Origin of the sequence: Pseudomonas sp. UFMG81, from assembly GCF_015354575.1 — a bacterium.
Lineage (GTDB): Bacteria > Pseudomonadota > Gammaproteobacteria > Pseudomonadales > Pseudomonadaceae > Aquipseudomonas.
The window spans coordinates 1-56674 of the sequence record NZ_JACAFQ010000009.1 but is presented as its reverse complement, the minus strand read 5'-3'; the positions used below and the strand labels follow the sequence as shown (position 1 = coordinate 56674).

Sequence of the window (56674 nt, the reverse complement as noted above, 5' to 3'; positions counted from 1 at the left end):
CGCTGATGCGCTCGCGCTACAGCGCCTACGTGCTCGGCCTGCTGGACTACCTGGTGACCACCACCCTGCCGGCCCAGCAGGCGGGCCTGGACCGCGCCGGCATGGCCGCCTGGAGCGCGCAGAGCACCTGGCTGGGGCTGGAGGTGGAAAGCGCCGAGGTACTGGGCGGGCAACCCGAGCATGCCTTCGTCACCTTCACCGCCCGCTGGCACGACCTGGAGGGTGATCACCAGCACCGCGAGCGCTCGGCCTTCGTCCAGCATGCCGGGCGCTGGTATTTCATCGACCCTACCGTGCCGCTCGACGCTGGGCGCAACGACCCCTGCCCTTGCGCCAGCGGGCAGAAGTTCAAGAAATGCTGCGCCAGTTATTTCGGTAGCTGACCATGCGCACCCTCGCCCGCCTGCTGTCGCTCGGCCTGCTGCTGGGGGCGTTGGCGGGCTGCGCCAGCTGGGGTGACGATGGGTGGCGCGAACCCGAGGTACACCTGGTGGAGGTGGAAAAGGTCAGCATGCGCCTGCACCAGCAGGAGTTCGTGCTGCACCTGCGCATCGACAACCCCAACGACAGCCGCCTGTTCATCCGCCACCTGCACTATGTGGTGCGCCTGGGCGACATCGTGTTGGCCGAAGATGACGTCAGCCTCTGGCGCAGCGTCGGCGGCCATGCCCGCCGCACCTTCAAGATCACCGCGCGGACCAACCTCTGGCAGCACCTCAAGCCACTGGCGAAGCTGCTCAAGAGCAAGCAACCATTGCCCTACCGACTACAGGGCGACCTCGCCACCGGGCTGATCATCCCCCGGGACCTGCACTTGTCGCGCAGTGGTGAGATAATGCCCGGCGATTTTCTACCGGAGTAACCCCGCAATGACCCAGCAACCCCATGTCCATGGCCCCGACTGCAACCACGGTCACGACCATCACCACGATCACGACCACGGCCATGTGCACGGCCCGCATTGCAACCACGGCCACCAGGAACCGGTGCGCAACGCCCTGAAGGACGTTGGCCGCAACGACCCGTGCCCGTGCGGCAGCGAAAAGAAATTCAAGAAGTGCCACGGCGCCTGATCCGCGCTGCAGCAAACAACGCATCGCGGGGCAAGCCCGCTCCCACGGCGACGGGTGTGGGAGCGGGCTTGCCCCGCAATCAATGACCACTGGTAAATAAACCTCCCCGGCACCTTGCACGGCGACTGCGCGCTCACTACCTTAGCGCCTTTCCAACCCCCGCCACGCCCTGCAGGAGCCTAGCCATGGCCGCCCCCGTCCTTCCTCCCTTCCGCCTCCGCTTCGGCGGTGCCGCCGCGTTGCTCGGCATGCTCGCACTGGCTGGCTGCCAGATGGGCGGCTACCAGGACAGCGTGCCACCGACCACCGGGGTGCAACCGCTCAAGGGCCTGGCGCAGAACGTCTCGGTACGGCGCAACGCCATGGGCGCGCCGCTGATCGAAAGCAGCAGCTTCCATGACGCGCTGTTCAGCCTGGGCTACGTGCACGCCGGTGACCGCATCGGGCAGATGGTCACCATGCGCCTGCTGGCCCAGGGCCGGCTGGCCGAACTGGCCGGGCCCGAGGCGCTGGAGATCGACCGGCTGATGCGCGCTGCCAACCTCAAGCAGAACGCCGGCCAGCTCTACGCCGACGCCTCGCCACGGCTCAAGCGCTTCTTCGAGGTCTACGCCCGCGGCGTCAACGCCTACCTGTTCCGCTACCGCGACAAGCTGCCGGCGGAGCTGGCCCGCAGCGGCTATCGCCCGGAGTACTGGAAGCCCGAGGACTCGGCGCTGATCTTCAGCCTCTACGCCTTCAGCCAGTCGGTGAACCTGCAAGAGGAACTGTCGGCCCTGACCCTGGCGCAGAAGGTCGGCACCGACAAGCTCGCCTGGCTGCTCCCAGGCGCGCCTGACGAGCCACTGGCCGACAGCGAAGTCGACAAACTCAAGGGCCTGAACCTGGCCAGCCAGCTGCCGGGCCTGGCCGCGCTGGCCGCCGCCGGGCAACAACTGGCCGACCTCGGCCTGCTGGGCAGCCCGGGCTCGGCCAACCTGGCCCTCGGCCCCCTGCGCAGCCGCAGCGGCAAGAGCCTGCTGGCCAGCGACAGCCGGGCCATCTGGGCGCTGAGCCCGGTGCAGATCCACACCGGCAAATACCGGGTGGCCGGCCTGTCGCTGCCGGGCCTGCCGATCGTGCTGGCCGGCTACAACGGCAAGGTGGCCTGGAGCGCCAGCGCGGTAATGGCCGACAACCAGGACCTGTTCCTCGAACAGGTGCGCCGTCAAGGTAATCAGCTGAGCTACCTGGCCGACGGCAAGTGGCAGCAGGCCCGGGCGCGCAACGAGACCTTCCTGGTGCGCGGCCAACGCCCGCAGCGCGAAGTGATGTACGACACCCGCCACGGCACCCTGCTGCCGGGCCACGGCAGCCTCGCCCTGGCCCTGCACCTGCCGCAGCTCAAGGATGATCGCAGTCTCGACGCATTGTTCGACCTGACCCGCGCCAGCACGATCGAGCGCGCCTTCGACAGCACCCGCGAAATCGGTGCCGCCGCCCTGAACTTCGTGTTCGCCGAACCCGAGCACATCGGCTGGCAGGTCAGCGGCCGCTACCCCAACCGCCGCGATGGCCAGGGCCTGCTGCCTTCCCCAGGCTGGGACGGGCGCTACGACTGGGACGGCTATGCCGACGCCATGCTCCACCCCTACGACCAGGACCCAGCCGCCGGTTTCATCGGCCACGCCAACCAGCGCAGCCAGCCCAAGGGCTACGGCATGCAGCTGTCGAGCAGCTGGTACTACCCCGAACGTGCCGAGCGCCTGGCGCAACTGGCCGGTAACGGCCGCCACGACAGCCGCAGCCTGATGGCCCTGCAGAATGATCAGGTGACGCTGCTGGCCGACAAACTCAAGCAGATGTTCGACGCCCCCGGCATGGCCCAGCCGCTCAAGCAGGCCATCGACGCCCTGCCCGCCGCCCAGCGCGACAAGGCGCGCGAAGCGCTGGCCCGGCTCAAGGCCTTCGATGGCCGCATGAGCCCGGTGTCGGCCGATGCCGCGCTGTATGCGTTGTTCCTCCAGGAAGTCACCCGCCAGACCTTCCTCGACGAGCTGGGCCCGGAATCCGGCCCTGCCTGGCAGGCCTTCGTCGGCAACGCCCAGCTGTCGTACTCGGCCCAGGCCGATCACCTGCTGGGGCGCGAGGACAGCCCGTTCTGGGATGACCGCAACACCACGCAAAAAGAAGACAAGCCCGCCGTCCTGGCCCGCAGTCTGGCCGCCGCGATCGACACCGGCACCGCGCAACTGGGCGCCGACCGCCGTGCCTGGCAGTGGGGCAAGCTGCACCAGTACCGCTGGCCGGCGATGAACTACCAGGGGTTGGGTGACACCATCAGCCGCTCGCCGCAGGCTGCCGGGGGCGACTTCAGCACCCTGGCCCTCACCCCCTATGCCTGGGGCAGCAACTTCGACACCCGCCTGCCGGCCTCGGCTCGGATGGTGGTCGACTTCGGCCAGGCCGAACCCTTGCAGGTGCTGACCAGCAGCGGCCAGTCCGGCAACCCGGCCAGCCGCCACTACAGCGACGGGCTGGAGGCCTGGTTCAAAGGGCGCTTCATGAGTTTGCCACTGCAACCGCAAAACTTTGGCCAGGCTTATGGCAGCCAGCGTTTGACCCTGGTGCCAGGGAAGTAAGCAACGGGGGCGCAGCACCCCCAGGATCTCGAATACACCTCAAGATCGCCGGGGCCGCTTTGCGGCCCTTTCGCGGCACAAGGCCGCTCCTACAAAGGGCGCGCAAGCCTTGGGGTGGGAGCCGGCTTGCCGGCGATGGACTGCACAGCAGCGTCAGTTACTTTCAAGAGCGCCTGATCAGACAGCCGCAACAACCAGTCATGTTGACGAGGGCTACGCCCAGGCAGGCGAACTTTCCCGGGCCCCGCCCACTCCCACCTTGTAACGCCCCCACCGACGCGCCAGCCATGGACCTCGTGATTGCCCGCCCCGAAGGCCTCTACTGCCCGCCCGGCGATTTCTACATCGACCCCTGGCGCCCGGTGGACCGGGCGGTGATCACCCATGGCCACGGCGACCACGCCCGCCGCGGCAACCGCCATTACCTCACCGCCACCCCCGGCGCGGGGGTGCTGCGCAGCCGCCTGGGCCAGGACATCGACCTGCAATTGCTGCCCTATGGCCAGCGCCTGCTGCATCACGGTGTCACCCTCAGCCTGCACCCGGCCGGCCATGTGCTGGGCTCGGCCCAGGTGCGCCTGGAATACCAGGGGCAGGTGTGGGTCGCCTCGGGCGACTACAAGGTCGAGGCCGACGGCACCTGCGCACCGTTCGAACCGGTGCGCTGCCACACCTTCATCAGCGAATCGACCTTCGGCCTGCCGATCTACCGCTGGCCGACACAGGCCGAGGTGTTCGCCGACATCGACGCCTGGTGGCGCGCCAACCGCGACCAGGGCAAGGCCAGCGTGCTGTTCTGCTATGCCTTCGGCAAGGCCCAGCGCATCCTCCACGGCCTGGACGCGAGCATCGGGCCGCTGCTGGTGCACGGCGCGGTCGAGCCACTGAACCGGGTGTACCGCGAAGCGGGGGTGCAGCTGCCACCGACGCAGTACGTAGGCGACCTGCCGCGCAACGACCCACAGCTGCGCCAGGCCCTGGTGCTGGCGCCGCCATCAGCGGGCGGCAGCAGCTGGATGAAGCGCTTCGGCGACTACAGCGATGGGTTCGCCAGTGGCTGGATGCGCTTGCGCGGCACCCGGCGGCGGCGGGGAGTCGACCGCGGCTTCGTGCTGTCCGACCACGCCGACTGGCCGGGCCTGCTGTGGGCCATCGCGCAGACCGGGGCCGAACGGGTGATGGTCACTCACGGTTCGGTGCAGGTGCTGGTGCGCTATCTCAGCGAGCAGGGCCTGGACGCGCGGGCATTCGCCACCGAATACGGCGAAGAGGACGATACGACGGTGCGCGAGGCATGAAGGCGTTTGCCGAACTCTATCTGCGCCTGGACGCCACCACCTCCAGCAACGCCAAGTTGCAGGCCCTGCGCGAGTACTTCGCCAACGCGCCACCCGACGATGCCGCCTGGGCGGTGTACTTTCTCGCCGGTGGCCGCCCGCGCCAACTGGTCCCCAACCGCCTGCTGCGTGAGCTGGCCACGCAACAGGCTGGCCTGCCCGCGTGGCTGTTCGAGGAAAGCTACCAGGCCGTGGGCGACCTGGCCGAAACCGTGTCGTTGCTGCTGCCCGAGCAGCCCAATGGCAGTGACGAGGGGCTGGCCACCTGGGTGGAGCGACACCTGCTGCCGTTGCGTGGGCTCCCGCAGGAGACCGTGCGCGAGCGCCTGCCGCAGCTGTGGGCGCGCCTGGATCGGCCAAGCCTGATGCTGTGCCTGAAACTGCTCACCGGCAGTTTTCGCGTGGGCGTGTCGAAACTGCTGGTCACCCGGGCCCTGGCGCAGTTGGCCGGGCTCGACGCCAAGCGCGTGGCCCAGCGCCTGGTGGGCTATACCGACCTGAGCCATCGCCCGAGCGCCGCCAGCTACCTCAGGCTGATCGCCGCCGCATCGGAGGACGAGCACATCCAGCGCGGCGGCCAGCCCTATCCGTTCTTTCTCGCCCATGCCCTGCAAGCGCCGCTTGAGCAGTTCGACGCCCTGCTCGGCTCGCCAGCCGCCTGGCAGGTGGAATGGAAGTGGGACGGGATTCGCGCGCAAGTGGTCAAGCGCGATGGCCAGCTGTGGATCTGGTCGCGGGGCGAGGAGCTGGTCAGCGACCGCTTCCCCGAGTTGCAGGCGCTGGGCGAGAGCCTGCCGGACGGCGTGGTCATCGATGGCGAGATCCTGGCCTGGAAGCCCGGCACCGCCGGTATCGCCGTGCAGCCCTTCGCCCTGTTGCAGCAGCGCCTGGGCCGCAAGACCCTGGGCAAGAAGCTGCTGGCCGAGGTCCCGGTGGTGTTGCAGGCCTACGACTTGCTGGAGTGGCAAGGCGAAGACTTTCGCAGCCGCCCGCAACATGAGCGCCGTCGGCAGTTGGAGGAGCTGGTGCGCCAGTACCCACTGGCGCCGCTGCTGCTCTCGCCCTTGCTGGCCGGCGACGACTGGGCCGCGCTGGGCCGCCTGCGCGAAGCATCGCGCAGCCTGGGGGTGGAGGGGCTGATGCTCAAACAGCGCGACGCCCTTTACGGGGTGGGGCGGACCAAGGATATGGGCCTGTGGTGGAAATGGAAGATCGACCCGTTCAGCGTCGACGCCGTGCTCATCTACGCCCAGCGCGGCCACGGCCGTCGCGCCAGCCTGTACAGTGACTACACCTTCGCCGTGTGGGATGCCCCGGCCGGCACGCCCGATCGCGCCTTGGTGCCTTTCGCCAAGGCCTACTCCGGGCTCAGCGACGAAGAAATGCGCCGGGTCGATGCGATCATCCGCAAGACCACGGTGGGTACCTTCGGCCCGGTGCGTAGTGTCGAGCCCACGCTGGTGTTCGAGCTGGGTTTCGAGGGCATCGCGCTGTCCAAACGCCACAAGAGCGGCATTGCCGTGCGTTTTCCACGCATGCTGCGCTGGCGCCACGACAAGCCCGTGGAGCAGGCCGACGACCTGACCACGCTGCAAGCCTTGCTCGGGTAAGCCCCCATGAAGGATGCACCCCAGCCGAAGTTGTGCTTCTATCCTTGATCCCGGCCCCTTTCGCAGACCGTTTCGCCATCAGGACCCCCATGCACCATTCGACCCACGACCTGCTGTCCCCCGTCCCGGGCATCGCCCGCCAGTTGCACAGCTTCCACTTTGGCCCGCGCGGTGGCGGCAAGGTGTACATCCAGGCCTCGCTGCACGCCGACGAACTGCCGGGCATGCTGGTGGCCTGGCACCTCAAGCAGCGCCTGGGCGAGCTGGAACAGCAGGGCCGCCTGAAGCGCGAGATCATTCTGGTGCCGGTGGCCAACCCCGTGGGGCTGGAACAGGTGCTGCTGGATGCGCCGCTGGGCCGCTTCGAGTTGCAGAGCGGGGAGAACTTCAACCGCAACTTCGTCGACCTGTCGGACAGCATCGGCGACCAGATCGAGGCCCATCTCACCCAGGACCCGGCGCACAACCTGGCGCTGATCCGCGAGTACCTGCGCCGCGGCCTGGACGCCCACCCCGCGCGCACGCCCCTGCAATCCCAACGCCTGGCCCTGCAACGCCTGGCCTGCGATGCCGACATGGTGCTCGACCTGCACTGTGATTTCGAAGCCGTTGAACACCTGTACACCACCCCCGAGGCCTGGCCCCAGGTCGAGCCGCTGGCCCGCTACCTGGGCGTACAGGCCAGCCTGCTGGCCACCGACTCCGGCGGGCAGTCGTTCGACGAGTGTTTCAGCCTGGTCTGGTGGCAGTTGCAGCAACGCTTCGGCAAGCGCTTCCCGATCCCCCAGGGCAGCTTCTCGGTAACCATCGAGCTGCGTGGGCAGGCTGACGTGAGCCACGCCCTGGCGACCCAGGACTGCCAGGCGATCCTCGATTTCCTCATCCATGCCGGCGTCATCGAAGGCCAGCCCGCGCCACTGCCGGCGCTGCGCCAGCCGGCCACGCCGCTGGCGGCGGTGGAGCCGGTGACCGCACCGTTGGGCGGCCTGCTGGTGTTCCATGCCAAGCCAGGGCAATACCTGGAAGCCGGCCAGTTGATTGCCGAGGTGATCGACCCGCTCAGCGACCGGGTGACGCCACTGCGCAATACCCAGGCCGGGCTGATGTACGCCCGCAGCGTGCGGCGCATGGCCACCGCCGGCATGGTGGTCGCCCATGTCGCTGGGGAACAGGTGTGCCGCAGCGGTTACCTGCTGGGCAACTGATTCGCTAAAACCAAACGGGCTAGCCTGCGGTCACTAGATGCACAGCCTCGAAGGAAGCCGCGCATGCCCGCCGCCACCGACCTCGCCAACCGCTGGTTCGCTATCCGCCAGTGGACACCGTTCGCCTTCCAGCGCCGGGTGTGGGCGGCGGTCGGGCGCAGTGAGTCGGGCCTGCTGCATGCCAGTACCGGCGCTGGCAAGACCTACGCCGTGTGGCTGGCGGCGCTGCGCGCCTACGCCAAGCCAGGCGACAGCCAGCAGAACGCGCCCCTGCACGTGCTATGGATCACCCCCATGCGTGCCCTGGCGGCCGATACCGCGCGCGCCTTGCAAGCCCCGCTCGCCGACCTGGGTATCGCCTGGTCCGTGGGCGTGCGCAGCGGCGACACCAATAGCGCCGAGCGCGCCCGCCAGGCCCGGCGCCTGCCCAGCGCCCTGGTCACCACGCCGGAAAGCCTGACCCTGCTGCTCACCCGTGCCCAGGCCGAAACTGACTTCGCCAGCCTGCGCATGGTGGTGGTGGACGAATGGCACGAGCTGCTGGGCAACAAGCGCGGCGTGCAGCTGCAGCTGGCCCTGGCCCACCTGCGCCGTTGGCAGCCGCGTCTGGTGGTGTGGGGGCTGTCCGCCACCCTGGGCAACCTTCCCCATGCCCTCGACGTGCTGCTCCCCCAGGGCGGCTTGCTGCTGCGCGGCCGGCAGGACAAACGCATGCAGGTCGACACGCTGCTGCCGCCACGGCTGGAGCGGTTTCCCTGGGCTGGGCACATGGGCCTGAAGCTGCTCGACCAAGTCGCTGCCGAACTCGATGCCAGTGCCAGCAGCCTGGTGTTCACCAACACCCGTGCCCAATCGGAGCTCTGGTACCAAGCTTTGCTCGAGGCACGCCCCGACTGGGCCGGGCTGATCGCCCTGCATCACGCCTCGCTGGCCCGGGAAACCCGCGACTGGGTGGAGCGCAGCCTCAAGCAAGGCACGCTCAAGGCGGTGATCTGCACCTCGAGCCTGGACTTGGGGGTGGACTTCCTGCCCGTGGAGCGGGTGTTGCAGATTGGCTCGGCCAAGGGGATCGCCCGACTGTTGCAGCGAGCCGGGCGTTCCGGGCACGCCCCTGGGCGTACCTCGCGCATCACCCTGGTGCCCACCCATAGCCTGGAATTGGTGGAAGCGGCCGCGGCACGCCGGGCCCTGGCCGCCGGCCACATCGAGGCGCGGCAATCACCGCGCCTGTGCATGGATGTACTGGTCCAGCACCTGGTCAGCATGGCCTTGGGCTGCGGTTTTCGCCCTGCCCTGTTGCTGGAGGAGGTGCGCGCCACCTGGGCCTTTCGCGACTTGCGCGACAGCCAGTGGCAGTGGGCGCTGGCCTTCGTCCGCCACGGCGGCAGCGCACTCGGCGCCTACCCCGACTACCAGCGGGTGGAAGCCCAGGCCGACGGGGTCTGGCGGGTGACCAGCGAACGCCTGGCGCGGCGCCACCGCATGGGCATCGGCACCATCGTCAGCGACGCCAGCGTGCAACTGAAATACTGGAGCAAGGGCGGGGGTGGCAAGCACCTGGGCAGTGTCGAGGAGGCGTTCATCGCCCGCCTGCGCCCGGGCGATAGCCTGCTGTTCGCCGGCCGTGTGCTGGAGCTGGTGCGGGTCGAGAACATGACCGCCTACGTGCGCCGCAGCAACGCGCGCAGGGCCGCCGTGGCACGCTGGAACGGTGGGCGCATGCCTCTGTCCAGCGAGCTGGCCGATGCCGTGGTCGAGCAGTTCGACGCCGCAGCCCAGGGCCGTTTCGACGGCGAGGAGATGCGCGCGGTGCGCCCGTTGCTGGCGTTGCAGGCACGCTGGTCGGCGCTACCGACGGCGCGCACGCTGCTGGCTGAAACCCTGGTGTCGCGGCAAGGCTCGCATCTGTTCCTCTACCCGTTCGCCGGGCGCATGGCCAACCTGGGGCTGGCCAACCTGATCGCCTGGCGGGTCAGCCGTACGCAGCCCCTTTCGGTGTCCATCGCGGTCAGTGACTACGGCTTCGAACTGCTCAGCCCGAGCCCGGTGGACTGGGCGAGCCACCTACCGGCGGCACTGTGCACCGACGCACTGCTGGAGGATGTGCTGGCCAGCCTCAACGCCGGTGAGATGGCCCAGCGGCGCTTTCGCGAAATCGCCCAGATCGCCGGGCTGGTGTTCGGTGGCTACCCGTCGGCGCAGAAAAGCACGCGGCAGATCCAGGCCTCGAGCGGCCTGTTCTTCGAAGTGCTGCGCAAACATGACGCCGCTAACCTGCTGCTCGGGCAGGCCCGCGACGAGGTGCTGGCCGAGGAGCTGGAAATCGAGCGTTTGCACCGGCAATTACGCAAGATGGCCGGACAATACCTGGAACTGCGGGCGCTGCGGCGGCCTGGCCCACTGGCATTCACTTTGCTGGTGGAGGGTATGCGCGAAACCATGAGCACCGAAAAACTCGCCGACCGTATCGCACGGATGGTCAGCGAGCTTGAGATCGCCGCCGGCAAGGCAGGCCCCGCATGACTGCCTTGGTCATCGAGCATGCCGGCCAGACCTTGTGGCTGCTGCCGGACCGGGCCCTCTACTGGCCCGCGCGGCAGGCCCTGCTGGTGGCCGATGTGCACATCGGCAAGGCTGCCAGCTACCGTGCCCTGCACCAGCCCGTGCCACGCGGCACCACCGAGGCGAATCTGGCACGGCTGGACAACCTGCTGGCGCAGCACCGTTGCGCGATGCTGATCATTCTCGGCGACTTCCTGCACGCCCGCACGGGCCGGGCGCCAGCCACTCTGGCCACGTTGCAGGCCTGGCGCGACCGCCACCCGACACTGGAGATCGTACTGGTGCGGGGCAATCATGACCGGCATGCCGGCGATCCGCCCGCCGGCTTGCGGTTCATGCTCAAGGACGAGCCCTGGCTGCTCGAACCGTTCGCCCTGCGGCATGACCCCGCGCCACATGACGGCTACCCGGTACTCGCTGGGCATGCGCACCCGGTGTACCACCTGCGCGGGCGCGCGCACCAATGCCTGCGCCTGCCATGCTTCGTCGTCGGGCCACAGGTGACCCTGCTGCCAGCCTTCGGTGAATTCACCGGCGGCTGGGCCGTGTCGCCGGGGATGGACGATCGGGTGTTCCTGGCCGCTGCCGGGCAGGTGTGGCCAGTGACAACCTGATTCAGGCCACGGGCGCGGGTGGCGGTTCGTCGGGCAAGGTCGGCTCGCCCGGCTCCATGGGCGGATGCTCGCCGGGCTCCGGGGGCTGCGGGGTGTCGGGGTCTGGCTGGTGCGGTACACCGCCTGCCTGCAGCGGTGTTGGCGGATGCGCCAGCAGCGACCAGGCCGGCAAACCGATCTGGTTCGGCTGCAGGACGGCCAGCTTGGCGCTGATTGCGGGGTCGAGTTTCATGGGCTGCTCCTGACGAGAGCCGGCGCGCTGCTTGCGTGCCGGGACTGTTCACTCGTTGGAGTGCCGTGCGGGGAAACAATTCCCCGCGTTGGTCAGGTGCGTGGCAGGGTGACGCCGCGCTGGCCCTGGTACTTGCCACCACGGTCCTTGTACGACACTTCGCATTCTTCGTCGGATTGCAGGAACAGCATCTGCGCCACGCCTTCATTGGCGTAGATCTTCGCCGGCAGCGTGGTGGTGTTGGAGAACTCGAGGGTGACGTGGCCTTCCCACTCGGGCTCGAGCGGGGTGACGTTGACGATGATGCCACACCGGGCATAGGTGCTCTTGCCCAGGCAGATGGTCAGTACATCGCGCGGGATACGGAAGTATTCGACGGTGCGGGCCAGGGCGAAGGAGTTCGGCGGGATGATGCAGACGTCACTCTTGATGTCGACGAAGCTGCCGGCATCGAAGTTCTTCGGGTCGACAGTGGCCGAGTTGATGTTGGTGAACACCTTGAATTCATCGGCGCAACGCACGTCGTAGCCGTAGCTGGAGACGCCGAAGGAGATGACCCGGCTGTCCTGCTCGCCGCGCACCTGGCGCTCGACGAACGGTTCGATCATGCCGTGTTCCTGCGCCATGCGGCGAATCCACTTGTCCGATTTGATGCTCATGGCGGGGGTGTCCTGAGAGTGCAAGGTGAAAAAATCGTGGTGCGCATCTTACCGGTCCTGTGCCCCTGCGGCAAAGTCGCATCCCCTGCCCCGGCCACAATCCCCGCCGGACGGGGCTTGCAGCCACCGCCGATCCGAATTTCGACAAACCTTTCGCCGGTTATTGGCAGGTTGGGGAAAGTGAGTTATGGTGTCGCCACTGTGCTGCACGCGACACCGAAGATCTGTTTGATGCACGATTCACATCGGCCCATCTCCAAGACACCTTCTGCTCCTTTGCACTCAGTTCTACGGCCTGGGTTTTTCCTGGCCGCCATCAACTTTGTCCAAGGAGACAGAAAAATGTCCAACCGTCAATCCGGTGTTGTCAAGTGGTTCAACGACGAGAAAGGCTACGGCTTCATCACCCCTCAGTCGGGCGACGACCTGTTCGTACACTTCAAAGCCATCCAAGCTGACGGCTTCAAGACCCTGAAAGAAGGCCAGGCTGTTACTTTCGTCGCTACCCGCGGCCAGAAAGGCATGCAGGCTGAAGAAGTTCAGATCGCCTAAGTCGATCTCGCTTCCTAGCTTTCAGAAAAAACCCGCCATTGGCGGGTTTTTTTGTGCCTGCTCAAACAGGCATTTGCGTCACCGTGGGAGCGGGCTGGCCCCGCGATGAGGCCGCCCCTAAAACGAGTAATCCCAGGCCCGACCTCATCGCGGGGCAAGCCCGCTCCCACGTAAACTTCAGATGCTCAGTCTTCGCTGATGGTAATGCTCGGCATCGCCGGCGCCGCGGCTTCCTGCAACACGATCCGTGCCCCCACCTGCCGCGCCAGCTCCTGGTAGACCATGGCAATCTGGCTTTCCGGCTCGGCGATCGCGGTTGGCTTGCCGCTGTCGGCCTGCTCGCGGATCAGCATCGACAGCGGCAACGAGGCCAGCAGCTCGACACCATACTGCGCCGCCAGCTTCTCACCGCCGCCCTCGCCGAACAGGTGCTCGGCATGGCCGCAATTCGAGCAGATATGTACGGCCATGTTCTCCACCACGCCCAGTACCGGGATGTTGACCTTGCGGAACATCTCCACGCCCTTCTTCGCGTCGAGCAGTGCCAGGTCTTGCGGGGTGGTGACAATCACCGAGCCTGCCACTGGCACCTTCTGCGCCAACGTCAGCTGGATATCACCGGTGCCTGGCGGCATGTCGATCACCAGGTAGTCCAGGTCGTCCCAGGCAGTCTGGGTGACCAGCTGCAACAACGCGCCGGAGACCATCGGGCCGCGCCAGACCATGGGCGTGTTGTCATCGGTGAGGAAGGCCATGGACATCACCTCGACACCATGGGCCTTGATCGGCACGAACCACTTCTGCTCGCGCACCTGCGGGCGGGTGCCTTCGGCGATACCGAACATCACGCCTTGGCTGGGGCCGTAGATGTCGGCGTCGAGAATGCCGACCCGGGCACCTTCACGGGCCAGGGCCAGGGCCAGGTTGGCCGCGGTGGTCGACTTGCCGACGCCACCCTTGCCCGAAGCCACGGCGACGATGTTCTTGACGTTGGCCATGGCCGGCACCTGGGCCTGGGCCTTGTGGGTGGCGATCACGCAGTCGATGCTGACCTGGGCCGAGGCGACGCCTTCAAGATTTTCGATCGCGGTCTGCAGCACCTGGGCCCAACCGCCCTTGAACAGGCCGGCGGCGTAGCCCAGTTGCAACTGCACGCTGACCTGGGCGCCCTGGATATCGATGGCGCGCACGCAACCGGCGCTGACCGGGTCCTGGTTCAGGTAGGGATCGGTGTACTGGCGAAGCACGCCTTCGACGGCGGCACGGGTGACGGCACTCATGGAGGCTCCCATTGGCAAACTGGATACGGAACAGGCGCCTATGCTAACCCGTCAATCGTCAGCAGATGCGTTCGCAGGGTGAAATATCTTCGCCAGCCCTTTATAGTGGCCGATCACCCTCATTTTTACCCCGTCGCCAGATAAGTAGCCGAGCCACCATGTCCGAGCCACGTCAGATTCTCGTCACCAGCGCCCTGCCCTATGCCAATGGATCGATCCACCTTGGCCATATGCTCGAGTACATCCAGACGGACATGTGGGTGCGTTTCCAGAAGCTGCGCGGCAACCAGTGCATCTACGTCTGCGCTGACGACGCCCACGGCTCGGCCATCATGCTGCGCGCCGAGAAGGAAGGCATCACCCCGGAACAACTGATCGCCAACGTCCAGGCCGAACACAGCAGCGACTTCGCTGATTTCCTGGTCGACTTCGATAACTTCCACTCGACCCACAGCGACGAGAACCGCGAGCTGTCAGGGCTGATCTATACCCGCCTGCGTGATGCCGGCCATATCGCCACCCGTTCGGTCACGCAATACTTCGACCCTGAGAAGGGCATGTTCCTCGCCGACCGTTTCATCAAGGGCACCTGCCCCAAGTGTGCGGCCGAGGACCAGTACGGCGACAACTGCGAAAAATGCGGCGCCACCTACGCCCCCACCGAGCTGAAGAACCCCAAGTCGGCGATCTCCGGCGCCACCCCGGTGCTGCGCGACTCGCAGCACTTCTTCTTCAAGCTGCCGGACTTCCAGGCCATGCTGCAGCAGTGGACCCGCAGCGGCACCCTGCAGGACGCGGTGGCCAACAAGCTCGCCGAGTGGCTGGATTCGGGCCTGCAGGAGTGGGACATCTCCCGCGATGCGCCATACTTCGGCTTCGAGATCCCCGGCGAGCCAGGCAAGTATTTCTACGTCTGGCTGGACGCACCGATCGGCTACATGGCCAGCTTCAAGAACCTCTGCGCGCGCCGCCCAGAGCTGGACTTCGATGCGTTCTGGAATGAAGGCTCGAAGGCTGAGCTGTATCACTTCATCGGCAAGGACATCGTCAACTTCCACGCCCTGTTCTGGCCGGCCATGCTCGAAGGCTCGGGCTTCCGCAAGCCGACCGCGGTCAACGTGCACGGCTACCTGACCGTCAATGGCGCGAAGATGTCCAAGTCGCGCGGCACCTTCATCAAGGCCCGCACCTACCTCGACCACCTGCAGCCGGAATACCTGCGCTACTACTACGCCGCCAAGCTCGGCCGTGGCGTCGACGACCTCGACCTGAACCTCGAGGACTTCGTGCAGAAGGTCAATTCCGACCTGGTTGGCAAGGTGGTCAACATCGCCAGCCGCTGCGCCGGCTTCATCCACAAGGGCAATGACGGCGTGATGGTTGCCGGCGATGCCGCACCCGAGCTGACCGAAGCCTTCCTGGCCGCCGCCCCATCCATCGCCGAGGCTTACGAAAGCCGCGACTTCGGCCGCGCCATGCGCGAGATCATGGCCCTGGCCGACCGCGCCAACGCCTGGATCGCCGACAAGGCCCCGTGGTCGCTGGCCAAGCAGGAAGGCAAGCAGGATGAAGTCCAGGCCATCTGCGCCCAGGGCATCAACCTGTTCCGTCAGCTGGTGATCTTCCTCAAGCCGGTGCTGCCGGTGCTGGCCGCCGACGCCGAGGCGTTCCTCAACGTCGCGCCGCTGACCTGGAACGACCACCTGTCGCGCCTGGAAAACCACACCCTCAACCCGTTCAAGGCGTTGATGAGCCGGATCGAACTCAGCAAAGTGGAAGCCATGGTCGCCGCCAGCAAGGAAGACCTGCTGGCCGCCGAAGCCAAGATTCCAGCCGGCAACGGCGAACTGAGCAAAGACCCGCTGTCGGCCGAAATCGAGTTCGACACCTTCGCCGCCGTCGACCTGCGTGTGGCGTTGATCGTCAAGGCCGAAGCCGTGCCAGGCGCCGACAAGTTGCTGCAACTGACCCTGGACATCGGCGACGAGCGCCGCAACGTGTTCTCGGGCATCAAGTCGGCCTACCCCGACCCAAGCCAGCTGGAAGGTCGCCTGACCATGATGGTGGCCAACCTCAAACCGCGGAAAATGCGTTTTGGCATCTCCGAAGGCATGGTCATGGCGGCCGGCCCTGGTGGCGAGGAAATCTACCTGCTCAGCCCGGACAGCGGCGCCAAGCCTGGCCAGCGCATCAAGTGACACCCTGCCCCGGCCACTGGCCGGGGCATCTTCATCCAGCCTTCGCCGCCTATAATCACGGCATCGTCAGGCTGCAGGCATCCTCATGAGCGACTACGTCCTGGTCCTGGTCAGCGCCGCGCTGATCGATCACCTGGTGCTGCAACCCAGCCTGGCCGATCGCACTCGGTTGCACGTGGTTGGGTTGTGCAGCGCGTTGCTAATGCTGATCGGGCTGCCTGTTGGCTGGCTGCTGCAGCAGTACCTGCTGCTGCCTCTTGAACTGCGAGCCTTGCAACTGTGGCTGGCCATGCCATTGCTCGCCCTACTCGCGTGGTACCTGCCATACCTGTTGAAGTGCGCACGGCCAGACTGGCCCACCCAAAGTGTGCAAGGCGTGTTGCTGGGCAATGCCCTGCTGCCGGGGTTGCTGTTGCAACTCGACAGCAATGGCATCAGCGGCTGGCAGGCGCTGGTGTGGGGTGCGCTCGGCGGCATGGGGTTCTGGCTGGCGCTGGCACTGTTCGCCGATTTACGCGAACGCTGCAGCCATGACGATATCCCACAGGCCTTGCGCGGCTTGCCCATCGAACTGATCGGTGTTGGCGTGATGGCCATGGCGTTCTCCGGTTTCAACGGATTACTCGCATGATGCCCACGCCTGATCCGCGCCTGCGCAACGCCATGGGCCTGGTTCTGCTGGCCTGCATACCCGGCCTGCTGGCGCTGTTCTGGCTGCATGGCTGGGGCGTGCTGACCAACCTGCTGCTCTGTGCCAGCACTGCGCTGGCTACGGAAGCCCTGCTGCTGGCCTGGCGCCGGCAGGCGATCACGCCGGCACTGACCGACGGTAGCGCCCTGGTGAGCGCCGTGTTGCTGGCCGCTGCCTTGCCCAGCCCGGCCCCTTGGTGGCTGCCGGTGGCCGCGTCGGCCGTCGCCATCGGCCTGGGCAAGCAGGCATTCGGAGGCGTCGGCCGCAACCTGTTCAACCCGGCAATGGTCGGCTATGCCTTCGTGGTGCTGAGCTTTCCGCTTCCGATGAGTCACTGGGTCAGCCAGGCACCCGGCCTGCTCGACAGCCTGCACCTGAGCTTCGCGGCCAGTGACCAGATAGACGCCTGGGCCAGCCCGACGGTGCTGGACACGCTGCGTCACAACCGCAGCCTGACCATGGACGAACTGTTCATCCAACACCCGGCCTTCGGCCACCTCGGTGGGCGCGCAAGTGAGTGGGTGAACCTGGCGTTCTTGCTCGGCGGGTTATTCCTGCTGCACCGCCGGGTGTTCAGCTGGCATGCCCCGATGGGCCTGCTGGGGGGGCTTGCGCTGTTCAGCCTGCTGGCCTGGAACGGTTCGGGGTCCGACTCCCATGGCTCACCCTTGCTGCACCTGTTCTCCGGTTCGACCATGCTGGCAGCCTTCTTCATTGCCACCGAGCCGGTCTCCGGCTGCCGACGCCCACTGGCGCGGTTGCTGTTCGGCATCGGCGCCGGTCTGCTGATCTACCTGATGCGCACCTGGGGCAGCCTGCCCGATGGGACCGCGTTCGCCATCCTGCTCATGAACCTTGCGGTGCCAACCCTGGATCGCTGGGCCGAACGCCGCCAGCAGGTGGCCCCATGAACCTGCACGTGCGCAGTTCGCTGTTGCTGGCGCTGGTGACAGCCCTGGCCCTGGCTGCCACTCTGGCATGGCAACACTGGACAGCCGTGCCCATTGCGGAAGCCGAACGTGCGCAGCATGAGCGCGAATGGCTGGCCGTGATCGCACCTGGCAGCTACGACAACCGGCCGCTGCAAACCCCGCTAACGCTGGCAGATACGACCTTGCGTCACAGCCGTCTGTTGGCCGGCTATAGAGCGAGCTTGACCGAGAAACCCGTGGCAATCCTCCTGCACAGTGAACTTCGGGGCTATGGTGGGCCCATCGAGTTGCTCATTGCCATCGATGATCACGGACGGCTCATTGGCGTGCACGTCCTGCGCCAACAGGAGAGCCCTGGGCTGGGCGACCAGTTGGTCGACCCGCAACGCCGCTGGCTGGACCAGTTCCTCGGCAAGGCCCGTGGCAATCCACCCGAACAGGCGTGGGCACTCAAACGCGACCATGGCGCCTTCGACCAGTTGGCGGGCGCAACTGTCACGTCGCGGGCAGTGATCGACGCGCTACAGGATGCCTTGCGCTATTTCGACGAACACCGAGTAGCACTGCTTGGGGAAGGTAATCATGAATAGGTATTGGTGGTTGATCGCCTGCCTGGCGCCTGTGCTGGGTGCGACCACGACGATCATCCAGGCCTTGTCGATTACAACCTGCCTGGCTGTACTGATCGCACTCCACCAGTTGCTGATGCTCCCCCTGCGCAACCGCCTCGAACCCACAAACCAGCTGTGGGCAAGCCTGATACTGTCCATCGCACTCACCAGCATCCTGCAACTCGGGCTACGCGCCTGGGCCCTGCCCCTGGCCTTGTCGCTTGGCCACTACCCTTTGTTGCTCGCCGTTCAGGCCCTGGCCTTCGACCGTCTGTTGCCGGCAAACGATCGCTGGCGCGCGTCGCTCACCACCCTTGCCGGCCTGTTAGCCGCATGCCTGGCGCTGGCCATTGGCCGCCAGGTACTGGCTGACGGCCTCGGCCTGCACCTTGCGCAGCTCACTCCGGGTGCATTGATGCTGCTCGGCCTGCTGCTGGGCTTGTACAATCATCTGCGCCGCAAGCCCACCTCAGCTCGCCGTCAAGGAACCCTTTGACCCCATGAATGCCGCCAAACGCCTGGAAATTTTTCGCAGGCTGCACGAAGACAATCCAGACCCAAAGACTGAACTGGCCTACACCACCCCCTTCGAACTGCTGATTGCCGTGATCCTCTCGGCCCAGGCTACCGATGTCGGCGTCAACAAGGCCACAGCCCGCCTGTTTCCTGTGGCCAACACGCCACAAGCTATCCACGCCCTGGGGGTGGACGGCCTCAGCGAATACATCAAGACCATCGGGCTGTACAACAGCAAGGCCAAGAACGTCATCGAAACCTGCCGGCTGTTGGTCGAACAGCATGACGGCGAAGTACCACAAACCCGCGAAGCACTCGAGGCACTGCCCGGGGTTGGCCGCAAGACCGCCAATGTCGTGCTCAATACCGCCTTTCGCCAACTGGCCATGGCCGTCGACACGCATATTTTCCGAGTGAGCAACCGCACGGGTATCGCCCCAGGCAAGACCGTGCTGGACGTGGAGAAGAAGCTGCTCAAGTTCGTGCCCAAGGACTACCTGCTCGATGCCCACCACTGGTTGATCCTGCATGGTCGCTATGTCTGCCAGGCGCGCAAGCCACGTTGCGGTAGTTGCCGTATCGAGGACCTGTGCGAGTACAAACAAAAGACATCCGACGATTGAGGCAATAGAAACAAACTCATCCTTCGATTGAAAAAATCTTTTTTACCCGCTCGTTGAATCCCGCTATAAGGACGGCCAATGGCCCTTTGGCTTGGAGTGACGCATGAGCACCGATAAAGAAGACCTGGCTATCGACGAAGATTTCCAGAACCCGGACGACGATGGGGAGCCGCAGGCCGAACCAGCCAAGACCAACCTCAGCAAACGTCGGACCATCGACAACATGCTGGAAGAGCGCCGCCTGAAAAAACAGCTGGCCGACTTCGATTACGACCTGTAGCCAAGCCATGAAAAAGCCTCCTTACCGGAGGCTTTTTCGAGTCAGGCCAGATCATTTCGCTGCGCCAACTCAATCAGATCAACCAGTGAACGGGCGTTGAGTTTGAGCAGCAGCCGGGTTTTGTAGGTACTCACCGTCTTGTTGCTGAGAAACATGCTGTCGGCGATTTCCTTGTTGCTCTTCCCACGAGCCAGTTGCTGCAGCACCATCATTTCTCTCCCCGAAAGGCGCTTGACCATTTCCACTTCGCTGCCCCCGACTATTCCGGTTCGCCCCTTGTGCAGCGCCTGATTAGGGAAGTAACTGTAACCCGAAAGCACCGCCTTGATAGCACTCAGCAGTTCTGTCAACTCCTGCTGCTTGCACACATACCCTGCGGCTCCGGCCTGCATGCACCGCATCGAGAAATGACCAGGTGCCTGCGATGTCAGCACCAGCACTTTGCTTGCCGGGCTGGCCATGGCCATGCGAGCGACGACCTCCAAACCATCCAGCTTGGGGATGCCTATATCCAGGATGACAATGTCCGGCAGGTGCTCTCGCGTCAGCTGCAAGGCATCCACCCCGTTATCGGTTTCCGCCACCACCTCGTAGCCATGCCGCTCCATCAGCATGCGTACCGCCAGACGAATGACCGGGTGATCATCCACGATCAGCACTTTGTTCATGCGATATCCATAATATGCGTTGTTGTTAGTTTCGACATTCACCATCACCGAGCATAACGATTAATCATGCGACGGTTTCCCTGGCACTTGCACAGAAGGAAGGCGCCCACTCAATTTGAGGAATATTCCTACAAAGCGTTGTTTCAGATTTTTATTTTCATCAATAGCGCAAATGGTCGTACAAAAGTTATCACTCTGATAGCCAGACTCCAAGCACGCATGGGTTACACATCGCGCAGGAAATTTCTACTATTCACAAAGATAACGACACTTGAGATTTTCCATAGGTTTTAGTTCCACAACGGGAAACTCAAGACGCTTATTAGCGCTTGCGCAACGAGCTACTGATGAGCAAAGCATGCCAGGCGCTCATCATGAACAACCCATCATTCAGTCCATTGACTCTTATTGCTGTTTTCGCTGGGGTTATCGAGGCTTCCGCCCTGGCATCGCTGCCGTTCCTGAGCGAAGACAGCCAGACGATCTATACATGGTTTCTGGTGGGTTTCCCCTTCTTCCTCACCGTGCTGTTCTTCCTCACGCTGAACTTCAACACGGGGTCGCTGTTCGCCCCCGAGCAGCATGAACAAACGACGACATGCCAGAACCCTCCTCAGCCTCTGGCGGCGGCGGCCCCTACATCCCAGTCGGTCAAGGCGGGACCCGAACACCCTCCCCCCCCTACAAGACCTGCCGGGGAGCAGGAGAGCGCCATGATCATCGCCATCTCCGGACCGGACAGCCGCAAGATGTTCGAACACCACGTACTGCGCATGATCGATCGACAGCACACGACGACCAAACGCTGGATCCTCTATAACCTCGATACCCGAACCTGCATCCACCTCTCCGCAGGCCCCATGCAGGAAGCAGGTGCACCGTTCGAGCAGGATGTCGATACTTGAACGCGGCGCAAAAAAAAACCCGGCCTGGGCCGGGTTTCTTTCAACGGGACGTTCAGAGCATCGAACGGCCTTTGTTGGCTGCAATGCGCATGCGCAGTGCATTGAGCTTGATGAAGCCAGCAGCATCCGCCTGGTTGTAGGCGCCGCCATCTTCCTCGAAGGTCGCGATGTTGGCATCGAACAGCGAGTCGTCCGACTTGCGGCCGACGACCACGACGTTGCCCTTGTACAGCTTCAGGCGTACCACACCGTTCACGTTCACCTGCGAGGCGTCGATCATCTGCTGCAGCATCAGACGCTCAGGGCTCCACCAATAGCCGGTGTAGATCAGGCTGGCATACTTCGGCATCAACTCATCTTTCAGGTGAGCGACTTCGCGGTCCAGGGTGATCGACTCGATGGCGCGGTGGGCCTTGAGCATGATGGTGCCGCCTGGCGTTTCATAGCAGCCGCGGGACTTCATGCCGACGTAGCGGTTCTCGACGATGTCGAGGCGGCCGATACCGTTGGCGCCGCCAATGCGGTTGAGGTCGGCCAGTACGGTGGCCGGGGACTTCTCGACGCCGTCGATGGCAACGATGTCACCGTTGCGGTAGGTCAGCTCGATGTAGGTCGCCTGGTCCGGAGCATTCTCAGGAGAGACGCTCCATTTCCACATGTCTTCCTCGTGCTCGGTCCAGGTATCTTCCAGGACACCGCCTTCGTAGGAGATGTGCAGCAGGTTGGCATCCATCGAGTACGGCGACTTCTTCTTGCCATGACGCTCGATCGGGATACCGTGCTTCTCGGCGTAGTCCATCAGTTTCTCGCGCGACAGCAGGTCCCACTCGCGCCATGGCGCGATGACCTTGACACCTGGCTTGAGCGCGTAGGCGCCCAGCTCGAAGCGCACCTGGTCGTTCCCTTTGCCGGTAGCGCCGTGGGAAATGGCGTCGGCGCCAGTCTCGTTGGCAATTTCGATCAGGCGCTTGGCGATCAGCGGGCGGGCGATGGAAGTACCCAGCAGGTACTCGCCTTCGTACACGGTGTTGGCGCGGAACATCGGGAACACGAAGTCACGCACGAATTCTTCGCGCAGGTCGTCGATGTAGATTTCTTTCACGCCCATCGCCTGGGCCTTGGCGCGGGCCGGCTCGACCTCTTCGCCCTGTCCCAGGTCAGCGGTGAAGGTCACCACTTCGCAGTTGTAGGTGTCCTGCAGCCACTTGAGAATCACCGAAGTATCAAGGCCGCCGGAATACGCCAGTACGACCTTTTTTACGTCCGCCATGCCATCACTCCACGGGGTTGTACGGAAAGCCTCCGATTCTAACGACCTTGTGGCGAAAATTACAGTGGGGCGACAGCTTGTGATGACAAAGCGACAGGAACTGTCGAGAGCGCGACCCGTCGTCGCACTCAGGACTTCTTCGCAGGGGCCTGTTGTGCCGGTGCGGTGGCAGGCACGGCGGCGGCGGCCGGTGCCACGGGCGCAGCCGGTTTTTCCTGGGGTTTCTCGACCGGCGTGACACGATCGAGCTGAATGTTCACCCGGCGATTACGCGCGCGGTTGGCGGCGCTGTTGTTCTTGGCCAGCGGGTAACGCTCGCCATGGAAGCGCACGGTGATCTGCGACTCCGGCACGCCGTGGGCCTTGAGGTATTCGGCGACAGCCAGCGCGCGACGGCGCGATGTGTCGCGGTTGGTCAGCCGGTTGCCACTGTTATCGGAATGGCCATTGAGTTCGATGGCGTTGACCGACGGATCGGCCTTCAAGTAGTCGAGGATCACGTCCAGGCGGGCACGCGCCGAGCTGTCCAGGTCGATGCCGCCACCCGGGAAGCCCACCTGGGTCTGGCGAATCTGGTCGAAGTTCATCGGCAGCAGCTTGGCCGCGCACACCTGGTAGTCGCTGTACGCCTTGGCGAAGCTGACTGGCATCACATGCACTTCCATGGGCCGGCCACCTTCGCCGGTGTAATTGCGCACCACAGTGCTGCGGCCATCGAGCAGGCCATTGATCAACCGGCTGGCCTGCCCCTGGGATGAGGTGAACAACACCCCGCTGCGCGCCATGCGCACCGCCCCGAGGTTGACATCGCCACGCCCGGGTTGCCAGGGTGCCGCGGCCGCCAGCAGCGTGGCAGAACCTGCGCCCAGCACGTTGCTGTCGGAACGCAGCCGAAAGACCGGTTGCTCACCCGCGCGGCGCACGAACTCGCCACTGCCGAAACCGTCGATCGGCTGGACCAGGCGACATTCGAACTGGTCACCCTCGACTTTCCAGGCGACATTCTCCACCCGGGTCTGGAAGGTCAGCGCCCCGGCCGGCAGGCTGGCGACAAGAGTGAACAGGGCTAGATAACGCTGGCGCACGGGCGGCTCCACAAATTCTGACGGCTTACCACAACGCTATCGGTCGCTTGTCGGAAAACTTGATAGCCGTGCTCGCCCAGGGGTTTTCCGGTAGCATTGGCTTCTGAGTTCGACCCGCCTGGAATCCCCAATGTCCGATCGCCTGACCCTCCTGCGTCCCGACGACTGGCACATCCATCTGCGCGATGGTGCCGTCCTGCCCCATACCGTTGGTGATGTGGCCCGTACCTTCGCCCGTGCCATCATCATGCCCAACCTGGTTCCGCCGGTACGCAATGCCGTCGAAGCCGGCGCCTACCGTGAGCGCATTCTGGCCGCCCGTCCGGCAGGCAGCCGCTTCGAGCCGCTGATGGTGCTGTACCTCACCGACCGTACCAGCGCCGAGGATGTTCGCGCGGCCAAGGCCAGCGGTATCGTGTACGCCGCCAAACTGTATCCGGCCGGCGCCACCACCAACTCCGACTCCGGCGTGACCAGCATCGACAATATCTTCCCCGCGATCGAAGCCCTGGCCGAGACCGGCTTGCCGCTGCTGGTGCACGGTGAAGTGACGCGCAGCGAGATCGACGTGTTCGACCGCGAGAAGCGCTTCATCGACGAGCACATGCGTCGCCTGGTCGAACGCTTCCCGACGCTGAAGGTGGTGTTCGAGCACATCACCACCAGCGACGCCGCGCAGTTCGTGACCGACGCTCCAGCCAACGTCGGTGCGACCATCACTGCCCAGCACTTGCTGTACAACCGCAACCACATGCTGGTCGGCGGCATTCGCCCGCACTTCTATTGCCTGCCGATCCTCAAGCGCAACACCCACCAGGTGGCGCTGCTGGACGCGGCCACCAGCGGCAACCCGAAGTTCTTCCTCGGCACCGACTCCGCCCCCCACGCCCAGCACGCGAAAGAGGCCGCCTGCGGCTGCGCGGGCTGCTACACCGCCTACGCCGCCATCGAGATGTACGCCGAAGCGTTCGAGCAACGCAACGCGCTGGACAAGCTCGAAGGCTTCGCCAGCAAGCATGGCCCGGACTTCTACGGTTTGGCGCGCAACACCGACACCATCACCCTGGTGCGCGAAGAATGGACCGCCCCCGCCAGCCTGCCATTCGGCGACAACACCGTGATCCCGCTGCGCGCCGGTGAAAAACTGCGCTGGCGCCTGCTGGAGGACAACGCGTGAGCGAAGACCTCTACGACGACGAACAGGACGGCCAGGTCAGCAGCGGCTCGCGCCACCCCATGGCCGAACGTTTCCGCGGTTACCTGCCGGTGGTAGTGGATGTCGAGACCGGCGGCTTCAACAGCGCCACCGATGCCCTGCTGGAAATTGCCGCAGTGACCATCGGCATGGACGAAAAGGGCTTCCTGTTCCCCGAGCACACCTACTTCTATCGGGTCGAACCGTTCGAAGGCGCCAACATCGAGGCTGCGGCACTGGAGTTCACCGGCATCAAGCTGGACCACCCGCTGCGCATGGCAGTGAGCGAGGAAAGCGCCCTCACCGACATCTTCCGTGGTGTGCGCAAGGCATTGAAGGCCAACGGCTGCAAACGCGCGATCCTGGTTGGGCACAACAGCAGTTTCGACCTGGGCTTCCTCAACGCCGCGGTGGCGCGCAACGATATCAAGCGCAACCCCTTCCACCCGTTCTCCAGCTTCGACACCGCCACGCTCGCCGGCCTGGCGTATGGCCAGACCGTGCTGGCGCGGGCTTGCCAGAGCGCGGATATCGACTTCGACGGCCGTGAAGCGCATTCGGCGCGCTACGACACCGAGAAGACTGCCGAGCTGTTCTGCGGCATCGTCAACCGCTGGAAAGAGATGGGCGGCTGGCGCGATTTCAACGACTGATCCGAAATCCCGGGGCCGCTTTGCGGCCCTGTCGCGACACAAGGCCGCTCCTACAGAAGATCGCGCCCCCTGTAGGAGCGGCCTTGTGTCGCGAAAGGAGCGCGCAGCGCTCCCAGAGTCCAGACATAAAAAAACCGGCCACAGGGGCCGGTTTTTTTATGCGCGTGGCAATTACAGCTTGCCAGCGTTCTCGCTCAGGTAAGCGGCAACGCCTTCCGGCGAAGCGTTCATGCCCTTGTCGCCTTTCTTCCAGTTGGCCGGGCAGACTTCGCCGTGCTCTTCGTGGAATTGCAGGGCATCGACCAGGCGCAGCAGCTCGTCCATGTTGCGGCCCAGTGGCAGGTCGTTGACGATCTGCGAACGGACAACACCGTTGGTGTCGATCAGGAAGGCGCCACGGAAAGCCACGCCGCCTTCGGACTCGACGTCGTAGGCCTTGCAGATTTCGTGGGTCATGTCGGCTGCCAGGGTGTACTTGACCTGGCCGATGCCGCCGTTGTTGACCGGGGTGTTACGCCAGGCGTTGTGGGTGAAGTGCGAGTCGATCGACACGCCGATCACTTCCACGTTGCGCGCCTGGAAATCAGGGATGCGGTTGTCCAGGGCGATCAGCTCGGACGGGCAGACGAAGGTGAAGTCCAGCGGGTAGAAGAACACCAGGCCGTACTTGCCTTTGATGGCCGAGGCCAGGTTGAAGCTGTCGACGATTTCGCCGTTGCCCAGCACGGCTGGTACGGTGAAGTCAGGGGCTTGTTTACCAACGAGTACGCTCATGCGATTTCTCCTGATGAGGGGTGGAAAACCTTGCCCGGGTGGAACGGCGTCCCCCGGAACCGGCAAAGGCCGACCATCATACACGGCTTATCGTGACAGGCCGAATCTGTACCACCGGTCGCTCAAGCACGGCCCTTTCAGAAAGTGCTTTGACAAGCATTCTCATTACCATTACTCTCCAACCCATCGAATCCAACCGCAATGGTCAGCCTTTATGTATGTGTGTCTCTGTGTCGGTGTCACCGACGGACAGATCCGCGATGCGATCTACGAAGGATGCTGCAGCTACAAGGAAGTTCGAGCCGCCACCAACGTTGCCAGCCAATGTGGTAAATGCGCCTGCCTCGCCAAGCAGGTGGTACGCGAAACCCTGACCGAGCTGCAGCTCAGCCAGCAGGCCGCGCTACCCTACCCCGTTGAATTCAACGCGGCGTAAAAAACCCTATTTTGAAGAACCGGGCCCAGCGCCCGGTTTTTTTATGCCTGTAATTCAACAAGTTAGCGCTCTAACGCGGTTCACAAACATTCTTATTCCGATTAAATTTCACTTATTATTCAATAACTTAGGTTTGACATAGGTAGTTGTCGGGCTCAAACTTGTTTTCATTGGCTCAACTTCTACAGGGCAGGACCCCATCATGAAAGGCGACGTAAGCGTCATCCAGCATCTCAACAAGATCCTCGGAAACGAGCTGGTCGCGATCAACCAGTACTTCCTGCATGCACGCATGTACGAAGATTGGGGCCTGAACAAGATCGGCAAGTTCGAGTACAAAGAGTCCATCCAGGCGATGAAGGACGCTGACAAGCTGATCAAGCGCATCCTCTTCCTCGAAGGCATTCCCAACGTCCAGGACCTGGGCAAGCTGATGATCGGCGAGCACACCAAAGAGATGCTCGAGTGCGACCTGAAGCTTGAGAAAAAGGCCCACGCCGACCTGAAAGCAGCCATCGCCCACTGTGAAACTGCAGGCGACTTCGGCTCGCGCGATGTGCTCGAAGACATCCTCGAAGACCAGGAAGAGCACATTGACTGGCTGGAGACTCAACTGGGCCTGATCGACAAGATCACCCTCGAGAACTACCTGCAGTCGCAGATGGGCGAAGAATAACGCTCGCCGATTGAAACACGGGGCCGCCTTGCGCCCCGCGTTACCAAGACAACAAAAAGCCCCGCATTTGCGGGGCTTTTGCATTCCGGCGATAAAACGCTGGAATCAGGCCTCGGAAGCCTTGGCCTTGGCGGCCGCGTCCTTGATCAGGGTTTGCAGCTCACCCTTCTCGAACATTTCCAGCATGATGTCGCTGCCGCCGACCAGCTCACCGGCCACCCACAGCTGCGGGAAGGTCGGCCAGTTGGCGTACTTGGGCAGGTTGGCGCGGATTTCCGGGTTCTGCAGGATGTCGACGTAGGCGAACTTCTCGCCACAACCCATCACAGCTTGCGATGCCTTGGCCGAGAAGCCGCACTGCGGCGCATTCGGCGAACCTTTCATGTAAAGCAGAATGGTGTTGTTGGCGATCTGCTCTTTGATTGTATCGATGATATCCATGAAGCACCTCGGCTGAACTTTGCGACGTGATCGTCGCCACGGTGGCGCATTGTATCGGAAAGCCGAGCGGCGTGCTCGGCCTTGCCGATCTTCAGGCGGCGTCCACGTGCACCGGTACGCCATTGAGCGCGGCGTTACCGGAAACACCATCACGCAAGCGTTCGTCCGTCAGGTCGTTGGCACTCACCCCAGGGTGCGCACTGGCCACCTGCAACTGTGCGCCCTGGCGCCCATGTCCATAGCCATGCGGCAAGCTGACCACGCCTGGCATCATGTCCTCGCTGGCCTGCACTTGAACTTCGAGCACACCGGTACGCGAACGGATACGCACGGTCTGACCGTCCTGAAGCTGGCGTTCAAGGAGGTCTTGCGGATGCATCATCAACTGGTGGCGCGGCTTGCCTTTGACCAGCCGATGGAAGTTGTGCATCCACGAGTTGTTGCTGCGCACGTGCCGACGGCCGATCAGCAGCAACTGGCCAGGCTCGGGCGGCACTTGGCGGGCAAGGCGCTGCAAATCTTCGAGCAAGGCCACAGGCGCCGCTTCGACTGCATGGCTGGTCGTGCGCAAGCGATCAGCCAGGTTCGGCGTCAATGCTCCCAGATCCAGGCCATGGGGATACTGGTCGAGGGTTTGCAGCGATAGCTTGAATGTCGATGCCTCACCGTAAGGCCCTTTGCGCAACGCGTAATCGATCATCTGCGCTGGCGGCAGGGTCCCCTTGAGCTCCAACTGGGCCCGCGCGGCAAAAGCCTTGGCCAGACCAACGAAGATCTCCCAATCGTGCAACGCCCCCTCAGGCTTGGCCAGGATTGCCCGATTGAAACGGGTGACATTGCGTACGGCCAGCAGATTGAAGGTGGAGTCGTAGTGGTCGTTCTCCAGGGCCGAAGTCGAGGGCAGGATCAGGTCGGCATGGCGAGTGGTTTCGTTGATGTACAGGTCGATGCTGAGCATGAAATCCAGGCCTGCCAGCGCCTCGTCCAGGCGCCGCCCGTTAGGCGTGGACAGCACCGGGTTGCCGGCAACCGTCACCAGGGCCCGCACCTGGCCCTCGCCAGGCGCGAGGATCTCCTCGGCCAGGGCCACGACCGGCAGCTCGCCGCCATACTCCGGCAAGCCCGAGACTCGGCTTTGCCACTGATTGAAATGCCCACCGGATGTACTGGCCACCAGGTCTACCGCAGGTGTCGTGCACAACGCGCCACCTTCACGGTCGAGGTTGCCGGTGACCAGGTTGATCAGTTGCACCAGCCAGTGGCACAGCGAGCCGAATGCCTGGGTGGATACCCCCATGCGGCCATAGCACACCGCGCGTTCGGCGGCGGCGAAATCCCGCGCCAACTGGCGGATATCCCGCGCCGCAATGCCACACAGTGCGCTCATGGCCTCTGCATCGAACGGCGCAATGGCCTCACGCACCTCAGCCAGGCCGTTGACCGGCAGGTGCGAGCCCTTGGCGAGATCCTCCGCGAAGAGGGTATTCAACAGCGCCGCCAGCAACGCCGCATCACCACCAGGACGAATGAACAGGTGCTGATCGGCCACTGCCGCCGTCTCACTGCGACGCGGGTCCACCACCACCAGGCGCCCGCCTCTGGCCTGGAGCGCCTTCAGGCGCTTCTCCACATCCGGCACGGTCATGATGCTGCCGTTCGAGGCCAACGGATTGCCACCAAGAATCAACATGAATTGAGTGTGATCGATGTCCGGGATCGGCAGCAGCAAGCCATGGCCGTACATCAGGTGGCTGGTCAGGTGCTGGGGCAACTGGTCGACCGACGTGGCGGAAAACCGGTTGCGCGTCTTGAGCAGGCCGAGGAAATAGTTGCTGTGGGTCATCAACCCATAGTTGTGCACGCTGGGGTTGCCCTGGTACACCGCGACGGCATTGCGCCCGTGAGCCTGCTGCACCGCCCACAGCCGCTCGGCGGCCAGCGCGAAGGCCTCGTCCCAACCGATCGGCTGCCACTGCTCACCGAGGCGTCGATGCGGCTGGCGCAGGCGGTCGGGGTCCTCCTGGATATCCTGCAGGGCCACCGCCTTGGGGCAGATATGACCGCGGCTGAAGGGGTCCTGAGGGTCGCCCTTGATCGAGCTGATATGAGCCCGGCCATCGGTTTCTTGGCTGACTTCGATGTTCAGGCCGCAGATGGCCTCGCACAGGTGACAGGCTCGGTGATGCAGGGTCTTGGTCATGGCCGCCTCTGCCTTTGTTGTTCTGGGTGTTCGACTATGCGCTGGCCATGCCGGGCTCGCCAGCGCGCTTCGCGGCGTGAATCGGGCGACATCAGGCGGGCGATTCGCGACGGCGCGTTTGCCAAACGCGCGCCGGGCCGTGTACAACCTTCTGTAGCAAATAAAAAACAGCCTGCCTGCAATGGGTTACGACACCCGTTGATACAGACGCACTGTTTCCCCTCTTGGTTTGAGGCGACATTTAATTATAGTATTGCGCCTTTCCCTATTCCGTCCGCCCCGTGCGGCTTACGCCGCAGGTCACTCCCGTTGTCAACAAAACCCATACGGTCGACCTGCACACCGTTGCAGATAAGGTAGTCAATCATGAGCGCTAGGCACTTTCTCTCCCTGCTGGATTTCACCACCGACGAATTGCTCGGTGTGATCCGCCGAGGCATCGAGCTGAAGGACCTGCGCAAGCGCGGCGTGCTGTTCGAACCCCTGAAGAACCGCGTGCTGGGGATGATCTTCGAGAAGTCCTCGACCCGCACCCGGGTGTCGTTCGAGGCCGGCATGATCCAGCTCGGTGGCCAGGCCATCTTCCTGTCACCGCGCGACACGCAACTGGGCCGTGGCGAGCCAATCGCCGACAGCGCCATCGTGCTGTCGAGCATGGTCGACGCGGTGATGATCCGCACCCACGCCCACAGCACCCTCACCGAGTTCGCCGCCCACTCGAAGGTCCCGGTGATCAACGGCCTGTCCAACGAATCGCACCCCTGCCAGTTGCTGGCCGACATGCAGACCTTCCTCGAACACCGTGGCTCGATCCAGGGCAAGACCGTGGCCTGGGTCGGCGATGGCTTCAACATGTGCAACTCGTACATCGAGGCCGCCGTGCAGTTCGATTTCCAGCTGCGCATCGCCTGCCCCGAAGGCTATGACCCCGATCCACGCTTCCTGCAGCTGGGCGGCGATCGCGTACAGATCGTCCGCGATCCCCAGGAAGCCGTGCGCGGTGCCCACCTGGTGACCACGGATGTCTGGACTTCCATGGGCCAGGAAGAGGAAACTGCACGGCGCCTGGCGCATTTCGCGCCTTACCAGGTCACCCGTGCATTGCTCGACCTGGCGGCACCCGACGCCCTGTTCATGCACTGCCTGCCCGCCCACCGTGGCGAGGAAATCAGCCAGGACCTGCTCGACGACCCTCGTTCGGTCGCCTGGGACGAGGCTGAAAACCGCCTGCATGCACAGAAGGCCCTTCTCGAATTCCTTGTAGAACCGGCTTACCACCACGCATGAGTCAACCCCTACTGCTCAACCTGCGCGACCTCGCCTGCGGCTACGGCGAGCAGCGCATCGTCCAGAACCTCAACCTGCACCTGAACGCAGGCGACATCGGTTGCCTGCTGGGCTCGTCCGGTTGTGGCAAGACCACCACGCTACGTGCCATCGCCGGCTTCGAGCCGGTGCACGCCGGCGAGATCCAGCTGGCCGGCGAGGTCATTTCCCGCGCCGGCTTCACCTTGGCACCGGAAAAACGCCGGATCGGCATGGTGTTCCAGGACTACGCGCTGTTCCCGCACCTCACCGTGGCGCAGAACATCGCCTTCGGTATCGCCAAGCACCCGCGCCAGGCCGCAGTGGTCGACGAGATGCTGGAACTGGTCAAGCTCGCCGGCCTTGGCGGACGCTACCCGCACGAATTATCCGGCGGCCAGCAGCAGCGGGTCGCCCTCGCTCGCGCCTTGGCCCCGGAGCCGCAGTTGCTGCTGCTCGACGAGCCATTCTCCAACCTCGACGTGGAATTGCGACGGCGCTTGAGCCACGAGGTGCGTGACATTCTCAAGAGCCGTGGCACCAGCGCGATTCTGGTCACCCATGACCAGGAAGAGGCCTTCGCGGTCAGCGATCACGTCGGCGTGTTCAAGGAAGGTCGCCTGGAGCAGTGGGACACCCCCTACAACCTCTATCACGAACCGCAGACGCCCTTCGTCGCCAGTTTCATCGGCCAGGGCTACTTCATCCGAGGCCAGATGAGCAGCCATGAGGCAGTCAGCACCGAGCTCGGCGAACTGCGCGGCAACCGTGCCTACACCATGGCGCTGGGTAGCTCGGTGGATGTGCTGCTGCGCCCGGATGACATCATCCACGCGCCCGACAGTGCCCTGCGCGCGCAAATCATCGGCAAGAGTTTCCTCGGCGCCTCGACGCTGTATCGCCTGCAACTGCCCACCGGCAGCCAGCTCGAAGCGATCTTCGCCAGCCACAACGACCATCAGGTGGGTCAGGACGTCGGCATCGCCGTGGCCGCCGACCACCTGGTGCTGTTCCCGGTGCCTGGCAGCGTTGCCGCGCAACTGCCACGCCAGGAGAACGGCGTGCGCCGAGTCAGTTCGGCGCTCTAAGGGGTCAATCCATCGCGGGGCAAGCCCCGCGATGGCCTTCGCTCACAGCATCAAGGTACCGCTGGCCACCAACCGGGCCTGGCCACCGATCTTCACCCGCTCCCCTTCCAGCCGACAGAACAGCTCGCCACCGCGCGCCGACCGCTGGAACGCATGCAGTGCTAGCTTGCCCAGGCGTGCCGCCCAGTAAGGAATCAACGAGCAATGGATGGAGCCGGTGACCGGATCCTCAGGGATACCGATACTCGGTGCAAAATAGCGCGACACGAAATCATGCTGCTCGCCCGGTGCGGTCACGATCACGCCCAGGCCCGGCAGCTTCGCCAGCGCCACCATGTCCGGCGAGCAAGCACGCACGGCGTGCTCCGAAGCCAGCACCACCAGCAACTCCTTGGTCTGGTAAACCTCTTGTACCTCGCACCCCAATGCCTCGGCCACAGCCACCGGCTCAGCCAGCGGCTGTGGATCGATGCGCGGGAAATCGAGCCAGAGGTGCTTGTCGTCACGGCTCACGCTCAACGGCCCGGACTGGCTTTGGAAGACCAAGCGCGCCTTCTGCTCGCCATACACCTCGAACAGCACGTGGGCGCTGGCGAGGGTGGCATGACCGCACAGCGGCACTTCGGTTGCGGGGGTGAACCAACGGATTCGATAGCCCTCACCCTCCGCCACCACGAACGCGGTCTCGGCAAGGTTGTGCTCGGCGGCGATCTGCTGCATCAAGGCATCGTCGAGCCACTGCTCCAGGTGGTAGACCATGGCCGGGTTGCCGGCGAAGGGGCGATCACTGAACGCGTCGACCTGATGGAAGTGCAACTGCATGACACGGTCCTTCTGTCCTTGTTATAGAGGACCGAGCATGGGGCAAGGTGCGCTGGGCGAACAGTGACAGAGTGCAGTTTTTTGTGGCCATACAGATCTTCGGGCGGCTGCATACCCAGTAGGAGTAACTGTCTTGCAGAGGTCTTCTGTAGGAGCGGCCTTGTGTCGCGAAAGGGGTGCGCAGCGCCCCCAGGATCTCGAGTACACCCAAGATCGCCGGGGCCGCTCTGCGGCCCTTTCGCGGCACAAGGCCGCTCCTACAGAGCCCCAGCTCGAATCATCCGCGGCCGATCTGCGCGAACTGGCCCTTGGTGTGCTCTGCCAGTACCGCCGCAGCCAACTCCACTTCCAGGCCACGCCGTCCGGCACTCACATGAATAGTTTCATGGTGTTGCGCGGACTGGTCGATAAAGGTGCGCAGGCGCTTCTTCTGCCCCAGCGGGCTGATGCCGCCCACCAGGTATCCCGTGGCCCGCTGGGCCGCCTGCGGGTCGGCCATCTCGCATTTCTTCACCCCCGCCGCATGGGCCAACGCCTTCAGGTCAAGGGTGCCGACCACGGGCACGACGGCCACCAGCAGTTCACCCTTCTCGCTACTGGCCAGCAGCGTCTTGAACACCCGCAACGGGTCAAGCCCAAGCTTTTCCGCTGCCTCCAGGCCGTAAGAGGCGGTCTTGGGATCATGTTCGTAACTGTGCACGCGGTGCTCGGCGCGCGCCTTCTTCAGCAGGTCCAGGGCGGGGGTCATGCGGGGCTCCAGTCGATCACGTTTCGGCGGCTACTGTAGGGCAAATCCCCTACGCCAGCCAGCACAGCCCCCGCGCCAGAGCAGCGGCTGGCGATTCGAACCCAGGCCTGGCTGTCAGATTGTGACCACGCGTTCATTTTCGACCTTTGACATCAGCGTTTCTTGTCTATATTTTTTCGTTTCTGAATAAACGGTGCACTTTTAGAGTGCACTACCTGTACCCGCCCGGCGTCAATGGGGATTGACCCCGGGCTCTTTGCTGTCGAGCGCCCAGCGCCTCACAACAACAAGAACCGAGGTCATACATGACGACTGCTCTACGCCAACCGACGCTATCCGCCCAATGCATGGCCGAGTTCCTCGGCACCGCCCTGCTCATCTTCTTCGGCACAGGTTGTGTCGCCGCGCTCAAGGTCGCCGGCGCCAGCTTTGGCCTGTGGGAAATCAGCATCATCTGGGGGGTCGGCGTGAGCATGGCGATCTACCTCACCGCCGGCGTTTCCGGCGCGCACCTGAACCCGGCAGTTAGCATCGCCCTCACCCTGTTCGCCGGCTTCGACAAGCGCAAACTGCCCTTCTACATCCTCGCCCAGGTGTGCGGCGCGTTCTGCGGCGCCGCGCTCGTTTACACGCTGTACAGCAACCTGTTCTTCGATTTCGAACAAGCCCACGCCATGTTGCGCGGCAGCCAGGCCAGCCTGGAGCTGGCATCGGTGTTCTCCACCTACCCGCACCCGTCGCTGTCCACCGGCCAGGCGTTCCTGGTCGAAGTGATCATCACTGCCATCCTCATGGCGGTGATCATGGCCCTGACCGACGACAACAACGGCCTGCCCCGCGGCGCCACCGCCCCCCTGCTGATCGGCCTGCTGATCGCCGTGATCGGCAGCGCCATGGGCCCACTGACCGGCTTTGCGATGAACCCGGCGCGAGATTTCGGGCCCAAGCTGATGACCTTCCTCGCTGGCTGGGGCGACATCGCCTTCACCGGTGGGCGTGACATTCCCTATTTCCTGGTACCGGTGTTCGCACCGATTCTCGGCGCGAGCCTTGGTGCAGCCTTGTACCGCGGCCTGATTGCCCGCAACCTGCCGACAGCGCAAGCCGAGAAGCCACAGACAGACGATAATCCCCAGGGTGATGCCCAGGTTTCCTGACGCCAGCGCCGGGCGATTTCGCCCGCCACGCCCTGACCTACTCCTATTTCGTGCAAGGCCATCGACATGACAGACACCCTGGATAAGAACTACATCATCGCCCTCGACCAGGGCACCACCAGTTCTCGGGCCATCATCTTCGACCGCGACGCCAACGTCGTCGGCACCTCGCAACGCGAATTCGCCCAGCACTACCCGCAGGCCGGCTGGGTCGAGCACGACCCGATGGAAATCTTCGCCACCCAGAGCGCGACCATGGTCGAAGCCCTGGCCCAGGCGGGCATCAGCCACGCCCAGGTGGCCGCCATCGGCATCACCAACCAGCGTGAAACCACCGTGGTGTGGGACAAGGAAACCGGCCGCCCGGTGTACAACGCCATCGTCTGGCAGTGCCGCCGCAGCACCGAGATCTGCGCCCAGCTCAAGCGTGACGGCCACGAGCAGTACATCCGCGAAGCCACCGGCCTGGTCACCGACCCGTACTTCTCCGGCACCAAGCTCAAGTGGATCCTCGACAACGTCGACGGTGCCCGCGAACGCGCCGAGCGCGGCGAGCTGCTGTTCGGCACCATCGACAGCTGGCTGATCTGGAAATTCTCCGGTGGCAAGGTGCATGTCACCGACTACACCAACGCCTCGCGCACCCTGATGTTCAACATCCACACCCTGCAGTGGGACCAGAAGCTGCTGGACATCCTCGGCATCCCGCGCCAGATGCTGCCCGAAGTACGCCCTTCGTCCGAGGTCTACGGCCACACCAAGAGCGGCATCGCCATCGCCGGTATCGCCGGCGACCAGCAGTCGGCGCTGTTCGGCCAGATGTGCGTAGAGCCCGGCCAGGCCAAGAACACCTACGGCACCGGCTGCTTCCTGCTGATGAACACCGGCGACAAGGCGGTCACCTCGTCCCACGGCCTGCTCACCACCATCGCCTGCGGCCCGCGCGGTGAAGTGGCCTATGCCCTGGAAGGCGCGGTATTCAACGGCGGCTCCACCGTGCAGTGGCTGCGTGACGAGCTGAAGATCGTCAACGACGCCTACGACACCGAGTACTTTGCCAGCAAGGTCAAGGACAGCAACGGCGTGTACCTGGTGCCCGCCTTTACCGGCCTGGGTGCGCCGTATTGGGACCCCTATGCCCGTGGCGCCCTGTTCGGTCTGACCCGTGGGGTCAAGGTCGACCACATCATTCGCGCCGCGCTGGAATCGATCGCCTACCAGACCCGCGACGTGCTCGACGCCATGCAACAGGATTGCGGCCAGCGCCTGAGCGAACTGCGGGTGGACGGCGGCGCGGTGGCCAACAACTTCCTCATGCAGTTCCAGGCCGACATCCTCGGCACCTGCGTCGAGCGCCCGAAAATGCGCGAAACCACGGCGCTGGGCGCCGCTTACCTGGCGGGCCTGGCCTGCGGTTTCTGGAGCGGCCTGGACGAACTGCGCGACAAGGCGATCATCGAGCGCGAGTTCAGCCCACAGCTGGACGAGGCGGCCAAAGAGAAGCTGTACAAGGGCTGGCGCAAGGCTGTGGACCGTACCCGCGATTGGGAAGACCACGACGCCTGATTGAAGCCGCCATCGCGGGGCAAGCCCGCTCCCACGGGTTCAGCTGTGGGAGCGGGCTTGCCCCGCGATGGCGGCCTGCAGAAAAACCCAAGCTGGTCCTACTCCCCTTCCTACGGCATCATTGCAGAATTTGTCCGGCTGCCCCCAAGGACCGCCCATGAATCTGCCTCCACGCCAACAACAAATCCTCGAGCTGGTCCGCGAACGCGGCTATGTCAGCATCGAGGAAATGGCGCAGCTGTTCGTCGTCACCCCGCAGACCATCCGCCGCGATATCAACCAGCTCGCCGAGGCCAACCTGTTGCGCCGCTACCACGGCGGCGCGGCCTACGACTCGAGTATCGAGAACACCGCCTACGCCATGCGCGCCGACCAGATGCGCGACGAAAAGCAACGCATCGCCGAAGCAGTGGCCCGGCAGATCCCCGACCATGCCTCGCTGTTCATCAACATCGGCACCACCACCGAATCGATCGCCCGCGCCCTGCTCAACCACAACCACCTGAAGATCATCACCAACAACCTGCACGTGGCGGCGATCCTCGGCGCCAAGGACGATTTCGAAGTGCTGATCGCCGGCGGCACGGTGCGCCGCGACGGTGGCGTGGTGGGCCAGGCCAGCGTCGACTTCATTAGCCAGTTCAAGGTCGACTTCGCCGTGGTGGGTATCAGCGGCATCGACGAGGACGGTAGCCTGCTGGATTTCGACTACCAGGAAGTGCGCGTGTCGCAGGCGATCATCGCCAACGCCCGCCAGGTGATCCTCGCCGCCGACTCCAGCAAGTTCGGCCGCAATGCCATGGTGCGCCTGGGTTCGATCAGCCTGATCGATTGCCTGGTTACCGACCAGGCCCCAACCCCCGCCCTCACCCAACTGCTCAATCAGTACAAGATCCGCCTCGAGGTGGTTTGAGGCTGGCAGGGGCCTGTCTTGCGATTGCATGTGGGCCACCAGGTGCATGGCGACAGATGTGCAGCGCTCTCAAGATCGAGCGCCGCCCGCGCGGCGCATCGCGGGCAAGCCCGCTCCCACATTTGTTTCGGGCCAGTCACTCCTGTGACTTCATCGCTGTACGCCTTGTTTATACGACGCGGTACTGAGGTGGGCGCCACTGACGCCTCGCCTGACTTGAGGCATGCACCAAGGCGGGCGGTGGTACCTTCACAGGCATAATTGGCCCGAAACAGATGTGGGAGCGGGCTTGCCCGCGATGCGCCACGCGGGCGGCGCTCGATCTCAGCGACACTGCAGTATTCAAACCGATCACCCCGCCTTTTCGAAAATGTTCATTTAATTGTCATCTGATCAGTTTTTTCTATAAAGACCCGCTGGCGGCTGCCTGTTCATTGCGCTAGTATTTTCGCAAACGAACATTCATGTTCATATTCGATATGAACAGCCCAGGAGGCCTTGCCGTGTCCCAGCCCGTTTCGCCCCAACCCCTCGACTGCTACGACCTCGCCGTGATCGGCGGCGGCATCAATGGCGTGGGCATCGCGGCGGATGCCGCCGGGCGCGGCCTGAAGGTGTTCCTCTGTGAAAAGGACGACCTCGCCCGCCACACCTCCTCGGCCAGCAGCAAGCTGATCCACGGCGGCCTGCGCTACCTCGAACATTACGAATTCCGCCTGGTGCGCGAAGCCCTCGCCGAGCGCGAAGTGCTGCTGGCCAAGGCACCGCACATCGTCAAGCCCATGCGCTTCGTGCTGCCGCACCGCCCGCACCTGCGCCCAACCTGGATGATCCGCGCCGGCCTGTTCCTCTACGACCACCTGGGCAAGCGCAAACGCCTGGGTGCCTCGCGCAGCCTGCGCTTCGGCCCGGGCTACCCGCTCAAGCCCGCCATCACCCGCGGTTTCGAATACGCCGACTGCGCTGTCGACGATGCTCGCCTGGTGGTGACCAACGCCATGGCAGCCCGCGAAAAGGGCGCGCATATCCACACCCGCACTCGCTGCCTGCGCGCAGAACGGGTGGACGGCCTGTGGCAGGTCGAGTTGCAGCACGCCGACGGCAGCCTGCAGACCATCCGCGCCCGCGCCCTGGTCAACGCTGCCGGCCCATGGGTCGCCAGCTTCATCAAGGATGACCTCAAGCTCGACGCCCCCTACGGCATCCGCCTGATCCAGGGCAGCCACCTGATCGTGCCGCGCCTGTACGAAGGCGAACATGCCTACATCCTGCAGAACGAAGACCAGCGCATCGTCTTCTGCATCCCGTACCTGGACCGTTTCACCCTGATCGGCACCACCGACCGCGAGTACAACGGCGACCCGGCCCAGGTGGCGATCACCGAACAGGAAACCGACTACCTGCTCAAGGTGGTCAACGAACACTTCAACCACCAGCTGGGCCGCGCCGACATCCTGCACACCTACTCCGGCGTGCGCCCATTGTGCAACGACGAGTCGGACAACCCGTCAGCGGTGACCCGCGACTACACCCTGGCGCTGTCCGCAGGCAATGGCGATGCGCCGCTGCTGTCGGTGTTCGGCGGCAAGCTCACCACCTACCGCAAGCTGGCCGAGTCGGCGATGACCGAACTCAAGCCATTCTTCACCCAGATGCGCGGCAGCTGGACCGCCGATGCGCCACTGCCGGGCGGTGAAAACATGACCAGCGTGCAGGCCCTGGTCGATGCCCTGCTGGCGCGCCATGGCTGGCTGCCGGTCGATATCGCCAAGCGCTGGGCGGTAACCTATGGCAGCCGTGTCTGGCGCCTGCTTGACGGTGTGGAGGGCCCCGAGGACCTGGGCCAGGCCATCGGTGGCGGCTTGTTCACCCGCGAAGTCGATTACCTGTGCAGCCAGGAATGGGCGGTCAGTGCCGACGACATCCTCTGGCGCCGCACCAAGCTCGGCCTGTTCACCAGCGCAGCGGAGCAACAGGCCTTGAGCGACTACCTGGCACAGGCCGAGCGACAGCGCGCGGCCTGAACTCCCACCCCACTCAACAGGCTCAGGCGGACTCACGCTCATGGGCCTCGCGGGCGAGGGTGAGCAAGAGCGCGCGCTCGTCGCGTTGGAGCTCACCCATCAGCGCGTTGCTCTGTTCCAGGTAATAGTGTTCACCGGTCTCATCCACCGACGCCTCGAGCGCTTCCAGGCGCAGGTGGAAGGGTTCGGCCAGGGCTTCGAAGCGCTCGGCATGACGTTGCCGAGCATAGTGCTGCCAGAACGGCCGCTGAGCCAGGGAATCGACCAGCACGTCCGTATTTTCCGCGGCCAGTACCGCTGCCCGGGCCCGTTTGAGATCACTGCTGGTGACACTGGCAAAACTCTCGTAATGCATGTCCGCCGGCTGCTCGGGAAGCTGCAGCGCCCCACTCAGGCGGATCCGGAAAAACAACCGAATCTCGATCTCATCGATCAATGCGATCTCCCTGCGCCCCAAGTCCTGGATATGCAGGGTGGCGAAACGATCGAGCTCATCCAGTCGAAACAATGCCCGACCGAGACTCACCAGGCGCCGCTCCACCAGGCTGCCAGGCCCTTCGAAGGTGGTCTGTTCGACCAGCACCGCCAGTTCCAACTGGCTCAAGGTCAGCAACAGGCGATCCTCGCACGTGCGCGGCCCACCGGCCTCGGCGAACAAGGCCATGCGCAAGGGCTCATGTTGCTCACATGCCTCGAGCATGCGCCATACACGGTGCTGGTAATGCTCGGGGTATTCGGCAAAGTCTTCGCTCTGGGCGAAGTCGCCCAGAAAACGGAACAGATCGTCGGCGTCGGTCTGCGCCTGCAAGCTTTCCCACAACGCCTCGTGACGGGCCCGCTCAGCGCCGCGTTGGCTACCCAGCCACAATTCGCGCACGGCAGTGTCGGCCGCCCCATGAGCCCCTGGGTGGCCTGGCGCCGCCTGCTGCAGCAATTGTTCACTGGCCTCGTCGAACGGGTTGTCATGCAAGCTCAAGCGTTGCAGGCGCAAACGCAAACTGTGCAGTTCCTCGCGCAAATGGCGAATGCTGTTGTCGCGCAGGTCGGTGATACCCCGCCACGACGACCGTCGCACCGGGTCCGGCACCGCCTCGAGGCTGGTTGCCCGCAGCAGCAGCCTGCGCAGGTGCCGTAGACCATTTACCGTTGGCGCCTGGCCGAGTGGGTTGTGGCTCAGGTCCAGGGTATGCAGCCGGGTCAAGGGGGCCAGCCGGGCATCGCCGGCGTCATCGAGGACAATCTGGTTGCCAGACAAGTGCAACTGCCGCAGTTGGGTCAACCGCTCGATACCAGGCGGGATGGCGCCCAGCCGGTTATCGCGCAGGTCGAGCTCGACCAGGTTACCGAAGCGTCCGAGAAAATCGGCGTCCACCTGTGCCAGGTCCATGTTGCGCAGGGCCAGGCGGCGGATATGAGAAAAGTCCACACCGGCTGGCAAAGGCGGGAGGCTTCCTACCCGTTCACCGTCGATTTCCAGGACAAAATCGCCACCGGCATTGGTCAGCTTGCGCCGCCAACTGCGCCGGATCAGATTGATCACGCGTTGTCGACGCAGATACACCAGCGGCCCACTGCCCGCATCACGCCAGGTGCGCAGATCCTGGCGCAACGCCCCAAGGTGCTGCTGCAAGAGGCTGTAATGATCCCACAGGCTCACGCCGCGGTTCATCAGCTCCAGCATATAAGCCTCCAGTTGCAGGCTGCTCAGGGTTGGGAAGACTTGCGCAATGCCCCGGCGAATCGCCTGGCGGCTGCTCTCCCCGCGCCCGCTCAGGGGGTAACCCACTCGGCCATCGGCGAACCTGCGGGGCGGGCGCAGGCCGCGACCAATCGGCACCATGCCGATCAGCACCGCAGCCTGCCGCCGATCGCTGCTTGCCCGCCTGGCCAGGGATTGCGCCAGCCCCCTTTCGTCCAGCGACGGGTCGCCCAACTGTCCTTTCTGCGTATCGTCCAGGCACCTCATCAAGACCTTCGTGAGGCTGTCCGTCGCTTGCGAAGGTTGGGCCGTCGCCCCCTGGTCGAGGCGATACCCCGCTCGCTCCCTGACGATGCATCGCACTTCGCTGGCCGACTCGCTGCCCTGCTCCGCCAGGAGCATGCCAGCAGCATTGCCTTCGCGCAGCTCCACCCGCACCGTCTCAGGCCAGGGCGCCATCCGCCCCAGCAGCGCCAAGGCGAGCCGCTCGGTATCGGCGGTCACCGCCTGCGCCAACTGCAAACCCGCAAAGGCACGGTCCACCCGCGTATCGTGCAAGTGCCAGCGGGCACGCTCCCCCAGCGCCAAGGGCAACCTGCCCTGCGCCAGCATGTTCTCGCGCGTCACACTGTCCAGCTCACCGACCAGCACCTCGGCCGCGTTCACGCTTAAACCCGGGAAGTCACGCCGCAACAAGGCGGCCGCCGGGCTGGCAACCACCTCGTGTTCAGCGAGGTAGCCTTCGAATGCCTCGCCGCGCAACGCCGGGAACTGCAGGTGCAGCGTATGCCGCTCGAAAGCGTCCAGCAGCCGCACCGGCGCTTCGGCGTTCTCCAGGTGCAGGCGGCGCAGCTGCGCTTCGTCGAAACCGGTAATCTGCAGCAATTGCTCCGCGCCGTCATCGGAAACGGCGGCCAGGCGCCGACTCAGGCGACGCAGCAACAGGCCCGCTCCCTGCCACTGTTGCGGACTCTCCAGTTCATGGCGCCAGCCGCCACTGCCATTGTGTTCGAGCCTGAGTGCCTGTGCCGTGCTGCGCAACGGATGATGGATGCGCCAGGTTTCGGTCGCGGGCTGGCGCGCCACGTGATAACTGCCGTCCGGCAGGCGCAGGCGCCACCCGCCCGCCACGAAGGCCTGATGCCCCAGCGCGGTGTCCGGGTCATGCACCCGATAGTCCTTGAGGTCAGCATGCGCCAGCTTCAGCGTGCCGCCTTCGGCGTGCAGCGGTACCAGCTCGTCGACGAAGGGCACGCGACGGGTAAGCCGCAGTGCCTCGCTACCGGCCTTGCCCACCACCACGCCGACGGCCAGGCTGCGCGCCACCTCGAACACGTGATCGAGCGCCCCCTGGCGATCGCCGCGCTGCCAGTCCTCGTACCCCTCGTAGAGTTGCTCGCCAATCTGCACCGCGGTCACCACCAACATCACCTCCCCCAACAGGGGTACGAACGTGCCGGCCAGCGCCAGCAAGTCCAGGCCGGCGGCAAGGGAAGCCTGCAACCGTTCGTGGCGGTCAGCCTGGTCTTCATCACCGGTTGGCACCGCCCACACCCGGGCGTCATCCAGCCACTTGTCGCGCTGCTGGCTGCCCAGATAAGCGAAAACAGGATCAGTGACCGGCAGATGCCGGCCATCGAGCTCCAGTGGCTTGCCCGGTTCCGTCGTGCTCAGCAAGCGCTTTAGGCCTGTGACGAATGCCGGCAGGTCGCGCGCGGCGATGAAGCGCCTGAACCAGCTGCTAAATGCACCGCGCCTCAGGCGTTGCGCCAGTGCCAGGTACAACGCGGCCCACGACTCGTGCCGGCTGAGCGGTTGCTGATCATCGCCGGGAAGCCACAGGATCACACCCTCCGGCGGTGCGCCCTGCGCCTTGGCCAACTCCAACGTCAGCACGCCCCGCACCGGCTTGCCCAACAGATACAACTGGCGTGCCGTGACTTGCCCTGGCACTGCGGGCACTACCGGGATCGACGCCATCAACGGCAACAGTTGCAGGTAACTGGCCTCGTCCAGCTCACCGCGCAAGGTGGCCACGCGCACGGCCACCTCGAACTGCGCCGCGAGATTTTCCGCCAATCGCTGCGTCGCCGACCCAGTCAGCAATCGCGCGTTCAACAGCCGCTGGTACTGGCCGCCAATATCCAACCGGCGCACCAGCCTGGTGAAGTCCTCGAAGCCAAGCGGCAGCCTGTTGCCCAGGGCATCGGCCAGGTGTGCGCGGCGAAAGATCGAGGGACGGGTCTCGTCTTCATGGTAGTTGTGCAGCGCGGCGCCCAGCAGGCTCTGGCGGGAATGGAAGGTGTGACGCGGCGCGGGCAGGTTGGGCGCTGCGGTCGGCAATTCGACGTCACGGGCGATGTGCACCCAACTGTGGCGCACAGCCACACCGCCTGCTCCGGCAGCCTGCAACGCAGGCTCGAGCAACCGCGCGGCAAAGGCATCCAGCGCGGGCAACCCTTCGAGCAGGCGCGCAACATCGGCCGCGCTGTCTTGTTCGCGTTGCAGCGCTCGGCGCAGGGCGGTCAGCCGATCAGCGCTGGCACCGTGCATCCAGGCCGGCAGGTGGCTGGCAATGAAAGCATCGATCGAATCATATGGGATGGGTATGTTCGCCATTGGTGTGAGCTCCTGGAATACAAAGGACCAGCAGCACACCACAGCGCAAACCCTGACCGTCGTTAACCCGCTACCACAGCCAGCAGGCATTCATTCGGTTTTCCGAACGAGGTGCAGCCATTCATTCGGAATACCGCACGAAACATCAACTGCCAATACCGTCAAAAAAGATTAATCCCCCGTGTTTTCGCGCCGTTATGATCAATGTCAGGGCTTGGCACGACTCATGCTCTACACTTGGTAGCCGAATGCACCCGCTTCAATGCGGTATTCGTTGAACGAAAGAGTCCGCCAACGGCTCCATAAAAAAAACAAACACGTCGAGGAAATTTTGATGCGCATCGTTCGTCAATTGCTGGGCGCCGCTATCGCGGCCGCTGTCATCGCATCGCCCGTCATGGCCGAAGAGCTGACCGGCACCCTGAAGAAGATCAAGGACTCCGGCACCATCACCCTGGGCCACCGCGACTCCTCCATCCCGTTCTCCTACCTCGCCGGCAAGCCGGAACCCGTGGGCTTCTCCCACGACATCCAGATCGCTGTGGTCGACGCCCTGAAAAAGCAACTGGGCACCGACATCAAGGTCAAGTACAACCTGGTCACCTCGCAAACCCGCATCCCGCTGGTGCAGAACGGCACCGTCGACCTTGAGTGCGGCTCCACCACCAACAACGTCGAGCGCCAGCAGCAGGTCGGTTTCTCGGTGGGCATCTTCGAAGTCGGCACTCGCCTGCTGACCAAGGTCAAAGACGGCCAGCCATCGTATAAAGACTTCGCCGACCTGGCCGGCAAGAACGTGGTGACCACCGCCGGTACCACCTCCGAGCGCATCCTCAAGGCGATGAACGCCGACAAGCAGATGAAGATGAACGTGATCTCGGCCAAAGACCACGGTGAAGCCTTCAACATGCTCGAAAGCGGCCGCGCCGTGGCCTTCATGATGGACGACGCCCTGCTGGCCGGTGAAATGGCCAAGGCCAAGAAGCCAGCCGACTGGGTCATCACCGGCACCCCGCAGTCGTACGAAATCTACGGCTGCATGGTGCGCAAGGACGACCCGGCCTTCAAGAAAGCGGTCGACGACGCCATCGTTGCCTACTTCAAGTCGGGTGAAGTCAACAAGAGCTACGACAAGTGGTTCCAGCAGCCGATCCCACCGAAAGGCCTGAACCTGAACTTCCCGATGAGCGACGAGCTGAAGAAGCTGATCGCCGAGCCGACCGACAAGGCCGCGGACGAGAAGAAGTCCTGATCCCAGGCAACTAGTGGCCTGGTGCGCAACGCGCACGTTTCGATCCGACAGGCCACTTTTTAGTGTCTAACCTTTACATCCGAGGGCGTCGAACGCCCCCGGATGTATCAAGGTGCCCGTGAAACAACCGTCTGAGGGGAAATCCCGATGAATTACAACTGGGACTGGGGCGTGTTCTTCAAGTCCACCGGCGTGGGCAGCGAAACCTATCTGGACTGGTATATCACCGGCCTGGGCTGGACCATCGCCATCGCCATCTCTGCCTGGATCATCGCCTTGCTGCTGGGCTCGCTGCTCGGCGTGATGCGCACCGTACCTAACCGCCTGGTGTCAGGGATCGCCACCGCCTACGTCGAGCTGTTCCGCAACGTGCCGCTGCTGGTGCAGCTGTTCATCTGGTACTTCCTGGTACCCGACCTGCTGCCCGAAGGCCTGCAGGAGTGGTTCAAGCAGGACCTCAACCCGACCACCTCGGCGCTGATCAGCGTGGTCATCTGCCTCGGCCTGTTCACCGCCGCCCGTGTCTGCGAACAAGTGCGCACCGGTATCCAGGCACTGCCCCGCGGCCAGGAAGCGGCCGGCCGGGCGATGGGCTTCAGCCTGCCGCAGATCTACATGAACGTGCTGCTGCCCCAGGCCTACCGGATCATCATTCCGCCGCTCACCTCGGAATTTTTGAACGTGTTCAAGAACTCCTCGGTGGCCTCCTTGATCGGCCTGATGGAGCTGCTGGCGCAGACCAAGCAGACTGCCGAATTCTCCGCCAACCTGTTCGAGGCGTTCACCCTCGCCACGCTGATCTACTTCACCCTGAACATGGGCCTGATGCTGCTCATGCGCATGGTCGAGAAGAAAGTTGCGGTACCTGGCCTGATCTCCGTGGGGGGCAAGTAAATGGACATGGATTTCAGCGAAATCATCCCGGCCCTGCCTGCCCTGTGGGACGGCATGGTGCTGACCCTGCAATTGATGGTCATGGGCGTCGTCGGCGGTATCGCGCTGGGCACGATCCTCGCCCTGATGCGCCTGTCGTCGAGCAAGCTGCTGGCGAACTTCGCCGGCGCCTACGTCAACTACTTCCGCTCCATCCCGCTGCTGCTGGTGATCACCTGGTTCTACCTGGCGGTGCCCTTCGTGCTGCGCTGGATCACCGGCGAAGACACCCCGGTGGGCGCGTTCACCTCCTGCGTCGTGGCCTTCATGATGTTCGAGGCGGCCTACTTCTGCGAAATCGTGCGTGCCGGCGTGCAGTCGATCTCCAAGGGCCAGATGGGCGCCGCCCAGGCGCTGGGCATGAGCTACGGCCAGTGCATGCGCCTGATCATCCTGCCCCAGGCGTTCCGCAAGATGACCCCGCTGCTGCTGCAGCAGAGCATCATCCTGTTCCAGGACACCTCGCTGGTGTACACCGTGGGCCTGATCGACTTCCTCAACTCGGCGCGCTCCAACGGCGACATCATCGGGCGCTCCCATGAGTTCCTGATCTTCGCCGGTGTCGTCTACTTCCTCATCAGCTTCTCCGCTTCCTGGCTGGTCAAGCGCCTGCAAAAAAGGATCACCGTATGATTTCCATCAAGAACGTCAACAAGTGGTACGGGGACTTCCAGGTGCTGACCGACTGCAGCACCGAGGTCAAGAAAGGTGAAGTGGTGGTGGTCTGCGGCCCGTCGGGCTCGGGCAAGTCCACGCTGATCAAGTGCGTCAACGCGCTGGAACCGTTCCAGAAGGGCGACATCGTGGTCGACGGCACCTCCATCGCCGACCCCAAGACCAACCTGCCCAAGCTGCGCTCGCGGGTTGGCATGGTGTTCCAGCATTTCGAGCTGTTCCCGCACCTGTCGATCACCGAGAACCTGACCATCGCCCAGCGCAAGGTGCTCGGCCGCAGCGAGGCCGAGGCCACCAAGAAAGGCCTGGCCCTGCTCGACCGCGTCGGCCTGGGCGCCCACGCCAAGAAGCACCCTGGCCAGCTGTCCGGCGGCCAGCAGCAGCGCGTGGCCATCGCCCGCGCCCTGTCGATGGACCCGATCGTAATGCTGTTCGACGAACCCACCTCGGCGCTGGACCCGGAAATGGTCAACGAAGTACTGGACGTGATGGTCGAACTGGCCCACGAAGGCATGACCATGATGTGCGTCACCCACGAGATGGGCTTCGCGCGCAAGGTCGCCAACCGGGTGATCTTCATGGACAAGGGCAACATCATCGAGGACTGCCAGAAGGAAGACTTCTTCGGCAACCCCGAAGGCCGCCACGAGCGCACCCAGCACTTCCTCAGCAAGATCCTGCAGCACTGATTGCGCCCCGCGTCCGCTGCCCTGTCGGCAGCGGACGCTGGTGGTGACAAGGCCACTGTGATGAAATGCGACCCTTCGCTTCTTCGCCCTGCCCAGCCCGCCGTGAAATCCCGCCTGATCCGCCAACTGCTGCTACCGCCCCTGGTCATCCTGCTGATGGTCGGCTTAGGGCTGGCCGGCTACATGATCAGCGAGAGCAACGGTATCCGCACCCTCAGCGAGAGCGGCGAGCGCGCGCTGGAACTGCACGCGCGCACGGTCGAGAGCGAAATCAGCAAGTACACCTACCTGCCCAGCCTGCTGGAGCTGGAAGACAGCGTCTCGCGCCTGCTCACCGACCCCGACGCCGGTGACCGCCAGGCCGTCAACGAATACCTCGAAGGCCTAAACCGGCGCAGCCGCAGCCGGGCGATCTTCGTCCTCGACACCAACGGCCGGGTACAAGCCACCAGCAACTGGCGCGATGCCGACTCGTTCCTGGGCGAGGACCTGGCCTTCCGCGCCTACTTCCAGACCGCCGTGCGCGGTGAGCCGGGGCGCTTCTACGGCATCGGCAGCACCACCGGCGAGGCCGGCTACTACCTGGCCCACGGCCTGGAGGAGCACGGCAAGATCATCGGCGTGGCGGTGATCAAGGTGCGCCTCGACACCCTGGAAGAGCGCTGGCAGCGCGCCCGCCTGGAGGCCTTCGTCAGCGACGAGAACGGCATCATCATCCTCTCCAGCGACCCGGCCCGGCGCCTGAAGTCGGTGCGCCCGCTCAACCCGCAGATCAAGGAGCGCCTGGCGCGCAGCCTGCAGTACTACTGGTGGCCGCTCAACGAGCTGCAACCGCTGGCCCGCGAAACCCTCGCCGACGGCGTGGAGAAACTCACCTTCCCGGCCAACAGCGAGACCGACAAGGGCAAACAGCGCGAGGTGGCCTACCTGGCCCAGACCCGGCGCCTGGCCGACACCCCCTGGCATTTCACCTTGCTCACCCCGTTGCAGGACCTGCGCCGTGAATCGATGGTGCAAGGCATCCTGGTCGGCGTTGCCTTCGCCCTGCTGACGATCCTGGCCATCGCCTGGAACGAACGGCGCAAGGTGATCGCCACTCGCCTGGCCGCCCGCGAGGCGCTGGAAGAAGCCAACAGCCAGCTTGAGCGCAAGATCACTGAGCGCACCGCCGATCTGCGCGCCAGCAACGAAAGGCTCAAAGGCCAGATCCGTGAGCGGCGCCACGCCGAACAAACCCTGCGTCAGGCCCAGGACGAGCTGGTGCAGGCCGGCAAGCTGGCGGCCATCGGCCAGATGTCCACCAGCATCGCCCACGAACTCAACCAGCCGCTGGCGGCACTGCGCACGCTGTCGGGCAATACCGTGCGCTTCCTCGAACGCGGTGCGCTGGAAACCGCCAGCGCCAACCTGCGCACCATGAACGACCTGATAGACCGCATGGGCCGTATCACCGCCAGCCTGCGCTCGTTCGCCCGGCGCGGCGACGACCGCGGCCAGGCCTCGCTGGACAAGGCCGTCGAGGCGACCCTGCAGGTGCTGGGTAATCGCATGAATGCCTGCCAGTTGCACCGCCAGTTCGACGACCAGTTGCTGGCCATCGACCAGACCCGCCTGGAGCAGATCCTGGTCAACCTGATCGGCAACGCCCTCGACGCCATGGCCACCCAGGCGCTGCCGCAGTTGTGGCTGGAAGGCGAAGCCCAGGGCGACAAATATCGCCTGCGGGTGCGCGACAACGGTCACGGGATCGACCCCGAAGCCCGCAAGCACCTGTTCGAACCCTTCTTCACCACCAAACCGGGCGAGCATGGCCTGGGCCTGGGCCTGACCTTGTCGGCCAGCCTGGCCACCGCCGCCAAGGGCACCCTGAGCGTCGAACACCCCGCCGGTGGCGGTACCGCGTTCGTCCTCGCCCTGCCCCTGGCCAATGCCCCCAGCGAAACGGTAGAACCCTCATGACCCAAGCGCCCCTCACCGTCCTGATCGTCGAAGACGACCCGCATGTGCTGCTCGGCTGCCAGCAGGCGCTGGCCCTGGAAGACATTGCCTGCGAAGGCGTCGGCAGCGCCGAGCAGGCGCTGGAGCGCATCGGCGATGACTTCGCCGGCATCGTCGTCAGCGACATCCGCCTGCCCGGCATCGATGGCCTGGAACTGCTCAACCGCCTCAAGGCCCGTGACCGCAGCCTGCCCGTGGTGCTGATCACCGGCCATGGCGATATCGACATGGCCGTCGGCGCCATGCGCAATGGCGCCTACGACTTCATGGAAAAGCCCTTCTCGCCCGAGCGCCTGGTCGACGTGGTGCGCCGCGCACTGGAGCAGCGCGGGCTGTCCCGCGAGGTGGTCGCCCTGCGCCGCCAGCTGGTCGAGCAGAGCAGCCTGGAGGGCCGCATCATCGGCCGCTCGCCGGCCATGGAGCAGCTGCGCGAACTGATCGCCAACGTCGCCGACACCTCGGCCAATGTGCTGATCGAAGGCGAAACCGGCACCGGCAAGGAGCTGGTCGCCCGCTGCCTGCACGACTTCAGCCGACGCCAGGGCCAGCCGTTCGTGGCACTGAACTGCGGCGGCCTGCCGGAGAACCTGTTCGAAAGCGAGATCTTCGGCCACGAGGCCAACGCCTTCACCGGCGCCGGCAAACGCCGCATCGGCAAGATCGAACACGCCAACGGCGGCACGCTGTTCCTCGACGAAGTGGAAAGCATGCCGATCAACCTGCAGATCAAGCTGCTGCGCGTGTTGCAGGAGCGCACCCTGGAGCGCCTCGGTTCGAACCAGAGCATCCCGGTGGACTGCCGGGTGATCGCCGCCACCAAGGCCGACCTCGACACCCTGGGCCAGAGCGGCCAGTTCCGCAGCGACCTGTACTACCGGCTCAACGTGGTCACGCTTGAGCTGCCGCCACTGCGCGAGCGCCGCGAGGATATCCTGCAACTGTTCGAACACTTCCTGCAGCAGTCGGCGCTACGCTTCGACCGCGAGGCGCCGGAGCTCGACAGCCAGACCCTGTCGCAACTGATGGCCCACGACTGGCCGGGCAACGTGCGCGAGCTGCGCAACGTCGCCGAGCGCCATGCGCTGGGCCTGCCGGCCTTCAAGAAAGGCCCCAGCGGCGGTGTCAGCCAGGGCCTGGGCTTCGCCGAGGCGGTGGAAGCGTTCGAGCGCAACCTGCTCGGCGAAGCGCTGCAACGCACCGGTGGCAACCTCAGCCAGGCCAGCCAGGAACTGGGCATGGCCAAGACCACGCTGTTCGACAAAGTGAAGAAATACGGCCTCGGCTGATCGTCAACCTCATCCTGGAAAAACAACGTGGACCTGGTATTCAAGGCAGCCCTGGGCGCCGGCGTGGTGGTGCTGCTGGCCATCCTGTCGAAGACCCGCAACTACTACATTGCAGGGTTGGTGCCGCTGTTCCCCACCTTCGCCCTCATCGCCCACTACATCGTCGGCAAGGGCCGCGGCATCGACGACCTGAAGACCACCATCCTGTTCGGGATGTGGTCGATCATTCCGTACTTCGTGTACCTGGCGACCTTGTATGTGCTGGTCGACCGCATGCGCCTGGAGACATCGCTGGCGCTGGCCACGGTGGCGTGGCTGATGGCGGCGACGGTGCTGGTGAGTGTGTGGGTGCGGATGCACTGACAGACGCCTGCTTCGCGCGATCCCTGTAGGAGCGGCCTTGTGCCGCGAATGGGTCGCGGAGCGGCCCCAGATTTCAGCGTCGAAACAAAAATCGCCGGGGCTGCTTTGCAGCCCTTTCGCGGCACAAGGCCGCTCCTACAAGGGCCATGCAACCAGGTCATGCCCCTCAAAGCCCGGCGATATGCGTCACATCCTGCCGATGCGATTGCAGGTATGGCAGTACCGCGCCCAACAACGGCTGCTTGAACGGCTCCTGGAAGCGATGCGCCAACCCCGGGATCAGCCGCAATTCGCTGCCCTGGATATGCGCCGCCAGGTGCACCCCATGCATCACCGGCAACAACGGGTCGGCGGTGCCATGCACCACCAGCGTCGGCACCCGCAGCTGATTCAACAGCGCCACCCGGCTCGGTTCGGCAAGGATCGCCATGATCTGGCGCTGCACGCCTTCGGGGTTGAACGCCCGGTCGTAGGACTGCTCTGCCTGCTTGAGCAATGCCGCGCGGTCATCCGCCACCTGTGGGCTGCCCAACGCCGCCAGCAAGTCAGCCTGCTGCTCGATCGCCACTGCACGGTTGGGCGCATCGCGCCGCGCCAGCAACTGCACCAGCGCCGGATTCGGCGCCGGCAAACCGGCCGCCCCCGAACTGGACATCACCAGCGTCAGGCTGCGTACCCGCTGCGGCGCCATGGCCGCGATGTGCTGGGCGATCATCCCCCCCATGCTCACCCCCAGCACATGGAACTGCCGGATCTGCAGCTCATCCATCAGGGCCAGGCCGTCACCGGCCATGTCGGTCAAGGTGTAGGGCGCCGAGACCGGCAGGCCCAACTTGTAGCGCATCACCTCGACGGTCAGGTTGGCCGAACCCGGCAGCTGGTTCCAGCGCGACAGGCCGACATCGCGGTTGTCGTAGCGGATCACCCGAAAGCCCTGGCGGCACAGCGCCTCGACCACGTCGTCCGGCCAGTGGATCAGCTGCCCGCCCAGGCCCATGACCAGCAACAACGCCGGATCGCGCGGCGCACCGACGCTCTGGTAGACCAGGCTCAGCTCACCCAGCTCGGCCCGTTGCACAGGCACCCGAGGGTTGCAGCGATCATCGGCAAAACCTGCCGAGGCGCTGATCAACAATAAAAAAAACAAAAATGCCCGCATGAAAGAAACACCAGAATGCAGATCCCCAGTAGAGCGCGAGTCTGATGAAATCCATTCGAGCGCGCTGCCACAAAACCGTGACAGTTTCGTGAACCTTGCCAGGCGGTCATTGCCACGGTGCAGTCGACAGCCCCAGGCAACATGAGGGAAACTCAACGCCATCCCGTTTCCCCCCAAGATTTGTTCACGGAGCCGCTGTGCTGGAAATCCGCCACCTGAAAACCCTTCATGCCCTGCGCGAGGCCGACAGCCTGGTGGAGGCCGCCGAGCGCCTGCACCTGACGCAGTCGGCGCTGTCGCACCAGTTCAAGGAGCTCGAAGAGCGCCTGGGCTTGGCGCTGTTCGTGCGCAAGACCAAGCCGATCCGCTTCACCAGCGCCGGCCTGCGCCTGCTGCAACTGGCTGACGCCACATTGCCGCTGCTGCGCGGCGCCGAACGCGACATTGCGCGCCTGGCCGGCGGCACCGCCGGGCGCCTGCACATGGCCATCGAATGCCACAGCTGCTTCCAGTGGCTGATGCCGACCATCGACCAATTCCGCGACGCCTGGCCGGAAGTGGAACTGGACCTGGCCTCGGGCTTCGCCTTCGCCCCGCTGCCGGCCCTGGCCCGTGGCGACCTCGACCTGGTGGTGACCTCCGACCCGGTGGATTTGGCCGGCATCACCTACGTGCCGCTGTTCACCTACGAAGCCATGCTCGCCGTGGCCAACCAGCACCCGCTGGCCAGCAAACCCTACATGGTGCCCCAGGACCTGCTCGACCAGACCCTGATCACCTACCCGGTGGAGCGCGACCGCCTGGACATCTTCACCCGCTTCCTGGAACCGGCCGACATCGAGCCGGCGGCCGTGCGCACCTCGGAGCTGACGGTGATGATGATGCAACTGGTGGCCAGCGGCCGTGGCGTGTGCGGCATGCCGCACTGGGCGCTGCACGAATACAGTTCGCGTGGCTACGTGAAGGGTAAGCGCCTGGGTGAGAAAGGCCTGTTCGCCACGCTCTACGCGGCGGTGCGCACCGACATGCTCGATGCACCGTACATGCGCGATTTCCTGCTGACCGCCAAGGACACCTCGTTCGCCACCCTCGACGGGGTCAGCGCGGTGCGTTGAGGCCTTCGCGCCACAGCGGCAGGATCAGGTCGCGAGTCAGCGGCGCCAGGTTCAGGCCTGGCGTTTCGCTGGCGGCCAGCCACACCACTTCCTCGATTTCCGCAGCCGGGGCTACGGCCTCGGCGCTGTCGACGCGAAACAGCTCGGCCTTGACCACGAAGCCCGGTTCATTGGCGGCCGGGGCGCTGAAACAGCCCAGGTGCGTGGCCTGCGCCGGGTCGATGTGCAACCCCAGTTCCTCGTGCAGCTCGCGCGCCAGCGCCTGCGCCGGTGATTCCCCCGCATCGATCTTGCCACCCGGCTGCATGAACGCCAGGGTGCCGCGCTTGCGCACCAGCAGGGTTCGGCCTTGCGGGTCGAGCAGCAGGGCGGCAGCGATGTGGATAGTGTTGGGCATGGGGCGGCCTTTGGCTTAACAAAGGGCGCAGGATACCTGATCGGGCCTCACCCTGAAGCTTGCACGTCACCTGTAGGAGCGCCCCGGCAAGGCCGCTCCTACAGCGTTCAGCGCTTGGCCTGGAAGCCGGCAAAGCGCTTGTTGAACCCGGCCACCCGCCCTTCCACCGTGGTCTTGCGCTGCTGCCCGGTATACACCGGGTGCGAGGCGCTGGACACATCCAGCGCCACGTAGGGGTAGGTCTGGCCATCGCTGTGCTGCTGGGTGCGGTCGGTCTCGACCGTCGAGCCGATCAGGAAAAACACATCGGCGGCGGTGTCGTGGAACAGCACGGGGCGATAGGCGGGGTGAATGCCTGCTTTCATGAGGGAACTCCTGGTGATCAATTTGATACTTTATAACATACATTATCGCGAATGATTTTCGATACCCATTTTTTCATTTTTCCCGCGCCGCCCCAGGCTGGCCACGGGCCGCACAACCGGGCTATGGTCGGGGTTCGCCCCAGGCCCTGAGCCTGACCGAGCCATTCGCAAGGACCCCGTATGAGCCTGTCACTTCTCAGTCGCTACGCCTTCTTCGCCGCCTGCGTGCTGTTCACCCTCGCCAGCCTGCCGTTCCTCGAACACGACTGGTTGTGGCCGTTCACGCTCACCACCGGCGTGCTCAGCCTGATCGGCGTGTTCGACCTGCTGCAGCAGCGCCACGCGGTGCGGCGCAACTACCCGATCCTCGGCAACATCCGCTACCTGGTCGAAGGCATCCGCCCAGAGATCCGCCAGTACCTGCTGGAAGCCGACAGCGACGCCCTGCCCTTCTCCCGCGCCCAGCGCTCGCTGGTCTACGCCCGGGCCAAGAACGAAGCCTCGGACAAACCCTTCGGCACCTTGATCGATGTGTACGAGTCGGGCTTCGAATTCATTGGCCATTCCATGCGCCCGGCGCCATTGGCCGACCCAGCGAGTTTCCGCGTCACCGTGGGCGGCCCGCAGTGCACCCAGCCGTACTCGGCGTCGATCTTCAATATTTCGGCCATGAGCTTCGGCTCGCTCAGTGCCAACGCCATCCGCGCCCTGAACAAAGGTGCCAAGCTCGGCAACTTCGCCCACGACACCGGCGAAGGCAGCATCAGCCCCTACCACCGCGAGCACGGCGGCGACCTGACCTGGGAACTGGGCAGCGGCTATTTCGGCTGCCGCACCCCTGACGGCCGTTTCGACCCCGAGCGCTTCGCCGCCCAGGCGCAGAACCCGCAGGTGCGGATGATCGAAATCAAGATGAGCCAGGGCGCCAAGCCCGGCCACGGCGGCATCCTGCCCAAGCACAAGGTCACCCAGGAAATCGCCGAGACCCGGGGCGTGCTGATGGGCGAGGACTGCATTTCGCCGTCGCGCCACAGCGCCTTCTCCACCCCCATCGAGATGATGCAGTTCATCGCCCAATTGCGTGAGCTGTCGGGCGGCAAGCCGGTGGGCTTCAAGTTCTGCCTGGGCCACCCGTGGGAGTTCATGGGCATCGCCAAGGCCATGCTGGAGACCGGTATCCTCCCCGACTTCATCGTGGTCGATGGCAAGGAAGGCGGCACCGGCGCAGCGCCGGTGGAGTTCACCGACCATATCGGCGTACCGCTGCGCGAGGGCCTGCTGTTCGTGCACAACACCCTGGTGGGCTTGAACCTGCGTGACAAGATCAAGCTGGGTGCCAGCGGCAAGATCGTCAGCGCCTTCGATATCGCCAGCGTGCTGGCCATTGGCGCCGACTGGGCCAACTCGGCGCGCGGGTTCATGTTCGCCATTGGTTGCATCCAGTCGCAGAGCTGCCACACCAACAAGTGCCCGACGGGCGTGGCCACCCAGGATGCCCTGCGCCAGCGCGCGCTGGTGGTGCCGGACAAGGCCCAGCGGGTGCTCAATTTCCACCACAACACCTTGCGTGCACTGGCCGAGATGTTGGCGGCGGCAGGGCTTGAGCACCCGGCGCAGCTGGAGGCCAAGCACCTGGTGCGGCGGATTTCAGCGACCGAGATCAAGTTGTTCTCGCAGATGCATGTGTTCCTCAAGCCGGGGGAGTTACTGACCGGTGAGGTGAATGGGCAGTTTTATTCGCGGATGTGGCAGTTGGCGCGGGCGGATAGTTTTGAGCCGCACAGTGAGGTGGCGGCTTGAGGGGGGCGGAGGCGCTGGATAGATTTTTCAAGATGATTGGGTAAAGGCGACCAGGTGTTTGGCGGAGTGTTGGGTGAGGGCTACCAGGTGCTTGCCGGTGCTTTTGCATCGCTCTTGAGATCGAGCGCCGCCCGCGCGGCGCATCGCTGGCAAGCCAGCTCCCACATCTGTTTCGGGCCAATCCATCCTGTAAGGTCTCCACTGTCCGCCTTGGTGCATGTCTTGAGTCATGTGGGGCGGCGGTAGCGCCCATGCAAAAACCGCGTCGTACAAACAGGGCGGACAGTGGAGATGGGCCAGGAGTAACTGGCCCGAAACAAATGTGGGAGCTGGCTTGCCAGCGATGCGCCGCGCGGGCGGCGCTCGATCTCAAGAGCGATGCAAGAACACCGGCAAGCACCTGGTCGCCCTGACGCGATAGCAAGCCAGGACCTCCAAACGCATCCCACCCACCCCGTAAGACATTTCCGAACCTGCAACCAAATGCTTCAGCCCAGAAGGCTTGGGAACTATCCTACGCACCTGCCGGAAGTTGCTGCATTGTCGGGGAAATCCCTCAGGGCTAACTTCACCGGGTCACCACATTGGGTGACCGGGTGTGAGAACCCGACCTGCACTGCCAAAGGCTTTCGCTTCATGGCAGCCATGCGCGGGCAGACTTCGGTCTGGCCGGCTTCAGTGCACCGGTTTCTCACCCCGCGTACGGCTGCCACCTTCATCCGTGAGAAAGATCGAGATGGCGGCTCCCGTCACGCACTGGAGTATCACCATGAAAAAAATCGTCCCCGACCCACCCCATTTC

At 64.3% G+C, this 56674-nt stretch carries 52 protein-coding genes (1 of these 52 cut by a window edge); 37 read left to right on the top strand and 15 right to left on the bottom strand.

The genetic code is table 11. From position 1 onward, the window contains the following. From IX761_RS09365 to pdeM, 9 genes are all read left to right on the top strand, one after another. On the top strand, nucleotides 1-383 hold the 3' portion of the coding sequence (locus tag IX761_RS09365; RefSeq protein WP_194789313.1) for a YchJ family protein. The gene continues 94 nt to the left of window position 1, outside the view; 383 of the gene's 477 nt are visible here — the last part of the coding sequence; its start codon lies off the left edge, out of view; it ends in the stop codon at nucleotides 381-383. A 2-nt stretch (nucleotides 384-385) separates the two neighbouring features. Beyond that, a complete protein-coding gene (locus IX761_RS09360) occupies nucleotides 386-862 on the top strand; it encodes an LEA type 2 family protein (RefSeq protein ID WP_194789312.1) in 477 nt (158 codons plus the stop codon). 7 nt (nucleotides 863-869) lie between these two features. Beyond that, nucleotides 870-1073, top strand: coding sequence for an SEC-C metal-binding domain-containing protein (locus IX761_RS09355; RefSeq protein WP_012313055.1), 204 nt, complete (start codon nucleotides 870-872; stop codon nucleotides 1071-1073). A gap of 185 nt (nucleotides 1074-1258) precedes the next feature. Further along, nucleotides 1259-3694 (top strand): penicillin acylase family protein, encoded by a 2436-nt coding sequence (locus IX761_RS09350; protein ID WP_194789311.1) that lies wholly within the window; start codon nucleotides 1259-1261, stop codon nucleotides 3692-3694. A 287-nt stretch (nucleotides 3695-3981) separates the two neighbouring features. Continuing rightward, nucleotides 3982-4992: a ligase-associated DNA damage response exonuclease gene (locus tag IX761_RS09345; protein ID WP_194789310.1), complete on the top strand. Its 1011-nt coding sequence runs from the start codon at nucleotides 3982-3984 to the stop codon at nucleotides 4990-4992. Beyond that, on the top strand, nucleotides 4989-6641 hold the full coding sequence (locus IX761_RS09340; RefSeq protein WP_194789309.1) for an ATP-dependent DNA ligase: 1653 nt from the start codon (nucleotides 4989-4991) through the stop codon (nucleotides 6639-6641). Before IX761_RS09345 ends, IX761_RS09340 begins: the two co-directional genes overlap by 4 nt. 89 nt (nucleotides 6642-6730) lie before the next feature. Beyond that, entirely contained in the window at nucleotides 6731-7846 is a 1116-nt protein-coding gene (locus IX761_RS09335; protein WP_194789308.1) for a succinylglutamate desuccinylase/aspartoacylase family protein, read from the top strand. Between the two features lie 63 nt (nucleotides 7847-7909). Then, on the top strand, nucleotides 7910-10369 hold the full coding sequence (locus IX761_RS09330; RefSeq protein ID WP_194789307.1) for a ligase-associated DNA damage response DEXH box helicase: 2460 nt from the start codon (nucleotides 7910-7912) through the stop codon (nucleotides 10367-10369). Continuing rightward, on the top strand, nucleotides 10366-11022 hold the full coding sequence (gene pdeM / locus IX761_RS09325) for a ligase-associated DNA damage response endonuclease PdeM (protein ID WP_194789306.1): 657 nt from the start codon (nucleotides 10366-10368) through the stop codon (nucleotides 11020-11022). The genes IX761_RS09330 and pdeM overlap by 4 nt, the downstream gene beginning before the upstream one ends. Before the next feature lies 1 nt (nucleotide 11023). On the opposite strand, the gene IX761_RS09320 is transcribed toward pdeM, so the two are convergent. Beyond that, nucleotides 11024-11254: a hypothetical protein gene (locus tag IX761_RS09320; RefSeq protein ID WP_194789305.1), complete on the bottom strand. Its 231-nt coding sequence runs from the start codon at nucleotides 11252-11254 to the stop codon at nucleotides 11024-11026. Between the two features lie 92 nt (nucleotides 11255-11346). After that, a complete protein-coding gene (gene dcd, locus IX761_RS09315) occupies nucleotides 11347-11913 on the bottom strand; it encodes a dCTP deaminase (protein WP_003258001.1) in 567 nt (188 codons plus the stop codon). Nucleotides 11914-12255: 342 nt separating this feature from the next. Here dcd and IX761_RS09310 point away from each other — a divergent pair, with 342 nt between their 5' ends. Further along, a complete protein-coding gene (locus IX761_RS09310; protein WP_003254922.1) occupies nucleotides 12256-12465 on the top strand; it encodes a cold-shock protein in 210 nt (69 codons plus the stop codon). A gap of 185 nt (nucleotides 12466-12650) precedes the next feature. Here the strand turns inward: IX761_RS09310 and apbC are convergent, their stop codons facing one another. Then, nucleotides 12651-13745, bottom strand: a complete 1095-nt coding sequence (apbC, locus tag IX761_RS09305) for an iron-sulfur cluster carrier protein ApbC (RefSeq protein ID WP_194789304.1) — start codon at nucleotides 13743-13745, stop codon at nucleotides 12651-12653. Nucleotides 13746-13903: 158 nt separating this feature from the next. Here apbC and metG point away from each other — a divergent pair, with 158 nt between their 5' ends. From metG to IX761_RS09270, 7 genes are all read left to right on the top strand, one after another. Further along, nucleotides 13904-15943 (top strand): methionine--tRNA ligase, encoded by a 2040-nt coding sequence (gene metG / locus IX761_RS09300; RefSeq protein WP_194789303.1) that lies wholly within the window; start codon nucleotides 13904-13906, stop codon nucleotides 15941-15943. 85 nt (nucleotides 15944-16028) lie between these two features. Then, nucleotides 16029-16574 carry an Rnf-Nqr domain containing protein gene (locus IX761_RS09295; protein ID WP_194789302.1) on the top strand — a complete coding sequence of 182 codons (546 nt, stop codon included), beginning with the start codon at nucleotides 16029-16031 and terminating at the stop codon, nucleotides 16572-16574. Next, a complete protein-coding gene (locus IX761_RS09290; protein ID WP_194789388.1) occupies nucleotides 16574-17545 on the top strand; it encodes an RnfABCDGE type electron transport complex subunit D in 972 nt (323 codons plus the stop codon). Before IX761_RS09295 ends, IX761_RS09290 begins: the two co-directional genes overlap by 1 nt. Further along, the gene (locus IX761_RS09285; protein WP_194789301.1) at nucleotides 17542-18156 is read left to right on the top strand and encodes an RnfABCDGE type electron transport complex subunit G; all 615 of its coding nucleotides are present in this window, start codon (nucleotides 17542-17544) and stop codon (nucleotides 18154-18156) included. Before IX761_RS09290 ends, IX761_RS09285 begins: the two co-directional genes overlap by 4 nt. Continuing rightward, complete coding sequence (locus IX761_RS09280) at nucleotides 18149-18673, top strand: Rnf-Nqr domain containing protein (RefSeq protein WP_194789300.1); 525 nt, start codon at nucleotides 18149-18151, stop codon at nucleotides 18671-18673. The genes IX761_RS09285 and IX761_RS09280 overlap by 8 nt, the downstream gene beginning before the upstream one ends. A gap of 4 nt (nucleotides 18674-18677) precedes the next feature. Continuing rightward, a complete protein-coding gene (gene nth / locus IX761_RS09275) occupies nucleotides 18678-19316 on the top strand; it encodes an endonuclease III (RefSeq protein ID WP_194789299.1) in 639 nt (212 codons plus the stop codon). Between the two features lie 103 nt (nucleotides 19317-19419). Beyond that, the gene (locus IX761_RS09270) at nucleotides 19420-19596 is read left to right on the top strand and encodes a PA3496 family putative envelope integrity protein (RefSeq protein ID WP_194789298.1); all 177 of its coding nucleotides are present in this window, start codon (nucleotides 19420-19422) and stop codon (nucleotides 19594-19596) included. A gap of 41 nt (nucleotides 19597-19637) precedes the next feature. Here the strand turns inward: IX761_RS09270 and IX761_RS09265 are convergent, their stop codons facing one another. Further along, nucleotides 19638-20264: a response regulator transcription factor gene (locus IX761_RS09265; RefSeq protein WP_194789297.1), complete on the bottom strand. Its 627-nt coding sequence runs from the start codon at nucleotides 20262-20264 to the stop codon at nucleotides 19638-19640. Nucleotides 20265-20611: 347 nt separating this feature from the next. Here IX761_RS09265 and IX761_RS09260 point away from each other — a divergent pair, with 347 nt between their 5' ends. Further along, complete coding sequence (locus IX761_RS09260; protein ID WP_194789296.1) at nucleotides 20612-21169, top strand: hypothetical protein; 558 nt, start codon at nucleotides 20612-20614, stop codon at nucleotides 21167-21169. A 52-nt stretch (nucleotides 21170-21221) separates the two neighbouring features. Here IX761_RS09260 and IX761_RS09255 read toward each other — a convergent pair whose 3' ends face one another. After that, complete coding sequence (locus tag IX761_RS09255; RefSeq protein WP_194789295.1) at nucleotides 21222-22439, bottom strand: argininosuccinate synthase; 1218 nt, start codon at nucleotides 22437-22439, stop codon at nucleotides 21222-21224. Nucleotides 22440-22567: 128 nt separating this feature from the next. Continuing rightward, nucleotides 22568-23524: a flagellar protein MotY gene (locus IX761_RS09250; RefSeq protein ID WP_194789294.1), complete on the bottom strand. Its 957-nt coding sequence runs from the start codon at nucleotides 23522-23524 to the stop codon at nucleotides 22568-22570. 130 nt (nucleotides 23525-23654) lie between these two features. On the opposite strand from IX761_RS09250, the gene pyrC reads away from it, so the two are divergent. Both pyrC and rnt read left to right on the top strand, forming a co-directional pair. Continuing rightward, entirely contained in the window at nucleotides 23655-24701 is a 1047-nt protein-coding gene (gene pyrC, locus IX761_RS09245; RefSeq protein ID WP_194789293.1) for a dihydroorotase, read from the top strand. Beyond that, on the top strand, nucleotides 24698-25372 hold the full coding sequence (gene rnt, locus IX761_RS09240; protein WP_194789292.1) for a ribonuclease T: 675 nt from the start codon (nucleotides 24698-24700) through the stop codon (nucleotides 25370-25372). Before pyrC ends, rnt begins: the two co-directional genes overlap by 4 nt. A gap of 171 nt (nucleotides 25373-25543) precedes the next feature. Here the strand turns inward: rnt and IX761_RS09235 are convergent, their stop codons facing one another. Then, nucleotides 25544-26146 (bottom strand): peroxiredoxin, encoded by a 603-nt coding sequence (locus IX761_RS09235; protein ID WP_023629028.1) that lies wholly within the window; start codon nucleotides 26144-26146, stop codon nucleotides 25544-25546. A 214-nt stretch (nucleotides 26147-26360) separates the two neighbouring features. Here IX761_RS09235 and IX761_RS09230 point away from each other — a divergent pair, with 214 nt between their 5' ends. Next, nucleotides 26361-26582, top strand: coding sequence for a bacterioferritin-associated ferredoxin (locus IX761_RS09230; protein WP_046854452.1), 222 nt, complete (start codon nucleotides 26361-26363; stop codon nucleotides 26580-26582). 202 nt (nucleotides 26583-26784) lie between these two features. Then, nucleotides 26785-27258 (top strand): bacterioferritin, encoded by a 474-nt coding sequence (gene bfr, locus IX761_RS09225; protein ID WP_194789291.1) that lies wholly within the window; start codon nucleotides 26785-26787, stop codon nucleotides 27256-27258. A 105-nt stretch (nucleotides 27259-27363) separates the two neighbouring features. Here the strand turns inward: bfr and grxD are convergent, their stop codons facing one another. Together grxD and IX761_RS09215 are read right to left on the bottom strand one after the other, a co-directional pair. Further along, complete coding sequence (gene grxD, locus IX761_RS09220; protein WP_103449407.1) at nucleotides 27364-27699, bottom strand: Grx4 family monothiol glutaredoxin; 336 nt, start codon at nucleotides 27697-27699, stop codon at nucleotides 27364-27366. Nucleotides 27700-27790: 91 nt separating this feature from the next. After that, the gene (locus IX761_RS09215; RefSeq protein WP_194789290.1) at nucleotides 27791-29899 is read right to left on the bottom strand and encodes a molybdopterin oxidoreductase family protein; all 2109 of its coding nucleotides are present in this window, start codon (nucleotides 29897-29899) and stop codon (nucleotides 27791-27793) included. Between the two features lie 366 nt (nucleotides 29900-30265). Here IX761_RS09215 and argF point away from each other — a divergent pair, with 366 nt between their 5' ends. Next, nucleotides 30266-31186 carry an ornithine carbamoyltransferase gene (gene argF, locus IX761_RS09210; RefSeq protein ID WP_194789289.1) on the top strand — a complete coding sequence of 307 codons (921 nt, stop codon included), beginning with the start codon at nucleotides 30266-30268 and terminating at the stop codon, nucleotides 31184-31186. Continuing rightward, a complete protein-coding gene (locus IX761_RS09205; RefSeq protein ID WP_194789288.1) occupies nucleotides 31183-32292 on the top strand; it encodes an ABC transporter ATP-binding protein in 1110 nt (369 codons plus the stop codon). The genes argF and IX761_RS09205 overlap by 4 nt, the downstream gene beginning before the upstream one ends. 42 nt (nucleotides 32293-32334) lie before the next feature. Here the strand turns inward: IX761_RS09205 and IX761_RS09200 are convergent, their stop codons facing one another. Both IX761_RS09200 and ybaK read right to left on the bottom strand, forming a co-directional pair. After that, entirely contained in the window at nucleotides 32335-33114 is a 780-nt protein-coding gene (locus IX761_RS09200; protein WP_194789287.1) for a PhzF family phenazine biosynthesis protein, read from the bottom strand. Between the two features lie 277 nt (nucleotides 33115-33391). Next, entirely contained in the window at nucleotides 33392-33862 is a 471-nt protein-coding gene (gene ybaK, locus IX761_RS09195) for a Cys-tRNA(Pro) deacylase (protein ID WP_194789286.1), read from the bottom strand. Nucleotides 33863-34167: 305 nt separating this feature from the next. Here ybaK and IX761_RS09190 point away from each other — a divergent pair, with 305 nt between their 5' ends. The 4 genes from IX761_RS09190 (at nucleotide 34168) to glpD (ending at nucleotide 39522) form a co-directional block, all read left to right on the top strand. Beyond that, nucleotides 34168-35019 (top strand): MIP/aquaporin family protein, encoded by an 852-nt coding sequence (locus tag IX761_RS09190; RefSeq protein WP_194789285.1) that lies wholly within the window; start codon nucleotides 34168-34170, stop codon nucleotides 35017-35019. Nucleotides 35020-35085: 66 nt separating this feature from the next. Further along, nucleotides 35086-36585, top strand: a complete 1500-nt coding sequence (gene glpK / locus IX761_RS09185; RefSeq protein WP_194789284.1) for a glycerol kinase GlpK — start codon at nucleotides 35086-35088, stop codon at nucleotides 36583-36585. 157 nt (nucleotides 36586-36742) lie between these two features. After that, nucleotides 36743-37498, top strand: a complete 756-nt coding sequence (gene glpR, locus IX761_RS09180) for a DNA-binding transcriptional repressor GlpR (protein WP_194789283.1) — start codon at nucleotides 36743-36745, stop codon at nucleotides 37496-37498. Between the two features lie 503 nt (nucleotides 37499-38001). After that, nucleotides 38002-39522, top strand: coding sequence for a glycerol-3-phosphate dehydrogenase (gene glpD / locus IX761_RS09175; protein ID WP_194789282.1), 1521 nt, complete (start codon nucleotides 38002-38004; stop codon nucleotides 39520-39522). A gap of 22 nt (nucleotides 39523-39544) precedes the next feature. On the opposite strand, the gene IX761_RS09170 is transcribed toward glpD, so the two are convergent. Next, nucleotides 39545-43840, bottom strand: coding sequence for an NEL-type E3 ubiquitin ligase domain-containing protein (locus IX761_RS09170; protein WP_194789281.1), 4296 nt, complete (start codon nucleotides 43838-43840; stop codon nucleotides 39545-39547). A 334-nt stretch (nucleotides 43841-44174) separates the two neighbouring features. Between IX761_RS09170 and IX761_RS09165 the strand changes: the two genes are divergently transcribed. The 7 genes from IX761_RS09165 to IX761_RS09135 all read left to right on the top strand — a co-directional run bounded on the left by IX761_RS09165 (nucleotide 44175) and on the right by IX761_RS09135 (nucleotide 51036). After that, a complete protein-coding gene (locus IX761_RS09165) occupies nucleotides 44175-45092 on the top strand; it encodes a glutamate/aspartate ABC transporter substrate-binding protein (protein ID WP_194789280.1) in 918 nt (305 codons plus the stop codon). Between the two features lie 147 nt (nucleotides 45093-45239). Further along, a complete protein-coding gene (locus tag IX761_RS09160) occupies nucleotides 45240-45986 on the top strand; it encodes an amino acid ABC transporter permease (RefSeq protein ID WP_194789279.1) in 747 nt (248 codons plus the stop codon). After that, nucleotides 45987-46658, top strand: a complete 672-nt coding sequence (locus IX761_RS09155) for an amino acid ABC transporter permease (protein ID WP_194789278.1) — start codon at nucleotides 45987-45989, stop codon at nucleotides 46656-46658. Next, entirely contained in the window at nucleotides 46655-47389 is a 735-nt protein-coding gene (locus tag IX761_RS09150; RefSeq protein ID WP_038706667.1) for an amino acid ABC transporter ATP-binding protein, read from the top strand. The genes IX761_RS09155 and IX761_RS09150 overlap by 4 nt, the downstream gene beginning before the upstream one ends. 60 nt (nucleotides 47390-47449) lie before the next feature. Continuing rightward, nucleotides 47450-49348: a sensor histidine kinase gene (locus tag IX761_RS09145; protein WP_194789277.1), complete on the top strand. Its 1899-nt coding sequence runs from the start codon at nucleotides 47450-47452 to the stop codon at nucleotides 49346-49348. Continuing rightward, complete coding sequence (locus IX761_RS09140) at nucleotides 49345-50673, top strand: sigma-54-dependent transcriptional regulator (protein ID WP_194789276.1); 1329 nt, start codon at nucleotides 49345-49347, stop codon at nucleotides 50671-50673. The genes IX761_RS09145 and IX761_RS09140 overlap by 4 nt, the downstream gene beginning before the upstream one ends. Before the next feature lie 27 nt (nucleotides 50674-50700). Further along, complete coding sequence (locus IX761_RS09135; protein ID WP_194789275.1) at nucleotides 50701-51036, top strand: GlpM family protein; 336 nt, start codon at nucleotides 50701-50703, stop codon at nucleotides 51034-51036. 166 nt (nucleotides 51037-51202) lie between these two features. Here IX761_RS09135 and IX761_RS09130 read toward each other — a convergent pair whose 3' ends face one another. Then, complete coding sequence (locus IX761_RS09130; protein WP_194789274.1) at nucleotides 51203-52195, bottom strand: alpha/beta fold hydrolase; 993 nt, start codon at nucleotides 52193-52195, stop codon at nucleotides 51203-51205. A 197-nt stretch (nucleotides 52196-52392) separates the two neighbouring features. Between IX761_RS09130 and metR the strand changes: the two genes are divergently transcribed. Further along, complete coding sequence (metR, locus tag IX761_RS09125) at nucleotides 52393-53310, top strand: transcriptional regulator MetR (protein WP_194789273.1); 918 nt, start codon at nucleotides 52393-52395, stop codon at nucleotides 53308-53310. Here the strand turns inward: metR and IX761_RS09120 are convergent. Beyond that, nucleotides 53294-53707 carry an NUDIX hydrolase gene (locus IX761_RS09120; RefSeq protein ID WP_194789272.1) on the bottom strand — a complete coding sequence of 138 codons (414 nt, stop codon included), beginning with the start codon at nucleotides 53705-53707 and terminating at the stop codon, nucleotides 53294-53296. The genes metR and IX761_RS09120 overlap by 17 nt on opposite strands. 107 nt (nucleotides 53708-53814) lie before the next feature. Further along, complete coding sequence (locus IX761_RS09115; RefSeq protein ID WP_194789271.1) at nucleotides 53815-54072, bottom strand: type B 50S ribosomal protein L31; 258 nt, start codon at nucleotides 54070-54072, stop codon at nucleotides 53815-53817. Between the two features lie 180 nt (nucleotides 54073-54252). Here IX761_RS09115 and IX761_RS09110 point away from each other — a divergent pair, with 180 nt between their 5' ends. After that, nucleotides 54253-55872, top strand: a complete 1620-nt coding sequence (locus IX761_RS09110; RefSeq protein ID WP_194789270.1) for an FMN-binding glutamate synthase family protein — start codon at nucleotides 54253-54255, stop codon at nucleotides 55870-55872. Nucleotides 55873-56674 lie beyond the last annotated feature (802 nt).

Excerpts from the sequence above, each read along its gene's own strand:
- IX761_RS09360 (WP_194789312.1), top strand. The coding sequence starts at position 386 with ATGCGCACCCTCGCCCGCCTGCTGTCGCTCGGCCTGCTGCTGGGGGCG.
- IX761_RS09355 (WP_012313055.1), top strand. The coding sequence starts at position 870 with ATGACCCAGCAACCCCATGTCCATGGCCCCGACTGCAACCACGGTCAC.
- IX761_RS09350 (WP_194789311.1), top strand. The coding sequence starts at position 1,259 with ATGGCCGCCCCCGTCCTTCCTCCCTTCCGCCTCCGCTTCGGCGGTGCC.
- IX761_RS09345 (WP_194789310.1), top strand. The coding sequence starts at position 3,982 with ATGGACCTCGTGATTGCCCGCCCCGAAGGCCTCTACTGCCCGCCCGGC.
- IX761_RS09340 (WP_194789309.1), top strand. The coding sequence starts at position 4,989 with ATGAAGGCGTTTGCCGAACTCTATCTGCGCCTGGACGCCACCACCTCC.
- IX761_RS09335 (WP_194789308.1), top strand. The coding sequence starts at position 6,731 with ATGCACCATTCGACCCACGACCTGCTGTCCCCCGTCCCGGGCATCGCC.
- IX761_RS09330 (WP_194789307.1), top strand. The coding sequence starts at position 7,910 with ATGCCCGCCGCCACCGACCTCGCCAACCGCTGGTTCGCTATCCGCCAG.
- pdeM (WP_194789306.1), top strand. The coding sequence starts at position 10,366 with ATGACTGCCTTGGTCATCGAGCATGCCGGCCAGACCTTGTGGCTGCTG.
- IX761_RS09320 (WP_194789305.1), bottom strand. The coding sequence starts at position 11,254 with ATGAAACTCGACCCCGCAATCAGCGCCAAGCTGGCCGTCCTGCAGCCG.
- dcd (WP_003258001.1), bottom strand. The coding sequence starts at position 11,913 with ATGAGCATCAAATCGGACAAGTGGATTCGCCGCATGGCGCAGGAACAC.
- IX761_RS09310 (WP_003254922.1), top strand. The coding sequence starts at position 12,256 with ATGTCCAACCGTCAATCCGGTGTTGTCAAGTGGTTCAACGACGAGAAA.
- apbC (WP_194789304.1), bottom strand. The coding sequence starts at position 13,745 with ATGAGTGCCGTCACCCGTGCCGCCGTCGAAGGCGTGCTTCGCCAGTAC.
- metG (WP_194789303.1), top strand. The coding sequence starts at position 13,904 with ATGTCCGAGCCACGTCAGATTCTCGTCACCAGCGCCCTGCCCTATGCC.
- IX761_RS09295 (WP_194789302.1), top strand. The coding sequence starts at position 16,029 with ATGAGCGACTACGTCCTGGTCCTGGTCAGCGCCGCGCTGATCGATCAC.
- IX761_RS09290 (WP_194789388.1), top strand. The coding sequence starts at position 16,574 with ATGCCCACGCCTGATCCGCGCCTGCGCAACGCCATGGGCCTGGTTCTG.
- IX761_RS09285 (WP_194789301.1), top strand. The coding sequence starts at position 17,542 with ATGAACCTGCACGTGCGCAGTTCGCTGTTGCTGGCGCTGGTGACAGCC.
- IX761_RS09280 (WP_194789300.1), top strand. The coding sequence starts at position 18,149 with ATGAATAGGTATTGGTGGTTGATCGCCTGCCTGGCGCCTGTGCTGGGT.
- nth (WP_194789299.1), top strand. The coding sequence starts at position 18,678 with ATGAATGCCGCCAAACGCCTGGAAATTTTTCGCAGGCTGCACGAAGAC.
- IX761_RS09270 (WP_194789298.1), top strand. The coding sequence starts at position 19,420 with ATGAGCACCGATAAAGAAGACCTGGCTATCGACGAAGATTTCCAGAAC.
- IX761_RS09265 (WP_194789297.1), bottom strand. The coding sequence starts at position 20,264 with ATGAACAAAGTGCTGATCGTGGATGATCACCCGGTCATTCGTCTGGCG.
- IX761_RS09260 (WP_194789296.1), top strand. The coding sequence starts at position 20,612 with ATGAGCAAAGCATGCCAGGCGCTCATCATGAACAACCCATCATTCAGT.
- IX761_RS09255 (WP_194789295.1), bottom strand. The coding sequence starts at position 22,439 with ATGGCGGACGTAAAAAAGGTCGTACTGGCGTATTCCGGCGGCCTTGAT.
- pyrC (WP_194789293.1), top strand. The coding sequence starts at position 23,655 with ATGTCCGATCGCCTGACCCTCCTGCGTCCCGACGACTGGCACATCCAT.
- IX761_RS09235 (WP_023629028.1), bottom strand. The coding sequence starts at position 26,146 with ATGAGCGTACTCGTTGGTAAACAAGCCCCTGACTTCACCGTACCAGCC.
- IX761_RS09230 (WP_046854452.1), top strand. The coding sequence starts at position 26,361 with ATGTATGTGTGTCTCTGTGTCGGTGTCACCGACGGACAGATCCGCGAT.
- bfr (WP_194789291.1), top strand. The coding sequence starts at position 26,785 with ATGAAAGGCGACGTAAGCGTCATCCAGCATCTCAACAAGATCCTCGGA.
- grxD (WP_103449407.1), bottom strand. The coding sequence starts at position 27,699 with ATGGATATCATCGATACAATCAAAGAGCAGATCGCCAACAACACCATT.
- IX761_RS09215 (WP_194789290.1), bottom strand. The coding sequence starts at position 29,899 with ATGACCAAGACCCTGCATCACCGAGCCTGTCACCTGTGCGAGGCCATC.
- argF (WP_194789289.1), top strand. The coding sequence starts at position 30,266 with ATGAGCGCTAGGCACTTTCTCTCCCTGCTGGATTTCACCACCGACGAA.
- IX761_RS09205 (WP_194789288.1), top strand. The coding sequence starts at position 31,183 with ATGAGTCAACCCCTACTGCTCAACCTGCGCGACCTCGCCTGCGGCTAC.
- IX761_RS09200 (WP_194789287.1), bottom strand. The coding sequence starts at position 33,114 with ATGCAGTTGCACTTCCATCAGGTCGACGCGTTCAGTGATCGCCCCTTC.
- ybaK (WP_194789286.1), bottom strand. The coding sequence starts at position 33,862 with ATGACCCCCGCCCTGGACCTGCTGAAGAAGGCGCGCGCCGAGCACCGC.
- IX761_RS09190 (WP_194789285.1), top strand. The coding sequence starts at position 34,168 with ATGACGACTGCTCTACGCCAACCGACGCTATCCGCCCAATGCATGGCC.
- glpK (WP_194789284.1), top strand. The coding sequence starts at position 35,086 with ATGACAGACACCCTGGATAAGAACTACATCATCGCCCTCGACCAGGGC.
- glpR (WP_194789283.1), top strand. The coding sequence starts at position 36,743 with ATGAATCTGCCTCCACGCCAACAACAAATCCTCGAGCTGGTCCGCGAA.
- IX761_RS09170 (WP_194789281.1), bottom strand. The coding sequence starts at position 43,840 with ATGGCGAACATACCCATCCCATATGATTCGATCGATGCTTTCATTGCC.
- IX761_RS09165 (WP_194789280.1), top strand. The coding sequence starts at position 44,175 with ATGCGCATCGTTCGTCAATTGCTGGGCGCCGCTATCGCGGCCGCTGTC.
- IX761_RS09160 (WP_194789279.1), top strand. The coding sequence starts at position 45,240 with ATGAATTACAACTGGGACTGGGGCGTGTTCTTCAAGTCCACCGGCGTG.
- IX761_RS09155 (WP_194789278.1), top strand. The coding sequence starts at position 45,987 with ATGGACATGGATTTCAGCGAAATCATCCCGGCCCTGCCTGCCCTGTGG.
- IX761_RS09150 (WP_038706667.1), top strand. The coding sequence starts at position 46,655 with ATGATTTCCATCAAGAACGTCAACAAGTGGTACGGGGACTTCCAGGTG.
- IX761_RS09145 (WP_194789277.1), top strand. The coding sequence starts at position 47,450 with ATGAAATGCGACCCTTCGCTTCTTCGCCCTGCCCAGCCCGCCGTGAAA.
- IX761_RS09140 (WP_194789276.1), top strand. The coding sequence starts at position 49,345 with ATGACCCAAGCGCCCCTCACCGTCCTGATCGTCGAAGACGACCCGCAT.
- IX761_RS09130 (WP_194789274.1), bottom strand. The coding sequence starts at position 52,195 with ATGCGGGCATTTTTGTTTTTTTTATTGTTGATCAGCGCCTCGGCAGGT.
- IX761_RS09120 (WP_194789272.1), bottom strand. The coding sequence starts at position 53,707 with ATGCCCAACACTATCCACATCGCTGCCGCCCTGCTGCTCGACCCGCAA.
- IX761_RS09115 (WP_194789271.1), bottom strand. The coding sequence starts at position 54,072 with ATGAAAGCAGGCATTCACCCCGCCTATCGCCCCGTGCTGTTCCACGAC.
- IX761_RS09110 (WP_194789270.1), top strand. The coding sequence starts at position 54,253 with ATGAGCCTGTCACTTCTCAGTCGCTACGCCTTCTTCGCCGCCTGCGTG.